Genomic DNA, 57671 nt, shown 5'->3' on the forward strand with positions numbered 1-57671 from the left:
AGTGGATCAGCTTCTTGGTGTTCCAATTCTTGCCAATTACTTTGAAGATAAGAAACTTGATGACATTGTCGTGGTTTCTCCTGATCACGGTGGAGTAACACGTGCAAGAAAAATGGCAGACCGTCTGAAAGCTCCGATTGCGATCATTGACAAACGGCGTCCGCGTCCGAATGTTGCAGAAGTCATGAACATCGTTGGTAACATTGAAGGAAAAACGGCGATTTTGATTGACGACATCATCGACACTGCAGGTACGATCACACTTGCTGCAAACGCGCTTGTTGAAAACGGTGCGAAGGAAGTCTATGCGTGCTGTACACACCCTGTATTGTCAGGTCCTGCAATGGAACGCATCCAGAACTCCAGGATTAAAGAACTTGTCGTGACGAACACGATTGTCCTTCCAGACGAAAAACGCACGGACAAAGTCACTCAGCTATCTGTGGCTCCATTGCTTGGAGAAGCGATTATTCGCGTTCACGAACAGCTTTCTGTTTCCAAACTATTTGATTAATAGACAGCTTTCGGAGGTATGGTTTTTGCTTGCTTAGTTTTAAACTTCGTAAAATAGGGTAATTCTTATAGAGACTTATATTTAGGAAGGGTGAAATAATATGGCAACAGAACTCAAAGCCAATAAACGAAATACCACAAAGCGTTCTTATATCACTCAACTTAGACAAGAAGGGAATGTGCCTGCAGTTGTATACGGCAGCGGCACAGAACCTCAGTCTGTAGCTGTTACAGAAACAGAGTTTATAAAAGTAATAAAAGACCATGGACTAAACGGGGTTATTTCCCTGGTTACAGATGATAAGAAAAAATTGTCGGTAATGGTTCAGGAAGTACAAAGAGATCACTTGAAAAATGAAGTCAGACATATTGATTTCATCGTGGTTGACCTTAAAAAAGAAATCGAAGCTGATGTGCCTCTAACGGTTACTGGCGAATCTCCGGGAGTGAAAGAAGGCGGAGTCCTTCAGCGTATTCTTCATACGGTGACGGTAAAAGCCAAGCCGAATGATTTCCCGGATCATATTGAAGTCAATGCAGAAAATCTTAACATTGGGGATTCCCTCCTTGTAAAAGATCTTCCATCCTCATCTTCTTATGAAATTGTTGATGACGAGGAAGAAGTTGTTCTGACTGTTACACCTCCGACGGTTGCTGAAACGGAAGACGAAGATGCTGAAGATCGAGAAGAAGCAGAAGCGGATCCAGGCGGAGATGCAGAAGGAAAAGCTGTGGATAATGAGGACAAGGATTCCGGCGGGTCTAAAGAATAATTAATAGCAGAAGATAAAGAACGGCGCAGCCTGCAAGCTGCGCCGTTTGTTTTGATTGATGCCCAATGAGCTTTTCTGTAGGCGTTCTTAATTAATGACCAGCACAGTTTAGTGTATAATATGAGGTGGCATCATCATAGGCTGTTGGTGTAAGACAGTGGCCATGAAAGTGAGGATTTCATATGAAATGGTTTGTAGGTCTCGGAAACCCGGGCAGAGAATTTGAAAATACACGCCACAATGTGGGCTTTTGGGTGATCGATGAATTATCAAAGCGTTTTAACATTCCTTTAAACCAATCAAAGTTTAAAGGGATTTATGGAACGGGTGTAATTAATGGAGAAAAGGTGTATTTGTTAAAGCCTTTAACGTATATGAATTTATCAGGAGAAAGTGTCCGCCCTTTTAAAGATTATTTTAAATTGGCTGTTGAGGACATGGTGGTCATTTACGATGATCTGGATACCCCTGCAGGTAAACTGAGGCTGAGGGAAAAAGGAAGTGCCGGCGGCCATAATGGGATGAAATCTATTATCGCCCATATTGGCACTCAGGAGTATAACAGAGTCCGGTTCGGAATTGGAAGGCCGTCCAATGCCCAGCCTGTACCGGATTATGTTCTCAGTCCGTTTTCTAAAGAGGACGCTCCTCTTATTGAGTCAGCTCTTCAACGGTCATCTGATGCGTGTGAAGCCTTTCTGTCTATGCCGTTTTCACGCGTCATGAATAAGTACAACGGCTGAATAGAAATCCCCTGTTCCGTTCATAATGGGAGTAACATAACATAATATGAACCGGATAAGGGGGCTGAGTCATTGGCTATTCATTATCATTGCCGCCACTGTGGAAAGCACGTGGGAAGCCTGGAGCACTTGAATCTTACTTCGGAACAGCTTGGTTTTCACGAGCTTACTTCTGAAGAAAGGCAAGCGATGCTTGAGTATGACAAGCAAGGGCATTTACAAGTCAAAACCATTTGCGAGGATTGTCATGAAGCGCTTGAGAGGAACCCGGATTACTATGCGCTCCATTCTTTTATTCAATAAGAAAGTCGCTTTGGCAGCTGGCCAAGGCTTTTTCTGTTTGAAACAGAATAGAATATTCATATCATAAACGGGGAAAAGAGCAAGAAACACCATCAGTAAGCATATACAACATAGTACTGAGGAATACACGGGTTTGTATTTCATCAGGGGGGAGGTTTACATGTTAGGACTTAAAAAGCTCTACAGCAAGGGCGATGATTTTCAGGCTGTACTGACGGGTTTAAAGGAAAACCTGAAAGAACAGCTGGTCGCCGGATTATCCGGATCGGCAAGGACGCTTCTAATTGCCTCTTTATATGAGCAGACGGGACAAACACAATTCGTCATTACTCATAATCTTTATCAGGCTCAGAAGCTCTATGAAGATCTATGCAGCCTGCTTCCGGAAGAAGAGGTTTTTCTTTACCCGGTCAATGATTTGATATCTTCAGAAATTGCAATTGCCAGTCCCGAGTTAAAAGCTCAGCGGTTAGAAGTGCTTAACTTTTTGGCCCATAAGGATAAAGGCGTCATTATAGCTCCGATTGCCGGTGTCAGGAGATTTCTGCCGCCGAAAAGTTTATGGAAACAAAGTCAGCTTGAATTTGAAACAGGAATGGATCTTGAGGTTGAACACGTATTGAATACACTCGTGGCCATTGGGTACGAGCGGGTAAGCATGGTTTCCTCCCCGGGAGAGTTTAGTATGCGCGGCGGAATTCTGGACATCTATCCTTTAACAGAAAGATTGCCGGTCCGAATTGAGCTGTTTGATACGGAAATCGATTCGATCCGCTTTTTTGAAGCGGATACGCAGCGGTCTGACAAAAAGACAGAAAAAATATTGATCGGGCCGGCACAGGAGATTCTGCTCTATAGTGAACAATTTGAAACAGCGGTTGAAAAGATGGAAGCCGGAGTGGCCTCCACACTAAAAAAGATTAAAGACAAGCAGGTTAAAGAAACGCTTGTTGAACATACAGCCTATGAAATCGGCCAATTTAAGGAAAAGCAGCGCTTCCAGGGGATGTATAAGTATATATCCTTATTTTATGATGAGCCTGCCAGTCTCCTGGATTACGTACCGAAGGACAGTATTATCGTAATGGATGAAGTCAGCCGTGTTCAGGAGATGTCGAACCAGCTGGAAAAAGAAGAAGCAGAATGGCATACCTCCCTGCTGATGCAAGGGGAAATTCTGACGGATATCCGTTTATCACAAGAGAGCGATATCTTACAGCAGGCACCATTCCATAAAATTTATCTATCGCTTTTCCTGCGCCATGTTCCGCACACCAATCCGCAGAATATTGTAAATGTCGAAAGCAAAGGAATGCAGAATTTCCATGGGCAGCTTCAGGTCCTGAAGGGTGAACTGGAACGGTGGAAGAAAACAGGATATACAGTCGTCTTTCTTGCCGCCAATGAGGAGCGGGCAAAGCGCCTGGAAAGAGTGCTGGCTGACTACGAAATGGAAGCGAGTCTTATTTCTGGCGATACGGTTCTTAAGCCGAAAGTAAATCAAATTTTGATCGGTGACTTATCGAGTGGTTTTGAATCACCGAAACAGAAGCTTGCTGTGATTACAGAGGAAGAAGTTTTTACGAAGAAGGCTAGACGTCCGGTACGCTCTCAAAAAATGTCCAATGCCGAACGGATCAAAAGCTATTCAGAACTTAAAGTCGGCGATTATGTCGTACACGTTAACCATGGGATTGGAAAATACTTAGGGATTGAAACCCTTGAAATAAAAGGGGTCCACAAGGATTACCTTCACATTCGGTATGCCGGAAATGACAAGCTCTATGTGCCTGTCGAGCAGATCGACCAAGTGCAGAAGTTTGTCGGTTCTGAAGCGAAGGAACCGAAAATCTATGCCTTAGGCGGAAGTGACTGGAAGAAGGTCAAAAGCAAAGTTAAGTCTTCGGTGCAGGATATTGCGGATGACTTGATCAAGCTCTATGCTGAACGCGAAGCCAGTGTTGGGTATGCGTTCGGAAAAGATGGAGCTGAACAGCAGGAATTTGAGTCCTCCTTTCCTTATCAGGAAACAGATGATCAGCTTCGGGCTATTAATGAAATTAAGGTCGATATGGAAAGGACCCGCCCAATGGACCGCCTTCTTTGCGGCGATGTCGGCTATGGCAAAACGGAGGTGGCTATTCGTGCCGCCTTTAAGGCAGTTATGGACGGCAAGCAGGTGGCATTCCTCGTTCCAACGACGATCTTGGCTCAGCAGCACTACGAAACCTTCCGTGAACGTTTTGCCGAGTTTCCGATTACCATTGGTTCACTCAGCCGGTTCCGTTCTAAAAAGGAACAGTCGGAAGTGACGAAAGGGCTTAAGAACGGAACTGTTGATATTGTCATCGGAACACACCGTTTACTATCCAAGGACGTCCAGTATCATGATCTGGGCCTTCTGATTATTGACGAGGAACAGCGGTTTGGGGTTACTCATAAAGAAAAAATCAAACGGTTAAAATCAAACGTTGATGTACTGACATTAACGGCTACCCCTATACCGAGGACGCTCCATATGTCCATGCTTGGTGTAAGGGACTTATCAGTCATTGAAACACCGCCTGAAAACCGTTTTCCTGTTCAAACGTATGTAGTGGAATACAACGCATCCCTTGTGAGAGAGGCGATCGAGCGCGAACTTGGGCGCGGCGGCCAGGTTTACTTTTTATATAACCGTGTAGAAACGATTGATCGGATGGCCGAACAGATAGCAGCTCTCATCCCTGATGTCAGGGTAGCTGCGGCTCACGGACAGATGTCGGAGAACGAACTGGAATCTGTTATGCTTGATTTCCTTGAAGGCAATACAGATGTGCTAGTGTCCACGACCATTATAGAGACGGGTGTAGACATACCGAACGTCAATACATTGATCGTCTATGATGCCGACAAAATGGGCCTCTCCCAGCTTTATCAGTTAAGAGGGAGGGTTGGGCGCTCCAACCGGGTCGCTTATGCTTATTTTACCTATCAGCGGGATAAAGTGCTTACGGAAGTGGCTGAAAAAAGACTTCAGGCGATTAAGGAGTTCACAGAACTTGGCTCAGGCTTTAAAATTGCAATGCGTGACCTGTCGATCCGAGGAGCGGGGAACCTTCTGGGGGCTCAGCAGCATGGTTTTATTGACTCTGTTGGATTTGACCTTTATTCTCAAATGCTGCAGGAAGCCATTGAAGAAAGAAAAGGCGACAAGCCGAAGAAAACTGTGCCTGTGATTGATATCAATATTGAAGTGGATGCCTATATTCCTTCGACCTATATCGACGACAGCAAACAGAAGATTGACATGTACAAGCAATTTAAGGCGGCGAACTCCCTTGCTGATGTCGATGAGCTTCATGACAGTCTGATCGACCGTTTTGGCGATTATCCGGTTGAAGTGGAATGCTTGCTGTTAATTGCGAGGATTAAAGAGCTGGCCAAACAAGAAAGCGCGGACAGCATTGAGCAAAAAGGCGATACGGTAACCATCATGCTGTCGCAGGAAGCGACAGCGAAAATAGATGGTGCCAAGCTGTTTGATATCGTCAATAAGCTCGGCCGGTTCATTAATCTTGGTGTGGAAAAAGAAAGACTTAAAATATTATTTAACAAAAAACGCATCTCGGATAAAGAACTGCTTCAGGCAATGGAGCAGGTACTGAAGAAGCTAAAAAGCGTCAAAAAAGATAAAGCCAAGTCCAGATCATAAAGAGAAGCGGCACCCGGCCAAAAACAAAATGCTTTTGATGAATAGAACTCGCAAGGTAACAAATAATACTAGCAGGGAATGGAACAATCTTCAAAAGAAGGTTTCATTTATGTATTACATCCAGTGATTACACCATATGAAAGCGAGGGCATTATTCTATGAAAGCAACAGGCATTGTACGCCGTATTGATGACCTTGGCCGGGTTGTTATACCGAAAGAGATTCGCCGTACGCTCCGCATCAGAGAAGGGGATCCACTTGAAATTTTTGTGGACAGGGATGGCGAAGTGATATTAAAAAAATATTCACCGATCAATGAACTCGGTGATTTTGCAAAAGAATATGCAGAATCCTTGGCTGACAGTTCGGGACATTTAGTTCTCATCGCTGACCGTGATTCTTTTATTGCGGTAGCTGGCGGATCAAAGAAAGACTATCTGAACAAAAGCATCGGCAAAATGATTGAATCATCAATGAACGACCGAAAATCACTGCTTGATTCCAATGGAAGCGAAGTAGAGATTGTAGATGGAACGAAAGAGTCATCATCCTACGTTATTGCACCGATTGTAGCGAGCGGTGATCCGATTGGAGCCGTTGCTTTAATATCAAAAGAAGGCAAGAAAATCACAGAACTCGAGCAAAAGCTTGCAGAGACTGCAGCCGGCTTTCTTGCCAGACAAATGGAACACTAAAAGAAGGAAGCTGAGGCTCCTTCTTTTTTTCTGCCATTAACCAGGCGCTTCAGCATTTCTTGATCCAGCTTCAGCCGCTAGAGACTCGACCACTTCGGTCTTTGTCAGAAAACAAAAAGCGTTTTATGCCAAAGCCCTCCAGTGCATTTCGTCTCTAAACAGCGGCTTCAGCTTTTCTAACTATGCTATAATACTTATACTTTTATTCGATGCAGTGTTTAGGAGCAGGTATGGACGAACAATCGAAACGGATTTGGCATGGGGCGTTTTTGTTGACTGTCGCCATGTTTATCGTAAAAATTCTGAGTGTGGTTTACCGCATTCCTTATCAAAATATAACAGGCAATACGGGGTTTTATGTGTTTCAGCAGGTGTATCCGTTTTACGGCATCGCTTCAGCGTTTGCGGTGGCTGGGTTTCCTGTTGCTCTTTCCCGTCTTCTATCTGAAAGGTCAGAAGGCCTTTTAGAAAACGAGAGGGGCACGATCATCCGAAGTGCATTTACTGCATTTATTGCGGCAGGCTTGCTTCTTTTTTTTCTGTTGTTTTTTGCATCAGCCAAGATCGCAAGCTGGATGGGTGACCCGGGGCTTCAGCTTCCGATTCAGGCGACTTCGCTGATCTACTTAACCGTACCCTTTGTGGCCGTTTTCAGGGGGATCTTTCAAGGGTTTGAACAAATGAAACCCACAGCTTTTTCCCAGGTGGCAGAACAGTTCGTCAGGGTTGCCTGTATCATTGGGTTTTCCTATTATTTTATTTCACATGGCTATAATGTCTATATTGCTGGTGCGGGAGCCTCCGCTGGCTCTGTTGTCGGTTCTTTGGCAGGGCTGCTCGTTTTAGTTCTCTATTTCTACCGATCCGGGAGTCGGAAGAAAAGCTGGATAGTAGGGGCCAAACCATCAAGAAAGATAGCTTTTCAGCTCCTTTCAGCGGGGCTTCTATTATCATTGAGCTCAATGATTTTACTTTTATTCCAGCTGGCGGATGCTTTTACGTTCGTAAATCTTCTGCGGCAAAATGGGGTGCCGCTAGGGGAGGCAAGAAGTTTAAAAGGGATCTTTGACAGGGCGCAGCCGCTCCTTCAGCTGGGTACGGTCATTGCAACCTCCATTTCCCTTGCTGCTGTCCCGGCAGTGGCCGCGGCAAAAGTACGCTTGGACTCTGCCAGAATTCAAAAAATATGCGGGATCTCGATAAAGGCTGTTTTTATTATCGGTCTTGCCGCAGCGGCAGGCCTTGCCGTGATTATCGAGCCTGTAAACCGGATGCTTTTTGAGAGCGCAGAAGGATCCTTGGAGATCGCAGTTCTGGGTATCTCTATCCTGACCGTTTCCCTTTTCCTTGTATCCACCGGCCTTTTGCAGGGGATGGGTTACAGTACCTATCCTGTGATGAGTGTATCAGCTGCTTTTATTGTTAAAGTGGCAGGAAACCTTGCTATGATGCCGTTATGGGGTCCAATGGGAGCAAGTTTTGCCACTGTATTGGCATCCATTGCCGCAGCGGCAATAAACCTTGTCATATTAGAAAGAACAACAGGCTTTGCTGCTGCAGAAAAATTTTATGGCATACGCATCGGCGGCGCTGCGGCTGTGATGTCGCTTACGGCATGGCTCATAAAATCAGGATTGGATCGTGTGATGACAGAATCCAGATTGGCGGAGGCTGTCATTTCACTTGCTGCCAGTGCAGGCGGCGGGGTCGCTCTTTTTGTGGCACTCACAACAGCTAACGTATTAAAGGTGGAAGAACTGGTCCGCATTCCTAAACTACAAAAATTACAGCATATGTTGAAACGCTGGAAAGAAAGAAGGAGTTAACATGCCTTATTCGATAACAATACTTGGACTGGGAGCAGGGGACCTGGATCAGCTCACTGTAGGAGTGTACCGGATGCTGCTTAAGGCAGAACATGTCTTTGTCCGTACAAACGATCATCCAGCTGTAGCTCAGCTGGAGCAGGAAGGCGTCAAGATGACTTTCTTTGATGACCTCTATGAAAAACATGATGCTTTTGAAGATGTTTATCGTGAAATCACTTCTGTTTTATTCCAAAAGGCTTCTTCAGATCACATCATCTATGCCGTGCCGGGCCATCCGCTTGTTGCCGAGCAAACCGTTCAGCTGCTGCTGAAGGAAGCTGACAGCCGCGGCGTTGAAGTGAAAGTGGCAGGAGGCAAAAGCTTTCTGGATGAGATGTATACCGCTTTAAAAATTGACCCGATTGACGGATGTCAAATATTGGACGGCACCAACTTGAAGAAGGAACACATCCAGATCCGCAACCACCTCATCATCGTGCAGGTGTATGATGGATTCATCGCTTCCGAAGTAAAACTGACGTTAATGGAAAAGTATCCGGATGACTTTAACGTTGCTGTTGTGACCGCTGCAGGAAGTGCCGAAGAATCCATTCAGTGGGTTCCCCTTTATGAGCTGGATCGTTCTGTCACGCTCAATAATTTGACGGCCGTCTACGTTCCTCCTGTTGATAAAAAGGAAATGCTGTACCGGGATTTTGAGCATCTGCGGGGTATCATCAGAGAACTGCGCGGGCCGGACGGCTGTCCATGGGACAAGAAACAAACGCATGAATCGTTGAAAAAATATTTAATTGAAGAAGCCTATGAAGTGCTTGAAGCCATCGATGATGAAGATGATGAGCATCTAGCTGAGGAATTGGGGGACGTTCTCCTTCAAGTCTTGCTGCATGCCCAAATCGGTGAAGATGAAGGTTATTTTTCAATGGATGAAGTGATCTCAGGTCTGGCAGATAAAATGATCAGGCGCCATCCTCATGTATTCGGTGACGCAGAAGCCGATACAGCGGATGAAGTGCTTCAAAATTGGGAGCAGATTAAATCCAAGGAAAAAGGTAATGAGCACCGCCGCTCGCTCCTTGATGGGGTAGCCAAAGGGCTTCCTGCACTGCACAAAGCTTTTGATTATCAGAAAAAAGCGGCAAAGGCCGGTTTTGACTGGGATGAGGTCACGCCTATTTTAGATAAGTTAAGGGAAGAGTTCGACGAATGGAAAGCCGCAGAATCCGCCGATGAACGCCGTAACGAATTTGGGGACATGCTGTTCACCATGGTGAACCTCGGACGTTTTTACGGCATCCATCCGGAAGAAGCCCTGGCTCTGACGAATCAAAAGTTCTATGCACGGTTCCGCTATATCGAAAATGAACTAAGCAAAGAAGGGCTAACTCCAGAGGAGGCCTCTCTGGAAAAGATGGACCAGCTCTGGAATCAGGCGAAAGAAAATTTGTAAAACCGGGAAGGAATCTGTTTTTTCTTAGAGAATATTGTTCGAGAGCAAGCAGAACCCTTAAGTTTTCTGGACTTTGCCCGAATCTTTTGAAAGAATGCTAAGGAGGTTTTTAAAAATGAACAGAAATGAACTAGTTACAAATATTGCTGAGAAATCAGGTTTAACCAAGAAAGACGTTGAAGTGGTAGTAAGTGGTCTTGTTGATGAGATTACAAATGCGTTGAAGAGCGGAGACAAAGTACAATTCGTAGGATTCGGAACGTTTGAAACAAGAGAGCGTTCAAGCCGTACAGGGCGCAACCCGCAAACTGGAGAAGAGATCAGTATCCCTGCCTCTACAGTTCCGGCTTTCCGTCCAGGGAACAAGTTAAAGGAAGCCGTAAAGTAAATGCGTCTTGATAAATTTCTTAAAGTCTCCCGTCTTATTAAAAGAAGGACGGTAGCAAAGGAAATTTCTGATCAAGGCCGCATCGCCATCAACGGCAAACAGGCCAAATCCTCTTCGGTTCTGAAAGCCGGTGACGAACTTTCTATCCGCTTCGGACAGAAACTCGTGACCGTTCGCGTAGATGAGCTAAAGGAGTTCACTAAAAAAGAGGAAGCTGGCCAAATGTATACCATCATCAATGAGGAATCACTTCAATCAACGGAAGAAGAGCCTAAGTTTTAGGCTCTTCTTTTTTATTTAGCTCTGTTAGTCCATGTATGCTGCTGATTTTTGGTGAGGTGTGATTGGAGAAAAAGACTTGGGGGTCTCATTTAAGCATCAGGATGCGATGTCCAATAGAATAGAAAATCAACAATATGCCTTTAGCGACCAGAGGGGGAAACTTATCTTTTGTTTTCAGCTTAAAACGTTATTTCATCCCCAGTCCTGAAAAGATGCGCTTTTCTTTGTTTAGTCCAAGTTCTAAAGTTGTCCCTTTTTTCATAAACATAAAGCGAAAGAGGGGGATTAGAATGGACCAATATCATAACTATGGCTCCTTAAATAATGCGAACCTTCCAGATCATGACGTGAAAATGGTTGGCCGGAAAAAACTTGAGATCACTGGTGTCAAACAGGTTGAAAGCTTTGATAACGAGGAGTTTCTACTGGAAACAACGATGGGCTTTCTGGCAATCCGGGGTACCAACCTGAAAATGAAGAATCTGGATGTGGAATCCGGCATGGTGTCCATAGAAGGGAAAGTATTTGACCTTGTTTATCTTGACCAGCAGAGCGGGGAAAAAACCAAAGGATTTTTCGGCAAGCTTTTCAAATGACCTTATCTGTACAATTCCAGACGATGCTGTCTATGGCAGCCATGGGAATATGGATCGGGATGGCGATTGATACGTATGGCCGTTTCGTCCATGAACGCCGAAAATGGTACTGGCTGCACTTTATCAATGACTTGATTTTCTGGCTTCTGCAGGCACTGATCGTCTTTTATGTTTTGCTTCATGTGAACCATGCCAATCTCCGTTTGTATATTTTTGCGGCTCTTTTGTGCGGCTTCAGTTTTTATAAAGCGTTGCTGCAAACCGGCTATAAACACGTGCTGGAAGTGATGATCCGCATTGTCACACAAGTGTTCCGTTTTTTCGTACGGCTTTTCTATGGACTTATTATAAAGCCTGTAAAATGGGTAATCTCTATCATTTTAGCTATAGGCATTTTGGCGGCAAGATGGGTTTGGGCCATTGTTGTCACGCTGCTCAAGATTATTTTTTCTCCAATAAACTGGTTATTTAGACTGATTTCACGTTTCATTCCTAAGCAAACATGGTATAATTTAAAAGGTAAATGGCTAAAAAAAGCAGGGATTCTTATTTCTCTGAAGAATACAGTCAAAAATTGGTTCCGCAAACAGGAGAAATAGGAGGGTGGACATGGTCCAGTTTAATAAAGAGAAGATTACTGAATTAAATACGGGCTACGTTAAAGAACATCATCTCCAGCAAAAGATCGACGCGAAGAAGAAACGTGGTTTATATCGACGCCTGGCAGCTTTTATGGTGGTTTTTTCGTTTTTTGCCTTTATGCTGATCTCAACCATCACTTCCCAAATGGTCTCACTCGAGGATAAGGGGAAGCAAGAAAAACACCTGAAGGCCAAATTAGAGCAGACAAAAAATAAGAAGTCACAATTAAAAGATGAAGTGCATAAACTAAAAGACGTTGATTATATCGGGGAGATTGCAAGGCGTGATTACTTCATGTCAAAGAAGGGGGAGACCGTATTTAAAGTACCAGGGTCTTCGTCGGATTGACATCCCGAATTTTTCACATGTATAATAAAGTAAACTTATGAATACCTAAGGAGGAGCATTTTCTTCATGTCAATTGAAGTAGGCAGCAAGTTGCAAGGTAAGGTTACAGGAATTACTCATTTTGGAGCGTTTGTCGAGCTGCCAGGAGGAACAACCGGACTTGTGCACATTAGTGAAGTTGCAGACAATTATGTTAAGGACATTAACGACCACTTAAAAGTCGGTGATGAAGTCGAAGTTAAAGTCATGAATATCGAAAAAGACGGCAAAATCGGCTTGTCCATTAAAAAGGCGAAAGATAATCCTGCACCGGTGAGAAACAGCTACGGAGCAAACAAAGGAAACTTTGGTGCACCGAAAAGCGGTGGCTTCGGTCCGTCAAAAGGCGGATTTAATAAACAGCGCAAAGGTTCCCCTCGCGGCAATGGTGGTTTTAACACGGCTGTAACATTTGAAGATAAAATGAGTAAATTCTTAAAAGACAGTGAAGACCGTCTGGCAACATTGAAACGCCAAACAGAGTCAAAACGCGGCGGACGCGGAGCTCGCCGAGGCTAATAGGCTGCTGACTTGAATGCTCAAGCTTCACAACCTTATATAAATACAAAGACATCTCTCAAGGGATGTCTTTTCTTTTTGATTTTTTCAGGCGGATCGGCTGATTCAGCTTTTCTTTTTAATCTTTTTTGAAAAACCGTTGACAGGTGGTATGGATTCTTGTAATATACTATTTGTGTCTTTAACATGGCGGTGTAGCTCAGCTGGCTAGAGCGTACGGTTCATACCCGTGAGGTCGTGGGTTCGACTCCCTCCGCCGCTACCATGTTTTTCTACAAAAAAAATAAGACTGGCCCGTTGGTCAAGCGGTTAAGACACCGCCCTTTCACGGCGGTAACACGGGTTCGAATCCCGTACGGGTCACCAATTACATATAATTTTCAACCCTGTATTTTTATAAAAAAATACAGGGTTTTTTGTATTTGTCCAAGACAATACAGATTTTTTGTATTTGTACGTCGAGAAGTTTTTTGAACATGCTCTAATCGTTTGACAAAAAATGTGAATTACCTGTGGGTATAATGATACACACAAAAACTATAGGGGTGGTGTGGAGGATGTATCAAAAGGCGGACAGAAATGTAATGGGACCTCTTCGGGCGATGGTGTGGTTTGAGAAGACGCAGAATCTTTCAATCGGCATGAGTAAACGCTTTATGCACAGGCTGGAAAGTGTGCTTTTAAACTGGAGACTGTTGTTGTTTGCTGTTGGTTTTTTACTTGGACGAGCTATGATTCTATCAGAGATAACACCTTTTGCCCTGCCGCTGATCGCTTCAGTATACATTTTGCGGAAAGAACGGACAGGTATTGCGATTCTTGCACTGATGGCCGGTGCGCTGTCCCATATGCCCATCAACGCATTTTACATAATAACGGGAGTTGTCATTTATGCTGTTTATCAAAAGGCAGCTGACCTGATGACAAAGAACCGTGCCAGATGGGTGCCGGCCGTCGTATTCCTGACAAGCCTAACGGCCAGGATGGCGACCATCTTTCTTACGTCAGGAAACCCTCAAATCAGTGAGTACATGATGGGAGCTGTTGAAGCGGGCCTTTCACTCGTACTTACCTTGATTTTTTTGCAAAGTATTCCTCTATTGAACTTCAAACGAATTCCACAATCGTTAAAAAATGAAGAAATCATTTGTTTTATGATATTGCTGGCTTCTGTCATGACCGGGACCATCGGATGGGAAATTCACCATTATTCGGTTGAACATATCGTTTCAAGATATTTAGTTCTGATGTTCGCGTTTGTTGGCGGAGCGGCGATCGGCTCAACGGTCGGCGTCGTAACGGGGTTGATTTTAAGTTTGGCTAATGTAGGTAGCCTCTACCAAATGAGCTTGCTTGCTTTTGCGGGTCTCTTGGGCGGGCTGCTGAAAGAAGGGAAGCGGCTTGGTGTCGGTTTCGGCCTGTTGATCGGCACATTACTGATCGGTCTGTATGGCGAAGGAAATGCAGCCATTCTGCAGACGATGATTGAGTCAGCTATTGCTATTGCTCTTTTTTTACTCACGCCGAATGCCGTGATTTCGAGCATTGCCCGCTATGTGCCGGGATCCCGGGAACATTCTAACGAACAGCAGCAGTATGTTAAAAAGATCAGAGACGTGACGGCGAACCGTGTAGAACAGTTTTCGTCAATGTTCCAGGCGCTGTCTCATTCCTTCTCTTCCTATGGAGAAGATGAATATGAAGAGAGCAGCGACCGCGAAGTTGATTTGTTTTTAAGCAACATCACAGAGAAAACGTGCCAGACTTGTTTTAAGAAGGAACAGTGCTGGGCAGTTAATTTTACTAAAACGTATGAGATGATGTCCCAAATTATGTACGAGCAGGAGCAATATCAGGAAATAAAAGATCGGCGGCTTAAACTAGAATGGGAAAAGCATTGTGTGAAGCCTCAAAAGATTACAGATGCCATTTCGAAAGAGCTCTCTCAGTATCGGGCCAGCCAGAAGCTGAAGCAGCAGGTGCAGGAAAGCAGGAAGCTGGTTGCTAATCAGTTGCTTGGCGTATCGCAGGTGATGGGGGATTTTGCGAAGGAAATCCAACGAGAGCATGCCAACCATCAGGTGCAGGAGGAGCAGATTAAAGAGGCGATCCTGCATGCGGGCATTGAGCTGGGGCATATCGACGTATACAGCCTTGAAGCGTCCAATGTGGATATTGAATTGAGCCTCCCATATTGCCAGGGCAGCGGGGAGTGTGAAAAAATCATTGCCCCTCTTTTATCAGATATCCTTCAGGAGACGATTGTTGTAAAGAAAGAGGAGTGCGGCTATTACCAGAACGGCAATTGCCATGTGTCGTTCGGATCGGCACGTGAGTTTGTCATTGAGACAGGCATTGCTTCTGCGGCAAAGGGAGGAGCATGGCTTTCCGGCGACTGCCATTCTACGATCGAGCTCGGCGGCGGAAAATATGCCATTGCGATTTCAGACGGCATGGGAAATGGCGAAAGGGCTTTTAAAGAGAGCAATGAAACACTGGAGCTGCTTCAAAAGATATTAAAATCAGGGATCGATGAAGAAGTGGCTATCAAATCGGTCAACTCAGTTCTTTCTCTTCGTACGACAGATGAGATCTTTTCTACGCTGGATCTCGCTATGATTGACCTGCAGGATGCTTCACTGAAATTTTTGAAGATCGGCTCATCACCAAGCTTTGTCAAACGCGGTGACCAGGTAAGAATGATTGAGGCAAGCAACCTTCCCATTGGAATCATTGAAGAATTTGAAGTCGATGTGGTCAGTGAGCAGCTGAAGGCAGGGGACCTGCTCATCATGATGAGCGACGGAATCTATGAGGGGCCAAAGCATGTGGAGAACATTAATGCGTGGATGAAGCGGAAGATCAAAGAGATGGGGACAGACGATCCTCAGGCCATGGCAGACTTACTTATGGAAGAGGTCATTCGCACAGGATCGAATTCGATTGAAGACGATATGACGGTGGTGGTAGCGAAAATCAACCGTAACATTCCGAAATGGGCGTCCATCCCTCATTTTCCGAAAATCAATATTAAACGCCCGAAAGCTCAATAATTTCAAAGAATCATAGTATAAATCCCCTCACCGATGACAAGGATGATAACAGCAAATCATGATGAGAGGAGACGATTTATATGGACATAAAAAAAGGTACACTGCGCCAGGTGCTTCTAATCACAGATGGCTGCTCAAACCAGGGCGAGGATCCGGTTGCGATGGCGGCGCTTGCACGCGAACATGGCATTACGATAAATGTTATCGGCATTATGGAAGAGAACAGTCCTGAATACCTTCATAAAGGCTTGAAAGAAGTGGAGGATATATCCTTGTCAGGAGGTGGTGTGAGCCAGATTGTCTATACGGCACAGCTTTCCCAGACTGTTCAGATGGTCACGAGAAAAGGGATGGCACAGACAATTCATGGCGTCATCAACAGCGAACTTCAGCAGATTCTTGGAAAAGATTCGACTATCGAGGACCTTCCTCCAGAAAAACGGGGGGAAGTTATGGAAGTGGTAGATGATCTCGGTGAAACCATGGATCTGGAATTGCTCATTCTCGTAGATTCGTCCGGGAGCATGGAGAAGAAGCTGGCTACTGTACAGGAGTCGCTCATTGACTTATCCATCTCCCTGAACTCCAGGATGGGCTACAATACATTCGCACTGTATGCATTTCCGGGCAAGAAGGATGATACAGAAAAGCTGATTGATTGGACCCCTCAGTTAAATTCGATCACCAGTGCGTTCAGCAAGCTTTCATCGGGAGGTATTACCCCGACCGGTCCGGCGATAAAAGCCGCGATCAATGAATTTACGAACAGGCGTTCAAAAAGGAGATTGATCACCGGTGATGAAGAAGAATACTTCGAAGGGTCAGGTTTTTAAGCTCGGGGCCGGTGAACGGGTTACCGGCAAATGGCACCGAAACGAGTATTCCATCATTAGAGAGCTGGGCTCAGGGGCTACAGGAACTGTGTATCTTGCTGCCGGAAGAAACGGCAAGGTCGCTGTTAAAACAGGCCATGACAGCATGGCGATTATTTCGGAAGTCAACGTGTTAAAACACTTTTCAAGGGTCCAAGGCAAAATCCTTGGGCCTTCTTTAATCGATGTGGATGACTATCTTCAAGGACAGCAGCAGATCCCTTTTTATGTGATGGAGTATTTAAAAGGAGATACATTGTTTCACTTCATGAAGAACCATAAAGAAGAATGGGCGGCCATCCTCCTCGTCCAGCTTCTCACGGATCTGCAGATGCTTCATCAGGCCGGGTGGATTTTCGGCGATTTAAAGCCCGACAACCTGCTTGTCGTAGGGCCCCCGCACCGCATTCGCTGGATCGATGTGGGAGGAACGACTCAAATTGGGCGGTCGATCAAGGAATATACTGAGTTTTTTGACAGGGGCTACTGGGGTCTTGGTACCCGGAAGGCTGAACCGTCCTATGACCTGTTCGCTGCAAGTATGATTATGATTAACCTGGCTTATCCCCAACGGTTTGATAAAAGGAAGGACGGGGGACAGCAGCTGAAGGACGCTGTCAAAAAAAGCGCCATGCTGTCTCCCTTCCAATCTGTTCTCCTGAAAGGCTTGTACGGAAAATATAAAAGCGCCGAAGAGATGCGCAATGAAATGGTTTCCACCCTGAACAATAAGGGAAGAAGCAAAATGACGGCCCAGCCTGTAAACGGACAGCGGTCAAGCAGACGGTCGGGACAGAAGATCATAAAGAAAAAGAGGAAAAGAGCGGTCATGTTCGAAACGGTTCTCTTGGGCTCATTTCTGTTTATCGTCTATCTGTTTTACCTGGTCAGCCAGTCCATGTAGCGGCAGTTTCAATTCCTTACAGGGTCCTCCTTGTTTTTGGTATACTACCCGAGAGGCTGTTTTCATGAAAAAATGGACGAAGGCAAGGTTGAGCCGCATCGGATAAGGAGAGAAGGGAATGCTTCAGGCAGTCGAACAATTTATTAAAAAGCATCAGCTGATTCGCCGGGGACAGACAATCGTCGTTGGTGTATCCGGCGGCCCTGATTCCATGGCATTGCTTCATTATCTTTGGAACCGCAGAAAGGGGGATGAGCTGAACATTATTGCTGCCCATGTCGACCACATGCTGCGGGGCAGAGAGTCGGAAGAAGACCTCTTGTACGTGCAGTCCTATTGCCGGGAGCATGATATTCAGTTTGAGGGCAAACGTGTGGATGTGGCTTCCTATAAAAAGGAGAATCAAGTGACGAGCACCCAATTGGCTGCGAGAGAATGCCGGTATGCGTTTTATGGTGAAGTCATGGCAAGGCATAAGGCCGATTCACTCGCATTGGCTCACCATGGAGATGACCAGACGGAGACCATTCTGATGCGGATGACAAGGGGAAGCTCAGGAACCGCGCTTGGCGGGATGCAGGCGAAGCGCTCTTTTGAAGGCCGATGTATTATTCGTCCTTTTTTAGGAATAACGAAGGCCGAAATAGAGCATTATTGTAAAGTACATACGATTTTTCCGAGAAGGGATCCGAGCAATGAAGCGGATGACTATGTCAGAAACCGCTTCAGGCATAATGTGCTGCCTTTTCTTAAAAAAGAAAATCCGAATGTTCATCTTCGATTTCAGCAAATAAGTGAAACTTTTTATGAGGATGAAACGTATTTATTGGAACAGGCAAAAAGAAGCCTGGGAGCTGTTGTAACAGTGAAAAAAGCATCGTTGATTGAAGTTTCGGCTGCTAAATTTCTCAACATGCCTATTCCTTTACAAAAAAGGGCGATTACACTAATATTAAACTATCTATATAAGCAAACACCTTCATCTCTTTCCTCACTACATAAGGAAAGCTTTTTAACTTTGCTCGGAAGCGAACATCCATCTGGAAGGCTGGATTTTCCCCATGGTTTGCAGGTAATCCGTTCCTATGACCGGTGCAGGCTGACGTTTGGGGAAGCCGAAAAGCAGGAAGGCTATCAAATGGAATTGAAAGTGCCAGGAACGCTCGAACTTCCTGTAGGTTTCATCACCGCTGAGTATAAAGAAGAGTATCCGGATGGAAAAAAGGGAAAAGATGTTTTTGTATGTGATGTTAAAAGTGTAAGTCTGCCAATCATTGCGAGGAGCCGCAAACCCGGTGACCGGATGGCCATTCAAGGGGTAAGCGGAACTCGGAAGGTCAAGGATATATTTATCGACCAAAAGCTTGAGAGGGAGAAACGCGATGTATGGCCCGTCCTGCAAGATGGGAAGGGAAACATTATCTGGATTCCGGGTATAAAGCACGCCCCCGTTCCACACTCAAGCAAACCTAAGCAATGGTTAGTCTTACAGTTTCAAAATTTCTGCCAGGACGTCTAGGAGGCCAAAGCAGCATGCATGATGAAATTAAAGAAGTATTAATTTCCGAGGAAGTTCTCCAGGAAAAGATCAAGGATCTCGGAAAGCAATTATCAGAGGATTATCAAGATCGATTTCCGCTTGTTGTCGGAGTATTAAAAGGAGCCCTTCCTTTTATGGCGGATCTTATCAAACGGATGGACATCCACCTTGAGATTGACCTCATGGCCGTTTCAAGCTATGGAGCATCCACTGTTTCTTCAGGGGAAGTTAAAATAATTAAGGACCTGGATACATCTCTTGAAGGACGAGATGTCATCATTGTCGAAGATATTATAGACAGCGGTCTGACGTTAAGTTATCTTGTTCAGCTTTTCAAAACCCGTAACGCCAATTCGGTTAAAATTGTTACTCTGCTGGATAAACCGACTGGCAGAAAAGTGGATATCAAACCGGATCTTACAGGTTTTATCGTACCGGATGCGTTTGTTGTCGGTTATGGCCTGGACTATATTGAGCGCTATCGCAACCTTCCTTATATCGGGGTTCTGAAGCCTGAAGTATACGAAAAGTAATCCTGTTTATTTGTTAACATGCAATAATAAATGTATTTCATCGTCTCATTGTCGTTGAGGAGGTAAGGAATGAATCGGATCTTCCGGAACACCATATTTTACTTGTTAATCTTTTTAGTTGTAGTTGGTGTCGTAAGCTTTTTTAACGGAACCAACAATGAAGTGAAGAAAATTCGTTATGATCAATTAACGAATTACATTCAGGAAGGGCGCGTAAAAAGCATTGAGTACCAGCCTGAAGGCGGCGTTTATGTTGTTAGAGGAAAGCTGGAGAATGCGAAACAGGGCGAAGTGTTTGAAACATATACACCAGACTCTGAAGAATCCATCAAACAGCTTAACCGGCTAGCTAAAACAGCTGACGTTGACATTAAACCAGAAGAGCAGACGAGCGGTTGGGTTACGTTCTTTACATCCATTATTCCGTTTGTCATTATTTTCATTCTGTTCTTCTTCTTGCTCAACCAAGCTCAGGGCGGCGGAAGCCGAGTGATGAACTTTGGTAAGAGTAAAGCCAAGCTCTATAACGAAGAAAAGAAAAAAGTGACGTTCAAAGACGTTGCCGGAGCGGACGAAGAAAAGCAGGAACTTGTTGAAGTGGTCGAATTCTTAAAAGATCCACGGAAATTTGCTGCTTTAGGAGCCCGTATTCCAAAAGGGGTTCTCTTAGTGGGACCTCCAGGTACTGGTAAAACGTTGCTTGCCCGTGCGGTTGCAGGGGAAGCGGGAGTTCCTTTCTTCTCAATTTCAGGTTCTGATTTTGTTGAGATGTTCGTTGGGGTCGGTGCATCACGTGTACGTGACCTGTTTGAAAACGCTAAAAAGAATGCACCGTGTATCATCTTTATCGATGAGATCGATGCAGTCGGACGCCAGCGCGGTGCCGGTCTTGGCGGCGGACATGATGAGCGGGAACAGACGCTTAACCAGTTACTCGTTGAAATGGATGGATTCGGAGCTAATGAAGGAATCATTATCATTGCTGCGACCAACCGTCCGGATATTCTTGACCCTGCTCTTCTTCGTCCGGGACGATTTGACCGTCAGATTACGGTAAACCGCCCTGATGTAAAAGGAAGAGAAGAAGTACTGGGTGTACATGCACGCAATAAGCCATTAAGTGAAGAAGTAAACTTGAAAACCATTGCCATGCGGACTCCTGGTTTCTCCGGTGCCGATCTTGAGAACCTGCTGAATGAAGCAGCTCTTGTGGCAGCGCGGCAAAACAAGAAGAAGATTAACATGGACGATGTGGATGAGGCGATTGACCGAGTCATCGCGGGTCCTGCGAAGAAAAGCAGGGTTATCTCACAAAAAGAAAAGAATATCGTGGCCTACCATGAAGCTGGGCATACCGTCATCGGTCTAGTGCTGGAAGGGGCAGATACGGTTCATAAAGTAACAGTAGTGCCTCGCGGCCAGGCAGGCGGATACACCGTGATGCTTCCAAAAGAAGACCGGTACTTCATGACAAAACCGGAACTGCTTGATAAGATTGTCGGTCTCCTTGGCGGCCGTGTTGCCGAAGAGATTACCTTTAATGAAGTCAGCACAGGTGCTCACAATGACTTCCAGCGTGCTACAGGCATTGCCCGCCGCATGGTTACGGAGTTCGGGATGAGTGACAGGCTTGGACCGATGCAATTTGGCTCAAGCTCTGGCGGACAGGTATTCCTTGGACGCGATTTCAACAATGAGCAAAACTACAGTGATGCCATTGCCCATGAAATCGACATGGAAATCCAAAATATCATTAAGGATTCTTACCAGCGCTGTAAACAAATCCTTACAGAGCATAATGAAAAGCTTGAAATTATCGCTCAAACTCTTCTCAATGTAGAAACATTGGATGAAGAGCAAATTAAGGAGCTTGTAAAAACAGGACAGCTTCCTGAGCGTAAAGTCATTTCTTCTCCGGAAAATGATGTAAAGGTTACAATTCATAAAAAAGACGAAGAAGAACGCAAGGAAGATTAAAACGAAGGATGCCTCTAACTCAGAGGCATCCTTTTTAAAAGTAAAAAATCAAATCAAAAGTAAGCGAGGCATTTCCATGATCTTTGTTTTTGACGTAGGAAATACGAATATCGTACTGGGTATGTATGACGGAGATGATCTGAAACATCATTGGAGGGTCAGTACTTCCAGAGAAAAAACAGAAGATGAATACGGAATGCTGATCCTCAGCCTGTTTCGGAATGCGGAGATTGAAAGAAAAGAAGTTGAAGGGATTATTATCTCATCTGTTGTGCCTCACATTATGGCGACGCTTGAGCGTATGTGCCTCAAATTTTTTCATAAAAAACCGCTGGTGATCGGGCCTGGCATAAAGACCGGTTTGAATATAAAATATGAAAATCCAAGAGAAGTGGGGGCTGACCGGATTGTTAACGCCGTTGCAGCGATTCACAATTACGGTAAACCGCTCATTATCGTTGACTTTGGTACGGCCACGACATATTGCTACATCAATGAGGCGGGCCATTATATGGGGGGCGCAATTGCCCCGGGAATTAATGTAGCGACAGAAGGCCTCTATAAAAATGCGGCGAAACTTCCGAGAATAGAGTTTGCCAAACCTGAGAACATTATTGGAAAAAACACGGTAAGTGCCATGCAGTCAGGACTTTTATTTGGATATGTTGGACAGGTTGAGGGTATTGTTAAAAGGATAAAAGCTCAGGAGAAAACGAGTCCAAAGGTAGTGGCTACTGGAGGAATGGCAGGTCTGATCGCAGAGGAATGCGAGCTGATCGATGTGGTTGATCCTTATTTAACCTTAAAGGGCCTGCAGCTGATCTACTTAAAAAACAATCGGAAATGAACGAGAACTTCTGAGTTAATACATGAGGATAGGTGATAAATATGTCGGATTATTTAATAAAGGCGCTGGCCTTTGACGGGCAAATACGCGCGTACGCTATGAGCGGCAGTGAAATGGTGGGTGAAGCGCAGCGCAGGCACCAAACCTGGCCTACGGCTTCAGCAGCGTTAGGCCGTTCGATGATGGCGAGCACTATGATGGCATCCATGCTAAAAAGTGATAAGCACAAGATGACGGTAAAGATTGAAGGCGGAGGCCCCATTGGTGCTATTGTTGTAGACGCTGCACCAAGCGGTCATACAAGAGGATATGTAACGAACCCGCAAGTCCATTTTGATTTGAACCAGCAGGGGAAATTAGATGTTGCACGTGCAGTGGGTAAAAATGGATTTTTATCAGTAGTCAAAGATCTTGGTCTGCGTGATAACTTCACCGGTCAGGTTCCGCTTGTATCCGGAGAGATCGGCGATGATTTTACTTATTATTTCGCAGCCTCTGAACAAGTGCCTTCATCAGTGGGTGTAGGTGTTCTCGTTAACCCGGATAACAGCATTCTTGCTGCAGGAGGATTTGTGATTCAGGTGCTGCCAAATGCATCAGATACAATTATTGATCTTTTGGAAGAGCGGATTTCTGCTATACCTCCAATCTCTAAATTAGTTGAAAAAGGCCTCACCCCAGAAGAGATCCTGTTTGAACTGCTTGGGAAAGAAAATGTAAAAATACTGGATAAGATGCCGGTTTCCTTCCAGTGCACATGTTCACGGGACCGCATTGCCAATGCACTTGTGTCATTGGGAAGAGAGGAAATCCGTTCAATTATTGAAGACGAAGGGCAGGCTGAAGCCCACTGCCATTTCTGCAATGAAACTTATTTATTTGCAAAGGATGAACTGGAAGAGCTTTATAACGAAAGCAGATAAATTTAAAGAAAATCGATCAAACTTAGAATGCTTTGGGTCTATAGGTCTAAAGCAGTGCATATGAATTGACAGACGATTCGTACTGTTGTTAAACTTAAACCAATGTATTTACTCGGAATTAGGAGAGTGATAAGGTTGGCGAGAATAGCAAATTCAATTACAGAGCTTATTGGACAGACACCTGTTGTTAAACTCAATCGTATTACAAATGATACTCATGCAGACGTGTATTTGAAACTGGAATTCATGAACCCGGGAAGCAGTGTTAAAGACCGCATTGCTTTGGCTATGATTGAAAAAGCGGAAGCGGACGGCAAACTTAAAGCAGGCGATACGCTTATTGAACCTACAAGCGGGAACACGGGTATCGGGCTTGCAATGGTAGCCGCAGCTAAAGGCTATAAGGCTGTTCTTGTCATGCCGGACACGATGAGCTTGGAGCGAAGAAATCTGCTGCGCGCTTATGGAGCGGAGCTTGTACTGACACCTGGCGCTGAAGGAATGGGCGGAGCAATCCGCAAGGCGGAAGCTTTATCAAAAGAACACGGCTATTTCTTGGCACAACAGTTCAACAATGAAGCGAACCCGGAGATCCATCGGCAAACCACAGGGAAAGAAATTCTTGAACAATTTCCGGACGGACTGGACGGTTTCATTTCAGGAATCGGTACAGGCGGCACCATCACCGGTGCTGGGGAAGTGCTGAAAGAAGCTTACCCTGATATTCGATTATACGCCGTTGAACCATCTGATTCTCCTGTACTGTCAGGCGGAAAGCCCGGTCCTCATAAGATTCAGGGAATTGGCGCTGGATTTGTTCCGGAAATCTTAAATACGTCTGTATATGATGAAGTTATCCAGATTACAAATGATGAAGCTTTTGAATTTGCACGCCGTGCGGCTAAAGAAGAAGGAATCCTTGGCGGGATCTCCTCAGGAGCTGCTATCGCTGCTGCTCTTAAAGTGGCTGAGAAGCTGGGCAAAGGCAAAAAAGTGCTCGCCATCATTCCGAGTAATGGTGAACGGTATTTGAGCACACCGCTATATCAATTTGATGAAACAGAATAACAAGACATCAAGCTGACAATTTTGTCAGCTTTTTCTATGCATGGGAGTATTGTCTAGCTCTAGCGCCCAGGACGAAATTTGAAACACCATTCGTCATAAGTCCTCGGAGGACGAATTGATAAATCACAATTCGTCTTAGGTCGCTTCACACTTATTCCTCAACACAAAATGCGTGTTGCTGGATAAGTGTTCCACCGCTTGCGCTTTTCTCAAAAGTAATTGGATTTTTATCCCCACATTAATCACTGCATCAGTTACAATAGTATCCATAAGAAAGATCAGGAGCGTGACAGGTGTGCCTTACCCAATTTGTGAAGAGCGACAAATCATCTTTAAAAAAATTCCCCTAACCAAAAGCGAATGGTTCAGCCGTTATAGGAGCCTTTCGGGCAGTGAAGAAAACCACGTTCTCCTTGAAAGCGGACGGAGCGGAAAATACAGCATCATAGGTCTTTCCCCAGTTGCTTATATTGTAGGTAAAAACAATAAAGTTTCTTTTGAATATAAAGGCAGCAATACAACGAGAGAAGGAAAACTCCTTCCGATCATTAAAGATTGGCTTAGCTTGTTTAAGTGCGATGTTCCGGCAGGGCTTCCTGATTTTAACGGAGGAGCTATCGGATATTTTAGTTATGATGTGGCCAGGGAGATTGAGAAGCTTCCTCAAAAAGCAGAAGATGATCTTCAGCTTCCGGACGTTTCTCTCATGGTATTTGATGATGTATTCGTATATGACCATGAAGAAGAATGTTTATGGCTTATTCTTCACTATGAAGAACAGCATAAAAAAAGGGCAGAATTAAGACTGGAACAATATCGAGCGGAATGGACCTCGGCAAATCACAGCGGCGTTTCGGCAAAGAACGAAAAGGTGCCCTTTTCTTTTTTGCAGGAATCGGTATCCATGTCTGAAGAAAAGTTTGTGCAGGCAGTAAAACAAGTCAAAGAGTATATTGCTGCAGGCGATGTCTTTCAGGTTAATCTATCTGTACGGCAGTCAAAGCCTCTTCTGTCGATGCCATTTGAAATTTATAATGAACTTCGCCGTTTTAATCCATCGCCTTATATGGCTTACTTTCATACACCTGATTTTCAGCTCGTCAGCGGTTCACCTGAATTGTTAGTGAAAAAAAAGGGAGAACATATCAGTACCCGCCCGATCGCCGGGACACGCTCAAGGGGCAAGACGGAAGAAGAAGACCGTAAGCTCGCATTAACACTGATCGAAAATGAGAAAGAACGCGCGGAACATGTGATGCTGGTTGACCTGGAAAGAAACGACCTGGGCAAAGTGAGTAAGTATGGCAGTGTTGAAGTGGACGAGTTTATGACGATTGAAAAATACTCCCACGTCATGCACATTGTCTCGAACGTCAGGGGAATACTTCGTGAAGACTGCGATGCGTTTGACCTGATTGCAGCCACTTTTCCAGGCGGGACGATTACAGGGGCTCCGAAAATACGCACAATGGAAATTATTGAAGAGCTTGAGCCTGTGCGCAGAGGAGTATATACTGGCTCTATCGGCTGGATTGGATACAATGGTGACATGGAATTGAACATCGCGATCCGGACGATGGTCTGCAAGGACGGAATGGCCCACGTACAGGCTGGTGCCGGCATCGTTATCGACTCAGACCCCCAAGCGGAGTATAAAGAGTCGCTGAAAAAAGCCGCTGCTTTATGGCGGGCCAAGGAATTAAGTGAAGAAAGCAAGTACGAGTTAGTTTAGCTGAGCTTAGAGGAGGAAGATGAGAATGATTTTAATGATTGATAACTACGATTCATTCACGTACAACCTTGTACAATATTTAGGAGAGCTGGGAGAAGAGCTTGTCGTCAAGAGAAACGATGAGATCACTCTCGAAGAAATCGAGGCGCTTCAGCCGGATTTTTTGATGATCTCGCCGGGCCCTTGTTCACCGAACGAAGCTGGAATCAGTATGGGAGCCATTAAGCGCTTTGCAGGTAAGATTCCGATTTTTGGTGTATGCCTAGGGCATCAATCCATCGCCCAAGTATTTGGAGGAGATGTCATTCGCTCCGAACGTCTGATGCATGGAAAGACCTCAGAGATTTCTCATGACGGAAAGACCATTTTCAACGGGCTTGAAAAAGTATTTACTGCTACGAGATACCACTCTCTCATTGTAAAGAAAGAAACACTGCCAGAATGTTTCAGTGTGTCAGCATGGACCCCTGAAGGAGAAATTATGGCCATTCGCCATAAGGCGCTTCCGGTAGAAGGTGTACAATTTCACCCTGAGTCGATCATGACAGAAGCAGGCAAAAAGCTGCTGCGGAATTTTATCGATCAATACAAAAATAAAGGGAACATGGTATGTACCTCTCAATAGATGGAAAACTTGTAAGTAAAAATGAAGCTTCTATCTCTCCGTTGGATCATGGATATATGTATGGCCTCGGTGCATTTGAAACCGTCAGAGTCTACAATGGACATCCATTTCTTTGGGAAGAACATATGAAGCGTTTAAAAGAAGCGCTTGTTGAGCTGAATATAAAGCATGAACTGGACAGTGCGGCTGCCTGGATCGATACAAGGCGTTTAATGCGGCGGAACAAATGGAAGAATGCTTATATCCGCTTCAATATTTCAGCAGGAGCAGGTGAGATCGGCCTGCAGACAGACCCTTATTTAAACCCGACTGTCATTATTTACGGCAAACCACTGCCGGAACAGGGTCCTTTTAACGAAAAAGAGCTTGTCGTGCTTCAGACAAGGCGGAACACCCCTGAAGGAAGAATACGCTTGAAGTCCCATCATTATTTGAACAGCATCCTCGGTAAAAGGGAGTTGAACAGGCCTCATGAGCAGGAAGGCCTGTTTTTGACAGAAGATGGATTTGTCAGCGAAGGAACCGTTTCAAATGTTTTTTGGATAAAAGATGGTGTACTTTATACCCCTTCCATAAATACAGGAATTCTGAACGGAATCACGAGGCAGTTCGTCATGGCCAGTGCGGCCAAGATGGGAATGCCGGCAGAAGAGGGTCTATATTCGTCCCTTGATGTACAAAATGCGGACGAGATTTTTTTAACAAATTCGATACAGGAAATCGTCCCGGTTCGCACCTTTCAAGGAAAGGACTTTCCGGGTGCTGGTGGGCAGACGGCCCAATCGCTTTTATTTCTTTATCATTCATGCAGCAAAAGTCTATGGAGCATTGATGAATTGTTTGAAGGGAGAACCTATTATGGGACAGACAGTAACAGCCAAGAATATTAATCATCTCATATCCTGTGGCCCATACACGCTGGATCTATCCAAGAAAACCTATGTCATGGGAATATTAAATGCCACTCCGGATTCCTTTTCTGATGGCGGCAGATACAACACGATTCAACGAGCAGTTGAGCATGCCAAGCAAATGGTAGAAGACGGAGCCGATATTATTGATATCGGGGGAGAATCCACCCGTCCAGGCGGTGAGAAGGTTGGAGCAGAGGAAGAGTTAAGGCGTGTCGTCCCGGTAATTGAGGCAGTCTCCCGCGAAGTGAGCGTTCCGATTTCCATCGATACGTACAAAGCAGAAGTCGCTGAAAAAGCCATTCTTGCCGGAGCCCATATCATTAATGATGTATGGGGAGCTAAGGCGGATGATCAGATGGCCTCCACAGCAGCAAAGCTCAACGTACCCATCATCCTTATGCATAATCGGAGTGATCGTGATTATGCAGAATTGATGCCTGATATCATTGCCGATCTGAACAAGAGCATCGCCATTGTTTCGAAAGAAGGCGTGAAGCCGGAGAACATCATTTTAGATCCTGGAATCGGTTTTGCCAAAACATATGAGCAGAACCTTGAAACGATGAGGAACCTCGACCAGATCGTGGCGATGGGATATCCCGTACTCCTAGGAACATCAAGAAAATCCATGATCGGGAATGCCCTCGATCTTCCGGTGGATGAACGAATGGAAGGAACGGGCGCCACAGTATGCCTTGGCATTGAACGGGGATGTACGATTGTACGCGTCCATGATGTAAAAGAAATGAGCCGCATGGCAAGAATGATGGATGCCATGCTCGGAAAAAGGATGAAGACGCATGGATAAAATATATATGAACGGCCTTTCGTTTTATGGCTATCATGGTGTTTTTCCTGAAGAGAATAAACTGGGCCAGCGATTTTTCGCCGATCTGATTCTTGAGATGGATCTTCAGGCAGCCGGTACAACGGATGACCTTGAAAAAACAGTGAACTACGGTGACATTTATTCAACGGTAAAAGAAATTGTAGAAGGCGAACCGAAGAAATTGGTTGAAACGGTAACGGAAAGCATTGCCTCTGCCCTTCTTTCCAGTTACCCGCTGATTCAGCAATGCACGGTTAAAGTTACTAAACCGGATCCGCCTATCCCGGGCCATTATGACTCTGTTGCCATAGAGATAACCCGGAGCAGAGCCTGATGAATAGTGTTTACCTTTCGCTTGGTTCCAACCTTGGGAACCGGGAAGAGTATATCCAGAAGGCGATCGATGCATTAAATGACCATCCCGCTATTAAAGTGGAAACGATATCATCACTGTATGAAACAGAACCGGTCGGCTACACCGATCAGCCTCCTTTTCTGAATCTGGCGGTAAAACTGCAGACGAGCCTGTCTGCTGAAGATTTACTGAGCATAACCCAGGAAATCGAGAACCATCTGGAAAGAACACGGAAAATCAGATGGGGTCCCAGAACAATCGACCTTGACATTTTGTTGTATAATAGTGAACGTATACAGTCAGAACAGCTGCACATTCCGCATCCCCGTATGCTGGAACGTGCTTTTGTGATGATTCCGTTATTTGAGATTGCTCCAGATCTCACATTCCCAGATACAGACGTATCATTGGATGACGTCTTCAGACAGCTGCAGAATAAAGAAGGTGTGCATATATGGAAGAGGAAAAGTGGGGCAGGAGAATACGGGCCTTTCGAAAACTGAAAGGCTATACACAAGAAGGCCTTGCGAAGGACTTGGGGATCTCTGTTTCTATACTTGGAGAAGTAGAACGCGGAAACCGCAAACCGAAGGAAGAACTTATGATTAAGATTGCAACGATCTTTCAGGTTTCTATAGATGAATTAACGCAAGACCATGTTCAAAAATAAGCGGGGTGAAAAGAATGTTGAAAATCGGTGCTATTACCATGAAGAATCCCGTTGTGCTTGCACCTATGGCAGGTGTCTGCAACCCGGCATTCCGCCTGATCGCCAAAGATTTTGGAGCGGGGCTCGTTTGTGCCGAAATGGTAAGCGATAAAGGTATTCTGTACGAGAACGAAAAATCTTTAAAAATGCTGTATGTAGATGAGAGGGAAAAACCGCTCAGCCTTCAGATCTTTGGAGGAGAACGCGAATCTCTTGTTGCGGCAGCAAAGTATGTAGATAAAAATACAAATGCCGATATTATAGATATCAATATGGGCTGCCCTGTGCCTAAGATCACGAAATGTGATGCTGGAGCAAGATGGCTGTTAGACCCAAACAAAATCTATGAGATGGTTGCAGCTACAGTAGATGCTGTGCAAAAGCCGGTTACTGTAAAAATGCGTGTCGGCTGGGATGAAGACCATATCTTCGCTGTGCAAAACGCACAGGCGGTGGAACGTGCCGGCGGTGCTGCAGTATCTGTGCACGGGCGCACGCGCGTGCAGATGTATGAAGGAAAAGCGAACTGGGACATTATCAAGCAAGTAAAAGAAAGTGTTTCGATTCCGGTAATCGGAAACGGAGACATCTCTACTCCGCACGATGCCAAACATGCGCTTGAAACCTATGGCGTAGATGGCGTTATGATCGGCCGCGCGGCGCTTGGCAACCCATGGATGCTTTATCGCACCGTTCAGTTCCTTGAAACAGGAGAAATTCCTGCAGAACCGACACCAAGAGAAAAGATCGATATTTGCATGCTTCATATGGACCGCCTCATTGATCTCAAGGGTGAAGATGTGGCCGTTCGTGAGATGCGCAAACACGCTGCATGGTATTTAAAAGGCCTTCCTAAAACAGGAACGGTCCGAAACGAAGTAAATACAAAAACAACAAGGGATGAAATGAGCAAGCTCCTCTACGGCTATATTGAAGAAGTAGAAGCTAAACAGCAAGGTAAAGTGAGCTGAGCCAATCGCCCTATTGAATCTTACTAACAGCCAGAACCCAATTCTGGCTTTTGTTGCACTTATGTTTTCTTAATAAAGGCTTCCTGGTGTTTTCAAAATTATTATTTTTAATAATGATATGGAGGAAAAGCAAATGAACCATGAAACGGTTTTGCTTACGAACGAAGGCACCAGGAGGCTAAAGCATGAGCTTAGAAGTTTAATCGAGGAAAAAGTACACTGCCGCACTGAGGATGAAGGCCTTTTTTTAGACAAGAGGATCAAACAGCTCGAACAAGTCCTGTTCCATGCCCGGATTCTCTCCAGTGAAAAAGAGCCCGGACAAACGGCGGAAGTAGGTTCTACAATCACATTGCTGGAACTTGAATTTCAGGATGAGATGACGTATACGATCGTACATCCATTTGAAGCCGATCCGAGAGAGTTTAAAATTGCCGCGGATTCCCCGGTAGCCCAAGCGGTAATCGGCAAGCCTCTGAACGCTAAGATTCATATCTCCCTTCCGGGGGGCCATATTTCATATAAAATCATAAACATACAAAATTGCAAAAGGTAGGAGAGTTTTCATGAGCCAGGATTTAGAATTAAATGATTTGCTGCGTGTCCGCAGAGAAAAAATGAACAGCATCCGTGAAAGCGGGAAAGATCCGTTCGGCACTAAATATATCCGCACCCATACAGCGGCAGACATTACTGAGCAATATCAGGATCTATCGAAAGAAGACCTGGAGGAGCAAGGCATTGAAGTAACCATTGCTGGACGCATCATGACCAAGCGCGGAAAAGGGAAAGCCGGATTTGCGCACGTTCAGGATCTGACTGGACAAATTCAAATCTATGTAAGAACCGATGCAGTAGGCGAGGATCAGTATGAGCTGTTCAACACGATCGATATCGGTGACATTGTCGGAATTACTGGTACGGTCTTTAAAACTAAAGTTGGAGAGCTTTCTGTAAAAGCGAAAGACTTTCAGCTGCTTACGAAATCACTTCGTCCGCTGCCTGACAAATTCCACGGCCTTAAAGATGTGGAACAGCGCTATCGCCAGCGTTATGTAGATTTAATCATGAACCCTGAAGTAAAAGACACATTCATCGCCCGCAGTAAAATAATCCGTTCAATGAGACGCTACCTGGATGATCACGGCTACTTGGAAGTAGAAACGCCAACCATGCATTCTATTCCTGGCGGTGCATCTGCACGTCCGTTCATTACGCACCATAACGCGCTTGATATGGAGCTTTACATGCGGATCGCTATCGAGCTTCATTTGAAACGCCTGATCGTCGGCGGTTTGGAAAAGGTTTATGAGATTGGCCGGGTATTCAGAAACGAAGGAGTATCTACTCGTCATAATCCTGAATTTACAATGATAGAACTTTATGAAGCCTATGCAGATTATCATGATATTATGGAACTTACTGAAAATCTTATCGCTCATATTGCTAAAGAAGTACACGGCAGCACGACTGTGAAATACGGTGAATACGAAGTTGACCTCGAACCTCGCTGGAAACGGGTGCACATGGTTGATGCAGTAAAAGAAGCAACAGGTGTAGACTTCTGGCCGCAGATGAGCAGGGAAGAAGCATTCGCCCTTGCTAAAGAACATAATGTTCCTGTGAAAGAAAACATGTCTTATGGGCATATTGTGAACGAGTTCTTTGAACACTTCGTCGAAGAGACGCTCATTCAGCCTACATTTGTATATGGCCACCCAGTTGAGATTTCTCCGCTTGCTAAGAAGAATCCTGAAGATGAAAGATTCACTGACCGGTTTGAATTGTTTATCGTGGGCCGTGAGCACGCTAACGCATTTTCTGAGCTTAATGATCCAATCGATCAAAGAGAGCGTTTTGAAGCACAGCTCAAAGAGCGTGACCAAGGGAACGATGAGGCTCACATGATGGATGAGGACTTTGTAGAAGCGCTTGAGTACGGTATGCCTCCTACTGGCGGCCTGGGGATCGGAATCGATCGCCTTATCATGCTTTTGACAGACTCACCTTCAATCCGTGATGTACTGTTATTCCCGCAAATGCGCCATACCGACAAGTAATAACAAAAGAATTTAACGCCGCCTGCATGCAGTGTGCAGGCGGTTTTATATGTTTTTACACGAAATTGAAACTTTTTTCTTAAATAGTATTGCAAGGTGTTTAAATAGGTGGTATATTATTACCTGTCGCTGCAAAGCTTATGAGTTCAACAAACTTGATAAAAACTTTTTAAAAAGAATGTTGACAGGCTGATGACAGCATGGTAATATAATAAAGTCGCCAATGAGCGACGGCAAACGACAGCTTAATAGTTGAAGTTTGATACAAAATGTTCTTTGAAAACCAAACAAAAGCCAGGTAAGTCAGGGATTTTACAATCCCATCAATTTTTAAACTTTAAGAGCTATATCAAACACTTTATTGGAGAGTTTGATCCTGGCTCAGGATGAACGCTGGCGGCGTGCCTAATACATGCAAGTCGAGCGAACCAAAGAGAGCTTGCTCTCTGAGGTTAGCGGCGGACGGGTGAGTAACACGTGGGTAACCTGCCTGTAAGACGGGGATAACTTCGGGAAACCGAAGCTAATACCGGATGATAAAGAGAAACGCCTGTTTCTTTTTTGAAAGTCGGCCTTGTGCTGACGCTTACAGATGGGCCCGCGGCGCATTAGCTAGTTGGTGAGGTAACGGCTCACCAAGGCGACGATGCGTAGCCGACCTGAGAGGGTGATCGGCCACACTGGGACTGAGACACGGCCCAGACTCCTACGGGAGGCAGCAGTAGGGAATCTTCGGCAATGGACGAAAGTCTGACCGAGCAACGCCGCGTGAGCGATGAAGGCCTTCGGGTCGTAAAGCTCTGTTGTCAGAGAAGAACAAGTACCGGAGTAACTGCCGGTACCTTGACGGTACCTGACCAGAAAGCCACGGCTAACTACGTGCCAGCAGCCGCGGTAATACGTAGGTGGCAAGCGTTATCCGGAATTATTGGGCGTAAAGCGCGCGCAGGCGGTTCTTTAAGTCTGATGTGAAAGCCCACGGCTCAACCGTGGAGGGTCATTGGAAACTGGGGAACTTGAGTGCAGGAGAGAAAAGTGGAATTCCACGTGTAGCGGTGAAATGCGTAGAGATGTGGAGGAACACCAGTGGCGAAGGCGGCTTTTTGGCCTGTAACTGACGCTGAGGCGCGAAAGCGTGGGGAGCAAACAGGATTAGATACCCTGGTAGTCCACGCCGTAAACGATGAGTGCTAGGTGTTGGGGGGTTCCACCCTCAGTGCTGACGTTAACACATTAAGCACTCCGCCTGGGGAGTACGACCGCAAGGTTGAAACTCAAAGGAATTGACGGGGGCCCGCACAAGCAGTGGAGCATGTGGTTTAATTCGAAGCAACGCGAAGAACCTTACCAGGTCTTGACATCCTCTGACCATCCTAGAGATAGGACTTTCCCCTTCGGGGGACAGAGTGACAGGTGGTGCATGGTTGTCGTCAGCTCGTGTCGTGAGATGTTGGGTTAAGTCCCGCAACGAGCGCAACCCTTGACCTTAGTTGCCAGCATTCAGTTGGGCACTCTAAGGTGACTGCCGGTGACAAACCGGAGGAAGGTGGGGATGACGTCAAATCATCATGCCCCTTATGACCTGGGCTACACACGTGCTACAATGGGTGGTACAAAGGGTTGCAAAGCCGCGAGGCCGAGCCAATCCCAAAAAGCCACTCTCAGTTCGGATTGTAGGCTGCAACTCGCCTACATGAAGCCGGAATTGCTAGTAATCGCGGATCAGCATGCCGCGGTGAATACGTTCCCGGGCCTTGTACACACCGCCCGTCACACCACGAGAGTTTGTAACACCCGAAGTCGGTGGGGCAACCTTTTAGGAGCCAGCCGCCGAAGGTGGGACAGATGATTGGGGTGAAGTCGTAACAAGGTAGCCGTATCGGAAGGTGCGGCTGGATCACCTCCTTTCTATGGAGACATGAGCGCACTTAGATGCCTCATGAACTTACCTGAGCTTTTGTTTGGTTTTGAAAGAACATCGTTTCTTTCAAACAATAGAGGTTATGTGACGCATTTTTTTGCGCGCACGGACCATGTTCCTTGAAAACTAGATAACGAAACATCCAAACAAAGCCAACTAATTCATTAGTTGTGCGCTGATTTAGTAACAATTAAGACGATTCAGCAGCGACAAGATCGAGGAAGCGAAGTTCTGGAGGAGCGGAGTGTAGTTCGCCTACATGAGCACCGGAAGAACAAAGCTGACGAAGAGATTGGAAGCTGATCAATCGTCGATAAAGGTTAAGCTAGAAAGGGCGCACGGTGGATGCCTTGGCACTAGGAGCCGAAGAAGGACGGGACGAACACCGATATGCCTCGGGGAGCTGTAAGTAAGCATTGATCCGGGGATTTCCGAATGGGGGAACCCACCATCCGTAATGGGATGGTATCCATATCTGAATACATAGGATATGAGAAGGCAGACCCGGGGAACTGAAACATCTAAGTACCCGGAGGAAGAGAAAGCAAATGCGATTTCCTGAGTAGCGGCGAGCGAAACGGAATCAGCCCAAACCAGAGGGCTTGCCCTCTGGGGTTGTAGGACACTCAACATGGAGTTACAAAGGAACGGGGTAGATGAAGCGGTCTGGAAAGGCCAGCCAAAGAAGGTAACAGCCCTGTAGTTGAAACTTCGTTCCCTCCTGAGTGGATCCTGAGTACGGCGGGACACGTGAAACCCCGTCGGAATCCGGGAGGACCATCTCCCAAGGCTAAATACTCCCTAGTGACCGATAGTGAACCAGTACCGTGAGGGAAAGGTGAAAAGCACCCCGGAAGGGGAGTGAAAGAGATCCTGAAACCGTGTGCCTACAAGTAGTTGGAGCCCATTAACGGGTGACAGCGTGCCTTTTGTAGAATGAACCGGCGAGTTACGATAACGTGCAAGGTTAAGCTGATAAGGCGGAGCCGCAGCGAAAGCGAGTCTGAATAGGGCGCCATAGTACGTTGTCGTAGACCCGAAACCGTGTGATCTACCCATGTCCAGGGTGAAGTTCAGGTAACACTGAATGGAGGCCCGAACCCACGCACGTTGAAAAGTGCGGGGATGAGGTGTGGGTAGGGGTGAAATGCCAATCGAACACGGAGATAGCTGGTTCTCCCCGAAATAGCTTTAGGGCTAGCCTCGCGGCTAGAGTCCTGGAGGTAGAGCACTGATTGGACTAGGGGCCCCCACAGGGTTACCGAATTCAGTCAAACTCCGAATGCCAGAGACTTATCCGCGGGAGTCAGACTGCGAGTGATAAGATCCGTAGTCAAGAGGGAAACAGCCCAGACCATCAGCTAAGGTCCCAAAGTATACGTTAAGTGGGAAAGGATGTGGAGTTGCCCAGACAACCAGGATGTTGGCTTAGAAGCAGCCACCATTTAAAGAGTGCGTAATAGCTCACTGGTCGAGTGACTCTGCGCCGAAAATGTACCGGGGCTAAACGTATCACCGAAGCTATGGATTGTACCGTAAGGTACAGTGGTAGGGGAGCGTTCGAAGTGCAGTGAAGTCAGACCGGAAGGACTGGTGGAGCGCTTTGAAGTGAGAATGCCGGTATGAGTAGCGAAAGACAAGTGAGAATCTTGTCCATCGAAAGCCTAAGGTTTCCTGAGGAAGGCTCGTCCGCTCAGGGTTAGTCGGGACCTAAGCCGAGGCCGAAAGGCGTAGGCGATGGCCAACAGGTTGAAATTCCTGTACCACCTCCTTTCCGTTTGAACGACGGGGGGACGCAGGAAGGTAGGGAGAGCGCGCGATTGGAAATGCGCGTCTAAGCAGTTAGGCTGATTGTGAGGCAAATCCCGCAATCGTGAAGGCTGAGCTGTGACGGCGAGGGAAATTACAGTACCGAAGTCCCTGATCCTACACTGCCAAGAAAAGCCTCTAGTGAGGAAAGAGGTGCCCGTACCGCAAACCGACACAGGTAGGCGAGGAGAGAATCCTAAGATGATCGGGAGAACTCTCGTTAAGGAACTCGGCAAAATGACCCCGTAACTTCGGGAGAAGGGGTGCTCTGATAGGGTTAACGCCCGAGAGAGCCGCAGTGAATAGATCCAAGCGACTGTTTAGCAAAAACACAGGTCTCTGCGAAGCCGCAAGGCGAAGTATAGGGGCTGACACCTGCCCGGTGCTGGAAGGTTAAGAGGAGGGGTTATCCCTTACGGGAGAAGCTCTGAATTGAAGCCCCAGTAAACGGCGGCCGTAACTATAACGGTCCTAAGGTAGCGAAATTCCTTGTCGGGTAAGTTCCGACCCGCACGAAAGGTGTAACGACTTGGATACTGTCTCAACGAGAGACCCGGTGAAATTATAGTACCTGTGAAGATGCAGGTTACCCGCGACAGGACGGAAAGACCCCATGGAGCTTTACTGCAGCTTGATATTGGATTTTGGTACAGTTTGTACAGGATAGGTAGGAGCCTGAGAAGTCGGAGCGCCAGCTTCGATGGAGGCGTCGGTGGGATACTACCCTGACTGTATTGAAATTCTAACCTGGAACCGTGATCCGGTTCGGAGACAGTGTCAGGTGGGCAGTTTGACTGGGGCGGTCGCCTCCTAAATTGTAACGGAGGCGCCCAAAGGTTCCCTCAGAATGGTTGGAAATCATTCGCAGAGTGTAAAGGCACAAGGGAGCTTGACTGCGAGACCTACAAGTCGAGCAGGGACGAAAGTCGGGCTTAGTGATCCGGTGGTTCCGCATGGAAGGGCCATCGCTCAACGGATAAAAGCTACCCTGGGGATAACAGGCTTATCTCCCCCAAGAGTCCACATCGACGGGGAGGTTTGGCACCTCGATGTCGGCTCATCGCATCCTGGGGCTGAAGTAGGTCCCAAGGGTTGGGCTGTTCGCCCATTAAAGCGGTACGCGAGCTGGGTTCAGAACGTCGTGAGACAGTTCGGTCCCTATCCGTCGCGGGCGCAGGAAATTTGAGAGGAGCTGTCCTTAGTACGAGAGGACCGGGATGGACACACCGCTGGTGTACCAGTTGTTCCGCCAGGGGCATAGCTGGGTAGCTACGTGTGGACGGGATAAGTGCTGAAAGCATCTAAGCATGAAGCCCCCCTCAAGATGAGATTTCCCATCACGTTAAGTGAGTAAGACCCCTTAGAGATGATGAGGTTGATAGGTCTGGTGTGGAAGCGTGGTGACACGTGGAGCTGACAGATACTAATCGGTCGAGGGCTTATCCTTAAAATAATCAGAAGTTTGGATGAAGAAGTTATCTAGTTTTGAGGGAATATACCTCAAAATATGTCTGGTGGCGATAGCGAAGAGGTCACACCCGTTCCCATACCGAACACGGAAGTTAAGCTCTTCAGCGCCGATGGTAGTTGGGGGCTTCCCCCTGTAAGAGTAGGACGTTGCCAGGCATATACATATGGAGGATTAGCTCAGCTGGGAGAGCACCTGCCTTACAAGCAGGGGGTCGGCGGTTCGAACCCGTCATCCTCCACCATTATTTCGCCGGTTTAGCTCAATTGGTAGAGCAACTGACTTGTAATCAGTAGGTTGGGGGTTCAAGTCCTCTAGCCGGCACCACTTTCAAGAGCCATTAGCTCAGTTGGTAGAGCATCTGACTTTTAATCAGAGGGTCGAAGGTTCGAGTCCTTCATGGCTCACCATTTTCAAAAATTTTATATGCGGGTGTGGCGGAATTGGCAGACGCGCTAGACTTAGGATCTAGTGTCTTATGACGTGGGGGTTCGAGTCCCTTCACCCGCACCATACGGATGCGGAAGTAGTTCAGTGGTAGAATACAACCTTGCCAAGGTTGGGGTCGCGGGTTCGAATCCCGTCTTCCGCTCCATTTTTTTCTGCCTGCCGGGGTGGTGGAATTGGCAGACACACAGGACTTAAAATCCTGCGGTAGGTGACTACCGTGCCGGTTCGAGTCCGGCCCTCGGCACCAATTAAATTTATATGCGCCCTTAGCTCAGCTGGATAGAGTGTTTGACTACGAATCAAAAGGTCGGGAGTTCGAATCTCTCAGGGCGCGCCATATCGGGAAGTGGCTCAGCTTGGTAGAGCACCTGGTTTGGGACCAGGGGGTCGCAGGTTCAAATCCTGTCTTCCCGACCATCTTTGTTAAGGGGCCTTAGCTCAGCTGGGAGAGCGCCTGCCTTGCACGCAGGAGGTCAGCGGTTCGATCCCGCTAGGCTCCACCATTTCGAAAATGTGTTGACATTTTCTTTTTTAATGGGTATGATATGAAAGTTGCTGTTCGAAGCAGCGCATTAGTTCTTTGAAAACCAAACAAAAGCCAGGTAAGTCAGGGATTTTACAATCCCATCAATTTTTAAACTTTAAGAGCTATATCAAACACTTTATTGGAGAGTTTGATCCTGGCTCAGGATGAACGCTGGCGGCGTGCCTAATACATGCAAGTCGAGCGAACCAAAGAGAGCTTGCTCTCTGAGGTTAGCGGCGGACGGGTGAGTAACACGTGGGTAACCTGCCTGTAAGACGGGGATAACTTCGGGAAACCGAAGCTAATACCGGATGATAAAGAGAAACGCCTGTTTCTTTTTTGAAAGTCGGCCTTGTGCTGACGCTTACAGATGGGCCCGCGGCGCATTAGCTAGTTGGTGAGGTAACGGCTCACCAAGGCGACGATGCGTAGCCGACCTGAGAGGGTGATCGGCCACACTGGGACTGAGACACGGCCCAGACTCCTACGGGAGGCAGCAGTAGGGAATCTTCGGCAATGGACGAAAGTCTGACCGAGCAACGCCGCGTGAGCGATGAAGGCCTTCGGGTCGTAAAGCTCTGTTGTCAGAGAAGAACAAGTACCGGAGTAACTGCCGGTACCTTGACGGTACCTGACCAGAAAGCCACGGCTAACTACGTGCCAGCAGCCGCGGTAATACGTAGGTGGCAAGCGTTATCCGGAATTATTGGGCGTAAAGCGCGCGCAGGCGGTTCTTTAAGTCTGATGTGAAAGCCCACGGCTCAACCGTGGAGGGTCATTGGAAACTGGGGAACTTGAGTGCAGGAGAGAAAAGTGGAATTCCACGTGTAGCGGTGAAATGCGTAGAGATGTGGAGGAACACCAGTGGCGAAGGCGGCTTTTTGGCCTGTAACTGACGCTGAGGCGCGAAAGCGTGGGGAGCAAACAGGATTAGATACCCTGGTAGTCCACGCCGTAAACGATGAGTGCTAGGTGTTGGGGGGTTCCACCCTCAGTGCTGACGTTAACACATTAAGCACTCCGCCTGGGGAGTACGACCGCAAGGTTGAAACTCAAAGGAATTGACGGGGGCCCGCACAAGCAGTGGAGCATGTGGTTTAATTCGAAGCAACGCGAAGAACCTTACCAGGTCTTGACATCCTCTGACCATCCTAGAGATAGGACTTTCCCCTTCGGGGGACAGAGTGACAGGTGGTGCATGGTTGTCGTCAGCTCGTGTCGTGAGATGTTGGGTTAAGTCCCGCAACGAGCGCAACCCTTGACCTTAGTTGCCAGCATTCAGTTGGGCACTCTAAGGTGACTGCCGGTGACAAACCGGAGGAAGGTGGGGATGACGTCAAATCATCATGCCCCTTATGACCTGGGCTACACACGTGCTACAATGGGTGGTACAAAGGGTTGCAAAGCCGCGAGGCCGAGCCAATCCCAAAAAGCCACTCTCAGTTCGGATTGTAGGCTGCAACTCGCCTACATGAAGCCGGAATTGCTAGTAATCGCGGATCAGCATGCCGCGGTGAATACGTTCCCGGGCCTTGTACACACCGCCCGTCACACCACGAGAGTTTGTAACACCCGAAGTCGGTGGGGTAACCTTTTAGGAGCCAGCCGCCGAAGGTGGGACAGATGATTGGGGTGAAGTCGTAACAAGGTAGCCGTATCGGAAGGTGCGGCTGGATCACCTCCTTTCTATGGAGACATGAGTGCACTTAGATGCCTCATGAACTTACCTGAGCTTTTGTTTGGTTTTGAGAGAACTTCTCTCATCTATAATATGGTGCATGGGCCTATAGCTCAGCTGGTTAGAGCGCACGCCTGATAAGCGTGAGGTCGATGGTTCGAGTCCATTTAGGCCCACCATAACATTTTCATACAGACAAGATGGGGCCTTAGCTCAGCTGGGAGAGCGCCTGCCTTGCACGCAGGAGGTCAGCGGTTCGATCCCGCTAGGCTCCACCACTAGAAAATATAGTTGATATTTTCTTTTTTAGTCGGTATAATATGAAAGTTGTCTCTTGAAGACAACGCCGATATGCACCTGCGATTACTCGGTGCATGTAACACAGAAGGTTACACAGCGTTGTAGCCATGTTCCTTGAAAACTAGATAACGAAACATCCAAACAAAGCCAACTAATTCATTAGTTGTGCGCTGATTATGCAAGACCCATGATCTAACGATCATGTGAAACGATTCAGCTGAAAAGCTGATTCGGTTAAAGGTTAAGCTAGAAAGGGCGCACGGTGGATGCCTTGGCACTAGGAGCCGAAGAAGGACGGGACGAACACCGATATGCCTCGGGGAGCTGTAAGTAAGCATTGATCCGGGGATTTCCGAATGGGGGAACCCACCATCCGTAATGGGATGGTATCCATATCTGAATACATAGGATATGAGAAGGCAGACCCGGGGAACTGAAACATCTAAGTACCCGGAGGAAGAGAAAGCAAATGCGATTTCCTGAGTAGCGGCGAGCGAAACGGAATCAGCCCAAACCAGAGGGCTTGCCCTCTGGGGTTGTAGGACACTCAACATGGAGTTACAAAGGAACGGGGTAGATGAAGCGGTCTGGAAAGGCCAGCCAAAGAAGGTAACAGCCCTGTAGTTGAAACTTCGTTCCCTCCTGAGTGGATCCTGAGTACGGCGGGACACGTGAAACCCCGTCGGAATCCGGGAGGACCATCTCCCAAGGCTAAATACTCCCTAGTGACCGATAGTGAACCAGTACCGTGAGGGAAAGGTGAAAAGCACCCCGGAAGGGGAGTGAAAGAGATCCTGAAACCGTGTGCCTACAAGTAGTTGGAGCCCATTAACGGGTGACAGCGTGCCTTTTGTAGAATGAACCGGCGAGTTACGATAACGTGCAAGGTTAAGCTGATAAGGCGGAGCCGCAGCGAAAGCGAGTCTGAATAGGGCGCCATAGTACGTTGTCGTAGACCCGAAACCGTGTGATCTACCCATGTCCAGGGTGAAGTTCAGGTAACACTGAATGGAGGCCCGAACCCACGCACGTTGAAAAGTGCGGGGATGAGGTGTGGGTAGGGGTGAAATGCCAATCGAACACGGAGATAGCTGGTTCTCCCCGAAATAGCTTTAGGGCTAGCCTCGCGGCTAGAGTCCTGGAGGTAGAGCACTGATTGGACTAGGGGCCCCCACAGGGTTACCGAATTCAGTCAAACTCCGAATGCCAGAGACTTATCCGCGGGAGTCAGACTGCGAGTGATAAGATCCGTAGTCAAGAGGGAAACAGCCCAGACCATCAGCTAAGGTCCCAAAGTATACGTTAAGTGGGAAAGGATGTGGAGTTGCCCAGACAACCAGGATGTTGGCTTAGAAGCAGCCACCATTTAAAGAGTGCGTAATAGCTCACTGGTCGAGTGACTCTGCGCCGAAAATGTACCGGGGCTAAACGTATCACCGAAGCTATGGATTGTACCGTAAGGTACAGTGGTAGGGGAGCGTTCGAAGTGCAGTGAAGTCAGACCGGAAGGACTGGTGGAGCGCTTTGAAGTGAGAATGCCGGTATGAGTAGCGAAAGACAAGTGAGAATCTTGTCCATCGAAAGCCTAAGGTTTCCTGAGGAAGGCTCGTCCGCTCAGGGTTAGTCGGGACCTAAGCCGAGGCCGAAAGGCGTAGGCGATGGCCAACAGGTTGAAATTCCTGTACCACCTCCTTTCCGTTTGAACGACGGGGGGACGCAGGAAGGTAGGGAGAGCGCGCGATTGGAAATGCGCGTCTAAGCAGTTAGGCTGATTGTGAGGCAAATCCCGCAATCGTGAAGGCTGAGCTGTGACGGCGAGGGAAATTACAGTACCGAAGTCCCTGATCCTACACTGCCAAGAAAAGCCTCTAGTGAGGAAAGAGGTGCCCGTACCGCAAACCGACACAGGTAGGCGAGGAGAGAATCCTAAGATGATCGGGAGAACTCTCGTTAAGGAACTCGGCAAAATGACCCCGTAACTTCGGGAGAAGGGGTGCTCTGATAGGGTTAACGCCCGAGAGAGCCGCAGTGAATAGATCCAAGCGACTGTTTAGCAAAAACACAGGTCTCTGCGAAGCCGCAAGGCGAAGTATAGGGGCTGACACCTGCCCGGTGCTGGAAGGTTAAGAGGAGGGGTTATCCCTTACGGGAGAAGCTCTGAATTGAAGCCCCAGTAAACGGCGGCCGTAACTATAACGGTCCTAAGGTAGCGAAATTCCTTGTCGGGTAAGTTCCGACCCGCACGAAAGGTGTAACGACTTGGATACTGTCTCAACGAGAGACCCGGTGAAATTATAGTACCTGTGAAGATGCAGGTTACCCGCGACAGGACGGAAAGACCCCATGGAGCTTTACTGCAGCTTGATATTGGATTTTGGTACAGTTTGTACAGGATAGGTAGGAGCCTGAGAAGTCGGAGCGCCAGCTTCGATGGAGGCGTCGGTGGGATACTACCCTGACTGTATTGAAATTCTAACCTGGAACCGTGATCCGGTTCGGAGACAGTGTCAGGTGGGCAGTTTGACTGGGGCGGTCGCCTCCTAAATTGTAACGGAGGCGCCCAAAGGTTCCCTCAGAATGGTTGGAAATCATTCGCAGAGTGTAAAGGCACAAGGGAGCTTGACTGCGAGACCTACAAGTCGAGCAGGGACGAAAGTCGGGCTTAGTGATCCGGTGGTTCCGCATGGAAGGGCCATCGCTCAACGGATAAAAGCTACCCTGGGGATAACAGGCTTATCTCCCCCAAGAGTCCACATCGACGGGGAGGTTTGGCACCTCGATGTCGGCTCATCGCATCCTGGGGCTGAAGTAGGTCCCAAGGGTTGGGCTGTTCGCCCATTAAAGCGGTACGCGAGCTGGGTTCAGAACGTCGTGAGACAGTTCGGTCCCTATCCGTCGCGGGCGCAGGAAATTTGAGAGGAGCTGTCCTTAGTACGAGAGGACCGGGATGGACACACCGCTGGTGTACCAGTTGTTCCGCCAGGGGCATAGCTGGGTAGCTACGTGTGGACGGGATAAGTGCTGAAAGCATCTAAGCATGAAGCCCCCCTCAAGATGAGATTTCCCATCACGTTAAGTGAGTAAGACCCCTTAGAGATGATGAGGTTGATAGGTCTGGTGTGGAAGCGTGGTGACACGTGGAGCTGACAGATACTAATCGGTCGAGGGCTTATCCTTAAAATAATCAGAAGTTTGGATGAAGAAGTTATCTAGTTTTGAGGGAATATACCTCAAAATATGTCTGGTGGCGATAGCGAAGAGGTCACACCCGTTCCCATACCGAACACGGAAGTTAAGCTCTTCAGCGCCGATGGTAGTTGGGGGCTTCCCCCTGTAAGAGTAGGACGTTGCCGGGCACGAACGAAGCACTGCTGGAAAGATTCCAGCAGTGCTTTTTTGTCTGTTCTTTTTTATGACAATGATGGGTTTGGCATGTAAAGGGTGAAAAGTCGCACGTAAAGTCTCCATTCCCGCATGTAATCCCTTCAAAGTCGCACGTAAAAGGGCCGAAGCCGCATGTAAACCGTACAAACCCGCAAGTAACGATCCCGAATCAACAAAGTAGAACCTTCAAACCTTATCCATTAGCCACAAAACACGAAAGAATAAAGCCAATACAAACTAATTACTTGTTCTATATTTCATAAAACCATCGAGGGATCAACCCATAAGTATGAAAATGACGTGATATGCAAGTAAATCTTGTCGAATCGCAAGTAACGGCTGTGAAATCGCAAGTAAACGCTGCCGAACCGCAAGTAAACAAGCCAACGCCGCAAGTAATCCCACCAAATCCGCAAGTAACGATCCCGAACCAACAAAGTAGAACCTTCAAAACCTTATCCATTAGCCGCAAAAAGATGATTTTCAAAGAGAATACGAAAGAATGAAGCCTATACAAGCTAATTACTTGTTCTATTTTTCATTAAACCATCGAGGGATCAACCAAATGAGGTGGTCTGCATCTCGCTGCTTAGGGCGTGCTCGGAGCAAAGGAAATTCGGTGGTTAGCTATAGCGAAGAGGTCACATCCTTTCCCATACCGAACACGGAAGTTTACTCTTAAGCGCCGATGGTAGTTGGGGGCTTGCCCCTGTATAAGTAGGACGTTGCCGGGCACGAATGAAGCACTGTTGGATTATCCAGCGGTGCTTTTTTGTCTGTTCTTTTTTATGACAATGATGGGTTTGGCATGTAAAGGGTGAAAAGTCGCACGTAAAGTCTCCATTCCCGCATGTAAAACCTTCAAAGTCGCACGTAAAAAGGCCAAAGCCGGATGTAAACCGTACAAACCCGCAAGTAACACTCCCAAATCACCCAAGGCAGACCGTCTGGATCACTCTTATTTCGCCCGCAGCCCTCCAATCGCTCTCATTAGTCCCTTTTTCAACAAAACCTAAAAACCGCACAAAACTTTTGAAATCTAAAACTTCCTTGAGCCCAGGCTCTGTAAAGTGTTGTTTGTTTTCGACACAGAAAAGTCCTCAATTGTTACGATTAATCCCAAAAATATCGGGTAATACTGTGATAGAAACAGATAGTCCCCCAATCATGCGAAAAGTATACATTAGTTGCATAAACCCTGAAAAAGCGTCTATAATATGATTGTATAGTCAAAGATAGTCAAAGTCAGAGGGGAGGGGAGCAGGTTGAAAAACATCTCAGACATCATTGAAGCATATTTAAAGCAGGTCATCGCGGGATCAAATGAGACGTTCATTGAAATCAAGCGTACGGATATTGCTGAAAAGTTCCAGTGTGTCCCTTCCCAAATTAATTATGTTATCAACACCCGTTTTACGGTGGAAAAAGGCTTTGTTGTAGAGAGTAAACGGGGCGGCGGGGGATACATTCGAATCATTAAAGTCAAAACAGAGAATTACGTCGACCTTATTGATCAGCTGCTGCTTCTTATCAATGATCGTATTTCACAAGGAAACGCGGAGAATGTTATTTTGCGGTTGCTTGATGAGCAGATCGTATCCGAACGCGAGGCGAGGATTATGCTAAGCGTGACAGATCGCTCTGTTTTACACGTGTTAGACCTTCCTGAACGTGATCAGCTACGAGCCGAATTATTAAAAGCAATGATTCGGACATTAAAATTTAGAACCAGATAACGATGTATCACATTTATTAATAGGGAGGGGAAAAAAATGTTCTGCCAGGAATGTCATGAGCGGCCTGCCACTTTACACTTTACGAAGATTGTAAACGGCAAGAAAACAGAATTCCATATTTGTGAGCATTGTGCAAAAGAAAAAGGAGAATTCCTTCCGGGGTCGAATACTTTCTCTATTCATCAGCTGCTCTCTGGATTGCTTTATGGAGATCCTTCCATTTCGGGAACGGCTTCTTCAGGACTTTCTCAACAGTCGGTCCTCGCTTGCCCTCAGTGCGGCATGACCTACAATCAGTTTGCCAAATCCGGCAGATTTGGCTGCAGCCATTGCTACGAAGTTTTTGATTCGAAGCTGGACCCTATTTTAAAGAGGGTGCATGGCGGGAATACAAGACATGCCGGGAAAATTCCGAAACGGATTGGCAGCGGGCTTCAAGAAAAACGCGAATTGGAAAAATTAAAGCAAGCGATGCAGCAGTATATCTTAAATGAGGAATTTGAGAAAGCGGCAGAGACCCGTGATCAAATTCGGCTTTTGGAAAAGCAAAAGCACCGGGAAAAGGGGGAATAGAGCATGTCACTTGAACATTTTATAAGTGAAGCTATCAGTCCCTGGATGAAAAAAGAAGGACCTGATTCAGATATTGTGTTAAGCAGCAGAATCCGGCTGGCCCGAAATCTCGAAAAGTATAATTTTCCAGATCTGGCTTCCAAGGAGGAATCTGAGGCTGTTATTCAGACATTAGCGGGGGCTTGTAAGGAAAAAAGCTGCGGGAATTTCGGAGAGTTTGAAATTCTTCATCTCGACCAGCTAAAATCTCTCGCAAAAAGGGTATTGGTAGAGAAGCACTTAATCAGCCCTCATCTTGCAGAACAATCAAAGTTTGGTGCAGTGATGCTTAATCATGATGAGTCTGTGAGCATCATGGTCAATGAAGAAGACCATCTCCGGATCCAGTGCCTTTTTTCGGGTTTCCAGCTGAATGAGGCTTTAACCCTCGCAGCTGAATTGGATGACTGGATCGAACAAAAGGTGGATTATGCGTTTGATGAGGAACGAGGCTACTTGACCAGCTGCCCGACGAATGTTGGAACAGGATTGCGTGCTTCCGTTATGATGCATCTGCCAGCTCTGGTCTTAACGAAACAAATCAGCCGTATTATACCGGCCATCAACCAGCTGGGTCTCGTAGTCCGTGGGATATATGGGGAAGGAACGGAAGCTCAGGGCAATGTTTTTCAAATCTCCAACCAGATAACCCTTGGAAAATCAGAAGAAGATATTGTGGAGGATTTGCGGGGTGTGGTCCTTCAGCTTATTCAGCAAGAGAGAACTGCAAGAAAAACTCTGCAGGACGGTTTAAAAATCCAGCTTGAAGACCGGATCTTCAGGTCGTATGGAGTTCTGGCGAACAGCCGGATCATCCAATCGAAGGAAGCTGCACAGTGCCTATCCGACGTCAGGCTGGGAATAGACCTTGGGATTGTTGAAGGAATTTCCCGATCCATATTAAATGAATTAATGATACTTACACAACCGGGCTTTTTGCAGCAATATGCCAATGAAATGTTGAATCCTGATGAGCGTGATATCCGTAGGGCAACGCTAATAAGGGAAAGAATCAAACTTGAAGAAGCTTAAAATTTGAATGGGAGTGTGAATGATTATGATGTTTGGTCGATTTACAGAACGAGCTCAAAAGGTACTTGCGCTGGCACAGGAAGAAGCAATCCGTTTAGGCCATAATAATGTTGGCACCGAGCACATTCTGCTTGGCTTGATCCGTGAGGGTGAAGGAATTGCCGCTAAGGCGCTTCACGTTCTTGGTCTTGGACCTGAAAAGATCCAAAAAGAAGTAGAAACCTTAATTGGACGCGGCCAGGAATCCGTGCAAACCATCCATTACACTCCAAGAGCAAAAAAGGTTATTGAACTATCCATGGATGAAGCCCGTAAATTGGGACACTCATACGTGGGCACGGAGCACATCCTCCTGGGACTGATCCGTGAAGGTGAAGGAGTGGCAGCCCGTGTACTGAATAATCTCGGAGTGAGCTTGAATAAAGCGCGCCAGCAGGTGCTTCAGCTTCTTGGAAGCAATGAGGCATCATCCAATCACCGGGGTTCTTCTACGAATGCGAACACACCGACACTTGACAGCCTTGCAAGAGATCTGACGGCGATTGCTAAGGATGGAAGTCTTGATCCAGTCATCGGCCGTTCAAAAGAGATTCAAAGGGTCATTGAGGTACTGAGCCGCAGAACAAAGAACAACCCAGTCCTCATCGGTGAGCCGGGTGTTGGTAAAACGGCGATTGCAGAAGGTCTTGCTCAGCAGATCATCAATAATGAAGTTCCGGAAACGCTTCGTGATAAAAGGGTCATGACACTCGATATGGGAACGGTCGTTGCCGGTACCAAGTATCGCGGTGAATTTGAAGACCGTCTCAAGAAAGTCATGGATGAGATCCGCCAGGCGGGGAACATCATTCTATTTATCGATGAGCTGCACACATTGATTGGAGCAGGCGGTGCAGAAGGCGCCATCGATGCATCGAATATTCTTAAACCTGCCCTTGCCCGCGGTGAGCTTCAATGTATCGGAGCGACCACACTGGATGAGTACCGAAAGTATATTGAAAAGGATGCAGCGCTTGAACGCCGCTTCCAGCCAATCACAGTAAATGAGCCGACAAAAGATGAAAGTACACAGATTTTACAAGGTCTCCGCGACCGTTATGAAGCGCATCACCGTGTCACCATTACAGATGATGCCATTGAAGCAGCCGTAACGCTGTCTGACCGTTACATTTCTGATCGCTTCCTACCGGATAAAGCGATTGACCTGATCGACGAGGCAGCTTCTAAAGTGAGACTGCGTTCCTATACTGCACCGCCAAACCTAAAAGAGCTTGAACTGAAGCTTGAAGAAGTTCGCAAGGAGAAAGATGCTGCTGTTCAAAGCCAGGAGTTTGAAAAAGCAGCTTCCTTAAGAGATACTGAGCAGCGTCTTCGCGAGGAACTTGAGAAAACGAAGAACGTATGGAAAGAGAAGCAAGGTCAGGAGAATACAGAGGTAACGCCGGAAGATATCGCGCAGGTTGTCTCCAGCTGGACCGGTGTTCCAGTCTCCAAACTGGCTGAAGAAGAAACGGAACGCCTGTTGAAGCTGGAAGATATTCTTCATAACCGTGTCATCGGGCAAAATGAAGCGGTTCAGTCCATCTCAAAAGCCATTCGCAGAGCCCGTGCCGGCTTGAAAGATCCGAAGCGTCCGATCGGTTCGTTCATCTTCTTGGGACCTACTGGAGTAGGTAAAACCGAGCTGGCCCGTGCGGTAGCCGAATCCCTGTTCGGTGATGAGGATGCGATCATCCGCATTGATATGTCTGAGTACATGGAGAAACATACGACTTCACGACTAGTTGGTTCACCTCCAGGCTATGTTGGACACGAGGAAGGCGGACAGCTGACAGAAAAAGTAAGACGCAAGCCATACTCTGTTATCCTGCTTGACGAGATCGAAAAAGCGCATCCTGAAGTGTTCAACATTCTGCTTCAAGTGCTTGAAGACGGACGACTGACAGATTCGAAAGGGCGTACAGTAGACTTCCGCAACACCGTCGTCATCATGACATCCAACGTTGGAGCCAGCACGCTCAAGCGCAACAGCTCTCTAGGGTTTACGGTTCACACGGAAGATCAGCAGTATAATGACATGAAAACGAAAGTGATGGCTGAGCTGAAAAAAGCCTTCCGTCCAGAGTTTTTAAACCGTATTGATGAGATTATTGTCTTCCATGCCCTTGAAAAGACACATCTCAAACAGATCGTTACACTTATGGCCGATTCACTTATCAAACGTTTGAAAGATCAGGGCATCGAGATCGAAATCACTGAAGCGGCACTCGATAAGATCACCGATGAAGGCTATGATCCGGAGTACGGAGCGCGTCCATTGCGCAGAGCCCTTCAGCGTAAGATTGAGGACCGCCTGTCAGAAGAACTGCTAAGAGGAAACATCAGCAAAGGAAACACCGTCAAAATTGATGTGGATAATAATGACTTTGTTGTTGAGACCGTCGGTGCTACATCGTAAATGATGGGATTTTGTCCAATTGTATAGAAATAAATACAAAAACCCGGGAGGCAGTCACGTCTTCCGGGTTTTTGTCGAATCATTTTCTGTATTTTATCTAAATTCCAAATGCCCCCATTGGAAAGAGAGCCTGCTTTTTTGTTAAGATAAAGACAGCAAGATTAAAAAAAGAGAGAATGGTCCAGCTGCTCCATAGCAGTCTGGAAATAGAGGAGAAATAGATGGCCAAAAACAAGTCTGTTTTTATGTGCCAGGAATGTGGGTATGAATCACCGAAATGGATGGGAAAATGCCCGGGATGCAACAAATGGAACACGATGGTGGAAGAAGTCATCAAGCGTGATACCCAGACAAGAGGCCTGACAACTTCTTCGGCTTCAGGCACCCAGCAAAAGCCCCAATCCATAGTTGATATAAAAAGTGAACAGGAGCCGCGCATCAACACTCATACGATTGAGCTGAACCGGGTGCTCGGCGGAGGAATTGTTCCTGGTTCATTGGTGCTCGTGGGAGGAGATCCTGGAATCGGGAAGTCCACCCTTCTGCTGCAAACCTCGGCAAAACTGGCCCAGCACGGGCAAAAAGTGCTTTATATTTCAGGTGAAGAATCAGTAAAACAGACGAAACTCCGGTCTGACCGGCTGAATATATCGGCAGGAGATCTTTTTGTCCTGGCTGAAACTGACCTTGATCTTATTGAAAAAGCCGTAACAGAAATCAATCCGTCGGTCGTCATCATCGACTCCATACAGACGGTGTACCGTCCGGAGGTTACAAGTGCCCCGGGAAGTGTCTCCCAGGTCCGGGAGTGCACGTCCCATTTTATGAGGATTGCCAAGACGAAAGGGATTGCTATTTTTATCGTCGGACACGTAACAAAGGAAGGTGCGATTGCCGGACCGAGAATGCTTGAGCATATGGTGGATGCGGTGCTTTACTTTGAAGGCGAGCGGCATCACACGTACAGAATCTTGCGTGCAGTCAAAAACCGCTTTGGATCAACCAATGAGATCGGCGTGTTTGAGATGAAGGAGCTTGGGCTGTCAGAGGTCCTCAATCCTTCTGAAATTTTTCTTGAGGAGCGTTCAAAAGGAGTAGCCGGATCGACTGTTGTTGCTTCTTTGGAAGGAACAAGGCCCATGCTTGTAGAAATACAGGCATTAGTGTCTCCTACAAGTTTTGGAAATCCGAGAAGGATGGCAACAGGCATCGATCATAACCGAGTCTCATTGCTTATGGCGGTCCTTGAAAAAAGGGTGGGCCTCCTGCTTCAGAATCAGGACGCCTATTTAAACGTCGCCGGCGGTGTGCGTCTGGATGAACCAGCTGTTGATTTGGCCGTTGCTGTAAGCATAGCATCGAGCTTTCGGGATGCTCCTACCCGGCCGACAGATGTCATGATCGGGGAAGTCGGCCTGACAGGAGAAGTGCGCCGGGTTTCAAGAATCGACCAGCGGATTCATGAAGCTGCAAAACTTGGTTTCGAAAGGGCGATTATCCCGGATAAAAACCTCGGGGGATGGACAATCCCTAAAGGAATTGAAGTGATTGGTGTGTCTACTGTTGAAGAGGCATTGCACTATACTTTGGGAGGATAAGGTATGGATCATATACTAAGAGAAGCAATCATCAGCAACATGCTCCAGCTCGTTGCGCCAGGAACACCCCTCAGAGAGGGTATAGACAATGTACTCCGCGCCAATACTGGCGGCCTCATTGTTGTCGGCTATAATGATAAAGTTACACAGCTTGTTGACGGAGGATTCTCCATCAACTGTAAATATTCCCCGGCATCTCTTTATGAGCTCGCTAAGATGGATGGAGCCATCATCCTGAGTGAAGATGCCTCTCGCATCCTATATGCCAATACGCAATTGGTGCCTGACACGTCTATACCGTCTACCGAAACCGGAATCCGGCACAGGACTGCTGAGCGTGTAGCCCGGCAGACCGGAAATCTTGTTATATCGATATCTCAGAGACGTAATGTCATCACACTCTATCAAGGTGTGATCCGCTATTCATTGAAAGACATCGGCGTCATTTTAACAAAAGCAAACCAGGCCATCCAGACCCTCGAAAAGTACAAGGTTGTGTTCGACCAGAGCGTAACAAACCTTGGTGCTCTTGAATTTGAGGAGCTTGTGACATTCCAGGAGGTCTCCCAAGTCATCCACCGTATTGAAATGGTTCTAAGAATAAAGAGCGAAATCATAAAATATGTTAATGAATTGGGTGTAGAGGGAAGATTAATACGGATGCAGATGGAAGAACTTGTATCTAACATAGAAGATGAGGCAGTTCTTTTAATCAAAGATTATGTAAAAGACAGAAAACATGACCCGGCACACATTCTCCGTCAGCTCAAAAAGCTCTCCAGCGACGAGCTGTTTGATGAAAATGTCATCGTGAAACTGCTGGGACACTCCCCTTCTTCCAATGTGCAGGATGAAACCGTTCATCCGCGTGGCTACCGCATCCTTTCAAAGATTCCAAGGCTGCCGACGCTCATTGTGGAAAATTTAATCGGAACATTCGACAGTCTTCCGAGTATTTTGCGAGCTTCTATCAAAGAGCTGGATGAAGTAGAGGGCATCGGAGAAATCCGTGCCAAGAAAATTAAAGAAGGCCTGAAACGGATTCAGGAGCAGCTTTTTGTAGACAGGCATATATAAATGGGTAATTTTTATGGAAATTATCAAAAGAGCACGTTTCAAAACAGACAATCTGTAAATAATGGTTAAGGGAGGTGAAATGCATGCTTAAAAGATTTGTACAGCTGTTTTTTGTTGTTGTTGGTGGCATGCTTGGTTTTATCTATGTCCCTGACATTATCCGTATTCTCAATTTGGGTGATCTGCCGTCAGAATTGACTTCATCTTATGCGGGCGCCGTCTTAGGGGCACTTATATTCTTTTTATCTACGTTTTGGGTGACTGATTATATAGTTGGGCTGATCCGGTGGGTGGAAGAAACCGTCGTAAAAGCTCCGGTCACTGATGTTCTTTTTGGAACGATGGGACTTATATTCGGACTTATAGTTGCTTTTTTTGTACAACTTCCTCTTAATAACATCAATATTGTGGTGTTCAGTTCGGTTCTGCCCATATTTTTAACGTTGTTATTGGGCTACCTCGGTTTCCAGGTTGGTTTTAAAAAGCGGGATGAGCTGATTAATCTGTTCTCCATTAACCGCTCAGGAAAAGAACGGAAAAGGGATACGGAAGAAGAAAAGCTTAAAGGAAAATATAAGATTCTAGATACGAGCGTCATCATTGACGGAAGAATCGCGGATATCTGCCAGACCGGTTTCCTTGAAGGCCCGCTGATTATTCCTCGCTTTGTGCTGGAAGAACTACAGCATATTGCCGACTCGTCCGATGTATTGAAACGGAATAGAGGAAGGCGCGGACTTGATATTCTGAACCGCATCCAAAAGGAACTCTCCATCAAAGTGGAGATCTACGAAGGTGACTTTGAAGAAGTGAGTGAAGTGGACAGCAAATTGGTGAAACTCGCCCAGCTTCTGTCCGGCATCGTTGTAACGAATGATTTTAATTTAAACAAAGTATGCGAGCTTCAAAATGTGTTAGTATTGAACATAAATGACCTTGCCAACGCGGTGAAACCAGTCGTATTGCCTGGTGAAGAATTGATCGTGCAGGTGATAAAAGACGGCAAGGAGCATAACCAGGGTGTCGGCTATCTTGATGATGGAACGATGATCGTGGTGGAAGAAGGCCGAAACTATATTGGTAAGACCATCGATGTCCTCGTGACGAGCGTACTGCAGACTTCTGCGGGACGGATGATTTTTGCCAAGCCGAAACTTCTGGAGAAAGCTTTATAATTAACGAGCTTACAAGAGAGCCAAGGTTTTCTCTGTACGCGGTATAGTGTGGTGGAGAAGGTTGTTGGAATATAGCGTAGTCATTCCTGCTGCAGGACAGGGAAAAAGGATGAATGCAGGAAAGAACAAACAATGGATCGAACTGAACGGCAGACCGCTCATTGCTCATACACTTTCAGTATTTGAGCAAGATCCGTGGTGCCGGGAAATCATCCTGGCTGTGAATCGGTTAGAACAGGCTCAATTTCAAGAATTGGCCGAAAATGGGCGTTTTCAAAAGATTGCCCGGATTGTTGAAGGCGGGGCAGAACGACAGCACAGTGTTTTTGAAGGATTAAAAGCAGTGCAGCAAACGGACCTGGCACTGATTCATGATGGTGCACGCCCTTTTGTGGAAAGAGAAAACATTCATGAACTTGTGCTGAAAGCGAATGAAACAGGAGCGGCCATTTTGGCTGTTCCTTTAAAAGATACGGTAAAAAAAGCAACAGGCGGAACCGTGAGTGAAACGGTAGACCGTGCGAGCTTGTGGGCTGTCCAGACCCCACAAGCTTTTCGTCTTCCTATCGTACTGGACGCTCACCGGGTGGCAGCTGAAGCTGATTTTCTCGGCACGGACGATGCCAGCCTCGTAGAAAAAATGAACTACCCGGTATCCATCGTCGAGGGAGATTATTTAAACATTAAATTAACAACGGTGCATGACATACTATTTGCCAATGCCATATTGGCACAAAGGGAGAGGGAAAAACATGATTCGAGTGGGACAAGGCTATGATGTACACCAGCTCGTCGAAGGGCGCCCTCTGATTATCGGAGGCATCACTATTCCTTATGAAAAAGGGCTGCTCGGCCATTCAGACGCGGACGTTCTGCTTCATGCCGTAACCGATGCGCTGCTCGGAGCAGCGGGTGAAGGCGATATAGGCAAGCATTTTCCGGACACGGATGAGGCTTTTAAAGATGCGGATTCTAAAAAACTGCTTCAGGAGTCGTGGGAATTTGTAAAGAACAAAGGCTATATTCTAGGGAACGTCGATTGTACGATCATTGCACAAAAGCCGAAGATGGCTCCATATATTGAAGAGATGCGAAGTGTAATCGCCGGAATTTTCGGAGCAGAAACGGACCAGATTAATGTGAAAGCGACAACGACTGAGAAGCTGGGTTTTACAGGCCGCAGTGAAGGGATCGCCGCAAACGCAGTCATCCTTATTACAAAAAAATAGACAAAGTGTTACAATGGGAAAAGCAAAAATAATATCGAGGTGGATTTAAAATGTCAAACGAAGTAAGGGTAAGGTATGCACCAAGCCCAACAGGACATTTACATATAGGGAACGCAAGAACAGCATTGTTTAACTATTTGTTTGCCCGCCACAATAATGGCAAGCTTATCATCCGAATTGAGGATACTGACCAAAAACGAAACATCCAGGGCGGAGTGGAAAGCCAGCTGACGTACTTAAAATGGCTGGGCATCGATTGGGATGAAAGCATTGATGTAGGCGGGGAGTATGGACCGTATACTCAGATGGAGCGCCTGGATATTTACAAAAAACACTATGAGGACTTGTTAGACCGCGGTTTGGCGTATCCTTGTTACTGTACTGAGGAAGAGCTAGAAGCATCACGTGAGGAACAGGTCGCTAAAAATGAAACTCCGCACTATTCAGGCAAATGCCGCCATTTGACGGAAGATGAGCGTAAAGCGCTGGAAGCGGAAGGAAGAAAACCAAGTATTCGTTTTGCTGTGCCGGCAGATCATACGTATGCGTTTGATGATATGGTAAAAGGACATGTTTCGTTTGATTCCAATGGGATCGGCGACTATGTCATCGTGAAAAAAGACGGCATTCCGACTTATAACTTTGCAGTTGCCATAGATGATCACTTGATGAAGATCTCTCACGTATTGCGTGGAGATGATCATATCTCCAATACACCGAAACAGCTTATGGTATATGAAGCGTTTGGCTGGGAGCCGCCGGTGTTTGGCCATATGACACTGATTTTTAATGAAAACCGCAAGAAACTGAGCAAACGCGATGAGTCCATCATCCAGTTTATTGAACAGTACGAACAGCTGGGATACATTCCTGAAGCTTTGTTCAATTTCATTACCTTGCTTGGCTGGTCTCCGGTTGGAGAAGAAGAGATCTTCACGAAGGAAGAGTTCATTGAAATCTTTGATCCTTCCAGACTGTCAAAAGCACCCGCTATTTTTGACAAGCAGAAGCTGCTTTGGGTAAACAACCAATACATGAAGAAGCAAGACCTTGAAACAGTGATGGAACTTACCCTTCCGCATCTTATTGAAGCAGGAAGGCTTAAAGAGAACATGACTGAGGAAGATCGTGAGTGGGCTTCCAAGCTCATCGCCCTCTATCAGGAAAAATTAAGCTATGGCGCTGAGATCGTGGAACAGACGGATGTCTTCTTTAAGGATCAGATTGAATATGAAGAAGAAGCGCTTGAAGTTTTGAAAGGCGAAACGGTTCCTGAAGTCATCGCTGCCTTTAAAGGGCATGTTGAAGCGATCACGGATTTCTCTGCAGAGGAAGTGAAAGCGGCGATTAAAGCGACACAAAAGGAAACGAAGCAAAAAGGGAAAAACCTGTTCATGCCGATTCGCGTGGCGACGACAGGCCAGACGCATGGTCCAGACCTTCCTCAAGCCATCTCATTGTTTGGCAAGGAAGAGATCCTGAAACGCCTGGATAAAACAGCATCCCGCGTATCATAATTTTTTGTCAGGCAAAATTAGTTAACATTTTGCTCCTAATGTAATATATTAAAAGAAATTAATTACAGCGACAGCAAGGATGAGGAGAGTAAGTTTGCCATTTTCCTATCAGAGAGAACCGCCATGGGCTGAGAGCGGTTTATGAAAAGGAAACTGAAATGCACCTCGGAGCCTTTTATCGAACCGATACAGTAGATAAAAGCGGCCCTCCACGTTACGGAGTACAAGGAGAACAGCAAATTACGGGATTTTATTCCGTTTTTGCTGTTAAACAGAGTGGAACCGCGCAAAAAGCGTCTCTGTGCATACGCACAGGGGCGCTTTTTTTGTTGGAGCGGGGCAGAGCCAAGGGTCATGGATAGGTTTACTGGCGGAAATGAAGGGTTTACTGTCTGAAAGTGCACATTTACTGTCCAAAATGAAAATTTACTGGCGAAAAGCACACGTTTACTGGCCAAATGGGGATTACGGTAAACTAGCGGGTTGCGCTAAAGTATTTGAAGGTTGCTTCAGCTTTTACCCGCAGGGCATAAGTGCAACATCGCTTTGTTAACAACACAAAGCGTGTTTTCTTTATCTTGATCCAGCTTCAGCAGGCAGGGCCTCGGCCGATTCACACTCCCACCACAACACAAAAAGCGTGTTGCTGTGTAAGTGTTCCACCGTCTTTCGGCCCTAAACGCCTGCTTCAGCTTTTCTAACTAAGGGGGGATTACAATGTTGAAACGCATGAGGGAGGATATACAGGCTGTCTTTGAGAATGATCCGGCAGCACGCAGCAAGCTGGAGGTTGTTCTTACCTACTCTGGCCTGCATGCAATATGGGCACATCGGCTGGCACATAAGTTGTTCAAACGAAACTTTTTGTTTTGGGCCCGCGTCGTTTCGCAGATCAGCCGCTTTTTTACAGGAATTGAGATTCATCCGGGTGCACAGATCGGGCGCCGGTTTTTTATAGACCATGGTATGGGTGTG

44 protein-coding genes, 13 tRNA genes, 7 rRNA genes and 1 other annotated feature (2 of these 65 cut by a window edge) are annotated in these 57671 nt (G+C 46.6%); all 64 genes read left to right on the forward strand.

Features of this window, described 5'->3' with window-relative positions; translation table 11 throughout:
- On the forward strand, window positions 1-514 hold the 3' portion of the coding sequence (locus LCY76_RS00355; RefSeq protein ID WP_248251039.1) for a ribose-phosphate diphosphokinase. The gene continues 440 nt to the left of window position 1, outside the view; the window shows 514 of its 954 coding nt (coding positions 441-954); the start codon falls outside the window, past its left edge; the stop codon is at window positions 512-514.
- 100 nt (window positions 515-614) lie between these two features.
- Window positions 615-1286, forward strand: a complete 672-nt coding sequence (locus LCY76_RS00360; protein WP_248251040.1) for a 50S ribosomal protein L25/general stress protein Ctc — start codon at window positions 615-617, stop codon at window positions 1284-1286.
- Window positions 1287-1468: 182 nt separating this feature from the next.
- Window positions 1469-2029: an aminoacyl-tRNA hydrolase gene (gene pth, locus LCY76_RS00365; protein WP_248251041.1), complete on the forward strand. Its 561-nt coding sequence runs from the start codon at window positions 1469-1471 to the stop codon at window positions 2027-2029.
- 72 nt (window positions 2030-2101) lie between these two features.
- Entirely contained in the window at window positions 2102-2332 is a 231-nt protein-coding gene (gene fin, locus LCY76_RS00370; RefSeq protein ID WP_248251042.1) for an anti-sigma-F factor Fin, read from the forward strand.
- Between the two features lie 160 nt (window positions 2333-2492).
- Entirely contained in the window at window positions 2493-6026 is a 3534-nt protein-coding gene (mfd, locus tag LCY76_RS00375; RefSeq protein WP_248251043.1) for a transcription-repair coupling factor, read from the forward strand.
- 158 nt (window positions 6027-6184) lie between these two features.
- Window positions 6185-6721 (forward strand): stage V sporulation protein T, encoded by a 537-nt coding sequence (gene spoVT, locus LCY76_RS00380; RefSeq protein ID WP_248251044.1) that lies wholly within the window; start codon window positions 6185-6187, stop codon window positions 6719-6721.
- A 230-nt stretch (window positions 6722-6951) separates the two neighbouring features.
- On the forward strand, window positions 6952-8547 hold the full coding sequence (locus LCY76_RS00385) for a putative polysaccharide biosynthesis protein (RefSeq protein ID WP_248251045.1): 1596 nt from the start codon (window positions 6952-6954) through the stop codon (window positions 8545-8547).
- A gap of 1 nt (window position 8548) precedes the next feature.
- Window positions 8549-10000 (forward strand): bifunctional methyltransferase/pyrophosphohydrolase YabN, encoded by a 1452-nt coding sequence (yabN, locus tag LCY76_RS00390; RefSeq protein ID WP_248251046.1) that lies wholly within the window; start codon window positions 8549-8551, stop codon window positions 9998-10000.
- Window positions 10001-10115: 115 nt separating this feature from the next.
- On the forward strand, window positions 10116-10388 hold the full coding sequence (locus LCY76_RS00395) for an HU family DNA-binding protein (RefSeq protein WP_053356253.1): 273 nt from the start codon (window positions 10116-10118) through the stop codon (window positions 10386-10388).
- Window positions 10389-10670, forward strand: coding sequence for an RNA-binding S4 domain-containing protein (locus LCY76_RS00400; protein ID WP_053356252.1), 282 nt, complete (start codon window positions 10389-10391; stop codon window positions 10668-10670).
- Between the two features lie 290 nt (window positions 10671-10960).
- Window positions 10961-11266: a sporulation protein YabP gene (yabP, locus tag LCY76_RS00405; RefSeq protein WP_053356251.1), complete on the forward strand. Its 306-nt coding sequence runs from the start codon at window positions 10961-10963 to the stop codon at window positions 11264-11266.
- A complete protein-coding gene (gene yabQ, locus LCY76_RS00410) occupies window positions 11263-11865 on the forward strand; it encodes a spore cortex biosynthesis protein YabQ (RefSeq protein ID WP_248251047.1) in 603 nt (200 codons plus the stop codon). The genes yabP and yabQ overlap by 4 nt, the downstream gene beginning before the upstream one ends.
- A 10-nt stretch (window positions 11866-11875) precedes the next feature.
- The gene (locus LCY76_RS00415) at window positions 11876-12256 is read left to right on the forward strand and encodes an FtsB family cell division protein (RefSeq protein WP_062240335.1); all 381 of its coding nucleotides are present in this window, start codon (window positions 11876-11878) and stop codon (window positions 12254-12256) included.
- A 66-nt stretch (window positions 12257-12322) separates the two neighbouring features.
- Complete coding sequence (locus LCY76_RS00420; RefSeq protein ID WP_053356248.1) at window positions 12323-12814, forward strand: S1 domain-containing RNA-binding protein; 492 nt, start codon at window positions 12323-12325, stop codon at window positions 12812-12814.
- 188 nt (window positions 12815-13002) lie between these two features.
- A tRNA-Met gene (locus LCY76_RS00425) sits at window positions 13003-13079 on the forward strand.
- 26 nt (window positions 13080-13105) lie between these two features.
- Window positions 13106-13180 (forward strand) — tRNA-Glu (locus tag LCY76_RS00430).
- A gap of 191 nt (window positions 13181-13371) precedes the next feature.
- The gene (gene spoIIE / locus LCY76_RS00435) at window positions 13372-15867 is read left to right on the forward strand and encodes a stage II sporulation protein E (RefSeq protein ID WP_248251048.1); all 2496 of its coding nucleotides are present in this window, start codon (window positions 13372-13374) and stop codon (window positions 15865-15867) included.
- Between the two features lie 86 nt (window positions 15868-15953).
- On the forward strand, window positions 15954-16700 hold the full coding sequence (locus LCY76_RS00440) for a VWA domain-containing protein (protein ID WP_248254552.1): 747 nt from the start codon (window positions 15954-15956) through the stop codon (window positions 16698-16700).
- Window positions 16666-17643, forward strand: coding sequence for a serine/threonine protein kinase (locus tag LCY76_RS00445; protein ID WP_248254553.1), 978 nt, complete (start codon window positions 16666-16668; stop codon window positions 17641-17643). Before LCY76_RS00440 ends, LCY76_RS00445 begins: the two co-directional genes overlap by 35 nt.
- Window positions 17644-17761: 118 nt before the next feature.
- Entirely contained in the window at window positions 17762-19162 is a 1401-nt protein-coding gene (gene tilS / locus LCY76_RS00450) for a tRNA lysidine(34) synthetase TilS (RefSeq protein ID WP_248251049.1), read from the forward strand.
- Between the two features lie 14 nt (window positions 19163-19176).
- Window positions 19177-19716 (forward strand): hypoxanthine phosphoribosyltransferase, encoded by a 540-nt coding sequence (gene hpt, locus LCY76_RS00455; protein ID WP_248251050.1) that lies wholly within the window; start codon window positions 19177-19179, stop codon window positions 19714-19716.
- 69 nt (window positions 19717-19785) lie between these two features.
- Window positions 19786-21693, forward strand: a complete 1908-nt coding sequence (gene ftsH, locus LCY76_RS00460; RefSeq protein ID WP_248251051.1) for an ATP-dependent zinc metalloprotease FtsH — start codon at window positions 19786-19788, stop codon at window positions 21691-21693.
- 76 nt (window positions 21694-21769) lie between these two features.
- Window positions 21770-22540, forward strand: coding sequence for a type III pantothenate kinase (locus LCY76_RS00465; protein WP_248251052.1), 771 nt, complete (start codon window positions 21770-21772; stop codon window positions 22538-22540).
- A gap of 41 nt (window positions 22541-22581) precedes the next feature.
- Window positions 22582-23463, forward strand: a complete 882-nt coding sequence (gene hslO / locus LCY76_RS00470) for an Hsp33 family molecular chaperone HslO (RefSeq protein WP_248251053.1) — start codon at window positions 22582-22584, stop codon at window positions 23461-23463.
- A 135-nt stretch (window positions 23464-23598) separates the two neighbouring features.
- Window positions 23599-24531, forward strand: a complete 933-nt coding sequence (gene cysK, locus LCY76_RS00475; RefSeq protein ID WP_248251054.1) for a cysteine synthase A — start codon at window positions 23599-23601, stop codon at window positions 24529-24531.
- A 295-nt stretch (window positions 24532-24826) separates the two neighbouring features.
- Window positions 24827-26263 carry an aminodeoxychorismate synthase, component I gene (gene pabB, locus LCY76_RS00480; RefSeq protein ID WP_419714913.1) on the forward strand — a complete coding sequence of 479 codons (1437 nt, stop codon included), beginning with the start codon at window positions 24827-24829 and terminating at the stop codon, window positions 26261-26263.
- A gap of 25 nt (window positions 26264-26288) precedes the next feature.
- Window positions 26289-26888, forward strand: a complete 600-nt coding sequence (pabA, locus tag LCY76_RS00485; protein ID WP_248251055.1) for an aminodeoxychorismate/anthranilate synthase component II — start codon at window positions 26289-26291, stop codon at window positions 26886-26888.
- Window positions 26873-27778, forward strand: coding sequence for an aminodeoxychorismate lyase (pabC, locus tag LCY76_RS00490; protein WP_248251056.1), 906 nt, complete (start codon window positions 26873-26875; stop codon window positions 27776-27778). The genes pabA and pabC overlap by 16 nt, the downstream gene beginning before the upstream one ends.
- Window positions 27747-28610, forward strand: a complete 864-nt coding sequence (folP, locus tag LCY76_RS00495; protein WP_248251057.1) for a dihydropteroate synthase — start codon at window positions 27747-27749, stop codon at window positions 28608-28610. Before pabC ends, folP begins: the two co-directional genes overlap by 32 nt.
- On the forward strand, window positions 28603-28965 hold the full coding sequence (gene folB / locus LCY76_RS00500) for a dihydroneopterin aldolase (RefSeq protein ID WP_248251058.1): 363 nt from the start codon (window positions 28603-28605) through the stop codon (window positions 28963-28965). Before folP ends, folB begins: the two co-directional genes overlap by 8 nt.
- On the forward strand, window positions 28962-29489 hold the full coding sequence (gene folK / locus LCY76_RS00505) for a 2-amino-4-hydroxy-6-hydroxymethyldihydropteridine diphosphokinase (RefSeq protein ID WP_248254555.1): 528 nt from the start codon (window positions 28962-28964) through the stop codon (window positions 29487-29489). The genes folB and folK overlap by 4 nt, the downstream gene beginning before the upstream one ends.
- On the forward strand, window positions 29441-29656 hold the full coding sequence (locus LCY76_RS00510) for a helix-turn-helix domain-containing protein (protein ID WP_053356233.1): 216 nt from the start codon (window positions 29441-29443) through the stop codon (window positions 29654-29656). Before folK ends, LCY76_RS00510 begins: the two co-directional genes overlap by 49 nt.
- Window positions 29657-29670: 14 nt before the next feature.
- On the forward strand, window positions 29671-30666 hold the full coding sequence (gene dusB / locus LCY76_RS00515) for a tRNA dihydrouridine synthase DusB (protein WP_248251059.1): 996 nt from the start codon (window positions 29671-29673) through the stop codon (window positions 30664-30666).
- 133 nt (window positions 30667-30799) lie between these two features.
- Window positions 30800-31222, forward strand: coding sequence for a GreA/GreB family elongation factor (locus LCY76_RS00520; RefSeq protein WP_248251060.1), 423 nt, complete (start codon window positions 30800-30802; stop codon window positions 31220-31222).
- 10 nt (window positions 31223-31232) lie between these two features.
- Window positions 31233-32726: a lysine--tRNA ligase gene (gene lysS, locus LCY76_RS00525; protein WP_248251061.1), complete on the forward strand. Its 1494-nt coding sequence runs from the start codon at window positions 31233-31235 to the stop codon at window positions 32724-32726.
- Between the two features lie 358 nt (window positions 32727-33084).
- Window positions 33085-34634 (forward strand): 16S ribosomal RNA (locus LCY76_RS00530).
- Between the two features lie 331 nt (window positions 34635-34965).
- Window positions 34966-37903, forward strand: a 23S ribosomal RNA gene (locus LCY76_RS00535).
- A 63-nt stretch (window positions 37904-37966) separates the two neighbouring features.
- A 5S ribosomal RNA gene (gene rrf / locus LCY76_RS00540) occupies window positions 37967-38082 on the forward strand.
- Between the two features lie 10 nt (window positions 38083-38092).
- Window positions 38093-38168: transfer RNA gene (locus LCY76_RS00545), tRNA-Val, on the forward strand.
- 7 nt (window positions 38169-38175) lie between these two features.
- Window positions 38176-38251: transfer RNA gene (locus tag LCY76_RS00550), tRNA-Thr, on the forward strand.
- A gap of 7 nt (window positions 38252-38258) precedes the next feature.
- A tRNA-Lys gene (locus LCY76_RS00555) sits at window positions 38259-38334 on the forward strand.
- A gap of 18 nt (window positions 38335-38352) precedes the next feature.
- Window positions 38353-38437, forward strand: a tRNA-Leu gene (locus LCY76_RS00560).
- A 7-nt stretch (window positions 38438-38444) separates the two neighbouring features.
- A tRNA-Gly gene (locus tag LCY76_RS00565) sits at window positions 38445-38519 on the forward strand.
- 13 nt (window positions 38520-38532) lie between these two features.
- A tRNA-Leu gene (locus LCY76_RS00570) sits at window positions 38533-38621 on the forward strand.
- Window positions 38622-38634: 13 nt separating this feature from the next.
- Window positions 38635-38711 (forward strand) — tRNA-Arg (locus tag LCY76_RS00575).
- A gap of 3 nt (window positions 38712-38714) precedes the next feature.
- Window positions 38715-38791: transfer RNA gene (locus tag LCY76_RS00580), tRNA-Pro, on the forward strand.
- A 10-nt stretch (window positions 38792-38801) separates the two neighbouring features.
- Window positions 38802-38877, forward strand: a tRNA-Ala gene (locus tag LCY76_RS00585).
- A gap of 159 nt (window positions 38878-39036) precedes the next feature.
- Window positions 39037-40586, forward strand: a 16S ribosomal RNA gene (locus tag LCY76_RS00590).
- Between the two features lie 94 nt (window positions 40587-40680).
- Window positions 40681-40757 (forward strand) — tRNA-Ile (locus LCY76_RS00595).
- Window positions 40758-40780: 23 nt separating this feature from the next.
- Window positions 40781-40856, forward strand: a tRNA-Ala gene (locus LCY76_RS00600).
- A 261-nt stretch (window positions 40857-41117) separates the two neighbouring features.
- Window positions 41118-44055 (forward strand): 23S ribosomal RNA (locus LCY76_RS00605).
- Window positions 44056-44118: 63 nt separating this feature from the next.
- Window positions 44119-44234: ribosomal RNA gene (gene rrf / locus LCY76_RS00610) — 5S ribosomal RNA — on the forward strand.
- A 643-nt stretch (window positions 44235-44877) separates the two neighbouring features.
- A 5S ribosomal RNA gene (gene rrf, locus LCY76_RS00615) occupies window positions 44878-44996 on the forward strand.
- The 16S, 23S and 5S rRNA genes sit together here with 11 tRNA genes alongside, the layout of an rRNA operon.
- A gap of 531 nt (window positions 44997-45527) precedes the next feature.
- A complete protein-coding gene (locus tag LCY76_RS00620) occupies window positions 45528-45998 on the forward strand; it encodes a CtsR family transcriptional regulator (RefSeq protein ID WP_053356229.1) in 471 nt (156 codons plus the stop codon).
- 36 nt (window positions 45999-46034) lie between these two features.
- Window positions 46035-46571 (forward strand): protein-arginine kinase activator protein McsA, encoded by a 537-nt coding sequence (mcsA, locus tag LCY76_RS00625; protein ID WP_248251062.1) that lies wholly within the window; start codon window positions 46035-46037, stop codon window positions 46569-46571.
- Window positions 46572-46574: 3 nt separating this feature from the next.
- On the forward strand, window positions 46575-47642 hold the full coding sequence (gene mcsB, locus LCY76_RS00630; RefSeq protein WP_248251063.1) for a protein-arginine kinase McsB: 1068 nt from the start codon (window positions 46575-46577) through the stop codon (window positions 47640-47642).
- Window positions 47643-47667: 25 nt separating this feature from the next.
- The gene (gene clpC / locus LCY76_RS00635) at window positions 47668-50100 is read left to right on the forward strand and encodes an ATP-dependent Clp protease ATP-binding subunit (protein ID WP_248251064.1); all 2433 of its coding nucleotides are present in this window, start codon (window positions 47668-47670) and stop codon (window positions 50098-50100) included.
- A 221-nt stretch (window positions 50101-50321) separates the two neighbouring features.
- Complete coding sequence (radA, locus tag LCY76_RS00640) at window positions 50322-51698, forward strand: DNA repair protein RadA (protein WP_053356225.1); 1377 nt, start codon at window positions 50322-50324, stop codon at window positions 51696-51698.
- A 3-nt stretch (window positions 51699-51701) separates the two neighbouring features.
- The gene (gene disA, locus LCY76_RS00645; protein ID WP_053356224.1) at window positions 51702-52775 is read left to right on the forward strand and encodes a DNA integrity scanning diadenylate cyclase DisA; all 1074 of its coding nucleotides are present in this window, start codon (window positions 51702-51704) and stop codon (window positions 52773-52775) included.
- 83 nt (window positions 52776-52858) lie between these two features.
- Window positions 52859-53950: a PIN/TRAM domain-containing protein gene (locus LCY76_RS00650; protein ID WP_248251065.1), complete on the forward strand. Its 1092-nt coding sequence runs from the start codon at window positions 52859-52861 to the stop codon at window positions 53948-53950.
- A gap of 64 nt (window positions 53951-54014) precedes the next feature.
- Window positions 54015-54728, forward strand: coding sequence for a 2-C-methyl-D-erythritol 4-phosphate cytidylyltransferase (gene ispD, locus LCY76_RS00655; RefSeq protein ID WP_248251066.1), 714 nt, complete (start codon window positions 54015-54017; stop codon window positions 54726-54728).
- On the forward strand, window positions 54703-55179 hold the full coding sequence (ispF, locus tag LCY76_RS00660; RefSeq protein ID WP_053356221.1) for a 2-C-methyl-D-erythritol 2,4-cyclodiphosphate synthase: 477 nt from the start codon (window positions 54703-54705) through the stop codon (window positions 55177-55179). The genes ispD and ispF overlap by 26 nt, the downstream gene beginning before the upstream one ends.
- Window positions 55180-55229: 50 nt before the next feature.
- Window positions 55230-56696, forward strand: a complete 1467-nt coding sequence (gltX, locus tag LCY76_RS00665) for a glutamate--tRNA ligase (protein ID WP_248251067.1) — start codon at window positions 55230-55232, stop codon at window positions 56694-56696.
- Between the two features lie 67 nt (window positions 56697-56763).
- Window positions 56764-57000: a binding site (T-box leader), on the forward strand.
- A 413-nt stretch (window positions 57001-57413) separates the two neighbouring features.
- A protein-coding gene (gene epsC, locus LCY76_RS00670; RefSeq protein ID WP_248251068.1) for a serine O-acetyltransferase EpsC crosses the window boundary here: on the forward strand, window positions 57414-57671 show its start. Its footprint extends 393 nt past the window's final position; only the first 258 of its 651 coding nucleotides appear in the window; its start codon is at window positions 57414-57416; its stop codon lies off the right edge, out of view.

It is taken from the genome of Fictibacillus marinisediminis (genome assembly GCF_023149135.1).
Classification (GTDB): domain Bacteria; phylum Bacillota; class Bacilli; order Bacillales; family Fictibacillaceae; genus Fictibacillus_C; species Fictibacillus_C marinisediminis.

Excerpts from the sequence above, each read along its gene's own strand:
- LCY76_RS00360 (WP_248251040.1), top strand. The coding sequence starts at position 615 with ATGGCAACAGAACTCAAAGCCAATAAACGAAATACCACAAAGCGTTCT.
- pth (WP_248251041.1), top strand. The coding sequence starts at position 1,469 with ATGAAATGGTTTGTAGGTCTCGGAAACCCGGGCAGAGAATTTGAAAAT.
- mfd (WP_248251043.1), top strand. The coding sequence starts at position 2,493 with ATGTTAGGACTTAAAAAGCTCTACAGCAAGGGCGATGATTTTCAGGCT.
- spoVT (WP_248251044.1), top strand. The coding sequence starts at position 6,185 with ATGAAAGCAACAGGCATTGTACGCCGTATTGATGACCTTGGCCGGGTT.
- LCY76_RS00385 (WP_248251045.1), top strand. The coding sequence starts at position 6,952 with ATGGACGAACAATCGAAACGGATTTGGCATGGGGCGTTTTTGTTGACT.
- yabN (WP_248251046.1), top strand. The coding sequence starts at position 8,549 with ATGCCTTATTCGATAACAATACTTGGACTGGGAGCAGGGGACCTGGAT.
- LCY76_RS00395 (WP_053356253.1), top strand. The coding sequence starts at position 10,116 with ATGAACAGAAATGAACTAGTTACAAATATTGCTGAGAAATCAGGTTTA.
- LCY76_RS00400 (WP_053356252.1), top strand. The coding sequence starts at position 10,389 with ATGCGTCTTGATAAATTTCTTAAAGTCTCCCGTCTTATTAAAAGAAGG.
- yabP (WP_053356251.1), top strand. The coding sequence starts at position 10,961 with ATGGACCAATATCATAACTATGGCTCCTTAAATAATGCGAACCTTCCA.
- yabQ (WP_248251047.1), top strand. The coding sequence starts at position 11,263 with ATGACCTTATCTGTACAATTCCAGACGATGCTGTCTATGGCAGCCATG.
- LCY76_RS00415 (WP_062240335.1), top strand. The coding sequence starts at position 11,876 with ATGGTCCAGTTTAATAAAGAGAAGATTACTGAATTAAATACGGGCTAC.
- LCY76_RS00420 (WP_053356248.1), top strand. The coding sequence starts at position 12,323 with ATGTCAATTGAAGTAGGCAGCAAGTTGCAAGGTAAGGTTACAGGAATT.
- spoIIE (WP_248251048.1), top strand. The coding sequence starts at position 13,372 with ATGTATCAAAAGGCGGACAGAAATGTAATGGGACCTCTTCGGGCGATG.
- LCY76_RS00445 (WP_248254553.1), top strand. The coding sequence starts at position 16,666 with ATGAAGAAGAATACTTCGAAGGGTCAGGTTTTTAAGCTCGGGGCCGGT.
- tilS (WP_248251049.1), top strand. The coding sequence starts at position 17,762 with ATGCTTCAGGCAGTCGAACAATTTATTAAAAAGCATCAGCTGATTCGC.
- hpt (WP_248251050.1), top strand. The coding sequence starts at position 19,177 with ATGCATGATGAAATTAAAGAAGTATTAATTTCCGAGGAAGTTCTCCAG.
- ftsH (WP_248251051.1), top strand. The coding sequence starts at position 19,786 with ATGAATCGGATCTTCCGGAACACCATATTTTACTTGTTAATCTTTTTA.
- LCY76_RS00465 (WP_248251052.1), top strand. The coding sequence starts at position 21,770 with ATGATCTTTGTTTTTGACGTAGGAAATACGAATATCGTACTGGGTATG.
- hslO (WP_248251053.1), top strand. The coding sequence starts at position 22,582 with ATGTCGGATTATTTAATAAAGGCGCTGGCCTTTGACGGGCAAATACGC.
- pabA (WP_248251055.1), top strand. The coding sequence starts at position 26,289 with ATGATTTTAATGATTGATAACTACGATTCATTCACGTACAACCTTGTA.
- pabC (WP_248251056.1), top strand. The coding sequence starts at position 26,873 with ATGTACCTCTCAATAGATGGAAAACTTGTAAGTAAAAATGAAGCTTCT.
- folP (WP_248251057.1), top strand. The coding sequence starts at position 27,747 with ATGGGACAGACAGTAACAGCCAAGAATATTAATCATCTCATATCCTGT.
- folB (WP_248251058.1), top strand. The coding sequence starts at position 28,603 with ATGGATAAAATATATATGAACGGCCTTTCGTTTTATGGCTATCATGGT.
- LCY76_RS00510 (WP_053356233.1), top strand. The coding sequence starts at position 29,441 with ATGGAAGAGGAAAAGTGGGGCAGGAGAATACGGGCCTTTCGAAAACTG.
- dusB (WP_248251059.1), top strand. The coding sequence starts at position 29,671 with ATGTTGAAAATCGGTGCTATTACCATGAAGAATCCCGTTGTGCTTGCA.
- LCY76_RS00520 (WP_248251060.1), top strand. The coding sequence starts at position 30,800 with ATGAACCATGAAACGGTTTTGCTTACGAACGAAGGCACCAGGAGGCTA.
- lysS (WP_248251061.1), top strand. The coding sequence starts at position 31,233 with ATGAGCCAGGATTTAGAATTAAATGATTTGCTGCGTGTCCGCAGAGAA.
- mcsA (WP_248251062.1), top strand. The coding sequence starts at position 46,035 with ATGTTCTGCCAGGAATGTCATGAGCGGCCTGCCACTTTACACTTTACG.
- mcsB (WP_248251063.1), top strand. The coding sequence starts at position 46,575 with ATGTCACTTGAACATTTTATAAGTGAAGCTATCAGTCCCTGGATGAAA.
- clpC (WP_248251064.1), top strand. The coding sequence starts at position 47,668 with ATGATGTTTGGTCGATTTACAGAACGAGCTCAAAAGGTACTTGCGCTG.
- radA (WP_053356225.1), top strand. The coding sequence starts at position 50,322 with ATGGCCAAAAACAAGTCTGTTTTTATGTGCCAGGAATGTGGGTATGAA.
- disA (WP_053356224.1), top strand. The coding sequence starts at position 51,702 with ATGGATCATATACTAAGAGAAGCAATCATCAGCAACATGCTCCAGCTC.
- LCY76_RS00650 (WP_248251065.1), top strand. The coding sequence starts at position 52,859 with ATGCTTAAAAGATTTGTACAGCTGTTTTTTGTTGTTGTTGGTGGCATG.
- ispF (WP_053356221.1), top strand. The coding sequence starts at position 54,703 with ATGATTCGAGTGGGACAAGGCTATGATGTACACCAGCTCGTCGAAGGG.
- gltX (WP_248251067.1), top strand. The coding sequence starts at position 55,230 with ATGTCAAACGAAGTAAGGGTAAGGTATGCACCAAGCCCAACAGGACAT.